The organism is Cryobacterium flavum (assembly GCF_900103805.1).
GTDB classification, from domain to species: Bacteria; Actinomycetota; Actinomycetes; order Actinomycetales; family Microbacteriaceae; genus Cryobacterium; species Cryobacterium flavum.
In genome coordinates this window covers 169,128-226,018 of the sequence record NZ_FNIB01000004.1, presented here as the reverse complement: position 1 = coordinate 226,018, position 56,891 = coordinate 169,128, and the positions used below count along the sequence as shown (strand labels likewise).

General features: G+C 65.3%; 54 protein-coding genes and 2 pseudogenes (1 of these 56 only partly in view). 14 read left to right on the top strand and 42 right to left on the bottom strand.

The window, feature by feature from the left end:
* From BLS91_RS07335 to BLS91_RS07215, 25 genes are all read right to left on the bottom strand, one after another.
* A protein-coding gene (locus BLS91_RS07335; protein WP_092340077.1) for an anthranilate synthase component I crosses the window boundary here: on the bottom strand, positions 1-698 show its 5' portion. Its footprint begins 859 nt before the window's first position; only the first 698 of its 1,557 coding nucleotides appear in the window; the start codon lies at positions 696-698; the stop codon falls past the left edge of the window.
* Positions 695-1,060: a phosphoribosyl-AMP cyclohydrolase gene (gene hisI / locus BLS91_RS07330; protein WP_092340076.1), complete on the bottom strand. Its 366-nt coding sequence runs from the start codon at positions 1,058-1,060 to the stop codon at positions 695-697. The genes BLS91_RS07335 and hisI overlap by 4 nt, the downstream gene beginning before the upstream one ends.
* Positions 1,060-1,821 (bottom strand): imidazole glycerol phosphate synthase subunit HisF, encoded by a 762-nt coding sequence (hisF, locus tag BLS91_RS07325; protein ID WP_092340075.1) that lies wholly within the window; start codon positions 1,819-1,821, stop codon positions 1,060-1,062. The genes hisI and hisF overlap by 1 nt, the downstream gene beginning before the upstream one ends.
* 24 nt (positions 1,822-1,845) lie before the next feature.
* Positions 1,846-2,685 (bottom strand): ATP phosphoribosyltransferase, encoded by an 840-nt coding sequence (gene hisG, locus BLS91_RS07320; protein WP_092340074.1) that lies wholly within the window; start codon positions 2,683-2,685, stop codon positions 1,846-1,848.
* A 71-nt stretch (positions 2,686-2,756) separates the two neighbouring features.
* Entirely contained in the window at positions 2,757-3,020 is a 264-nt protein-coding gene (locus tag BLS91_RS07315; RefSeq protein WP_092340073.1) for a phosphoribosyl-ATP diphosphatase, read from the bottom strand.
* Positions 3,017-3,700 (bottom strand): ribulose-phosphate 3-epimerase, encoded by a 684-nt coding sequence (gene rpe, locus BLS91_RS07310; RefSeq protein WP_092340072.1) that lies wholly within the window; start codon positions 3,698-3,700, stop codon positions 3,017-3,019. The genes BLS91_RS07315 and rpe overlap by 4 nt, the downstream gene beginning before the upstream one ends.
* Before the next feature lie 185 nt (positions 3,701-3,885).
* A complete protein-coding gene (locus BLS91_RS07305) occupies positions 3,886-5,325 on the bottom strand; it encodes an RsmB/NOP family class I SAM-dependent RNA methyltransferase (protein ID WP_092340071.1) in 1,440 nt (479 codons plus the stop codon).
* Entirely contained in the window at positions 5,322-6,239 is a 918-nt protein-coding gene (gene fmt / locus BLS91_RS07300) for a methionyl-tRNA formyltransferase (protein WP_092340070.1), read from the bottom strand. The genes BLS91_RS07305 and fmt overlap by 4 nt, the downstream gene beginning before the upstream one ends.
* Positions 6,240-8,267, bottom strand: coding sequence for a primosomal protein N' family DNA-binding protein (locus tag BLS91_RS07295; RefSeq protein WP_092340069.1), 2,028 nt, complete (start codon positions 8,265-8,267; stop codon positions 6,240-6,242).
* A 13-nt stretch (positions 8,268-8,280) separates the two neighbouring features.
* Positions 8,281-9,474, bottom strand: a complete 1,194-nt coding sequence (metK, locus tag BLS91_RS07290; protein ID WP_092340068.1) for a methionine adenosyltransferase — start codon at positions 9,472-9,474, stop codon at positions 8,281-8,283.
* Between the two features lie 43 nt (positions 9,475-9,517).
* A complete protein-coding gene (gene coaBC, locus BLS91_RS07285; RefSeq protein ID WP_092340067.1) occupies positions 9,518-10,744 on the bottom strand; it encodes a bifunctional phosphopantothenoylcysteine decarboxylase/phosphopantothenate--cysteine ligase CoaBC in 1,227 nt (408 codons plus the stop codon).
* Between the two features lie 24 nt (positions 10,745-10,768).
* Positions 10,769-11,029 carry a DNA-directed RNA polymerase subunit omega gene (rpoZ, locus tag BLS91_RS07280; protein WP_092107764.1) on the bottom strand — a complete coding sequence of 87 codons (261 nt, stop codon included), beginning with the start codon at positions 11,027-11,029 and terminating at the stop codon, positions 10,769-10,771.
* Between the two features lie 114 nt (positions 11,030-11,143).
* Complete coding sequence (gmk, locus tag BLS91_RS07275) at positions 11,144-12,064, bottom strand: guanylate kinase (protein ID WP_092340208.1); 921 nt, start codon at positions 12,062-12,064, stop codon at positions 11,144-11,146.
* Positions 12,057-12,947 (bottom strand): orotidine-5'-phosphate decarboxylase, encoded by an 891-nt coding sequence (pyrF, locus tag BLS91_RS07270; protein ID WP_276326790.1) that lies wholly within the window; start codon positions 12,945-12,947, stop codon positions 12,057-12,059. Before pyrF ends, gmk begins: the two co-directional genes overlap by 8 nt.
* Positions 12,948-12,961: 14 nt before the next feature.
* Entirely contained in the window at positions 12,962-16,249 is a 3,288-nt protein-coding gene (gene carB, locus BLS91_RS07265) for a carbamoyl-phosphate synthase large subunit (protein ID WP_092340066.1), read from the bottom strand.
* Positions 16,249-17,406: a glutamine-hydrolyzing carbamoyl-phosphate synthase small subunit gene (gene carA, locus BLS91_RS07260; protein WP_241983146.1), complete on the bottom strand. Its 1,158-nt coding sequence runs from the start codon at positions 17,404-17,406 to the stop codon at positions 16,249-16,251. The genes carB and carA overlap by 1 nt, the downstream gene beginning before the upstream one ends.
* A gap of 64 nt (positions 17,407-17,470) precedes the next feature.
* Positions 17,471-18,016, bottom strand: coding sequence for a PH-like domain-containing protein (locus BLS91_RS07255; RefSeq protein WP_092340064.1), 546 nt, complete (start codon positions 18,014-18,016; stop codon positions 17,471-17,473).
* The gene (locus BLS91_RS07250; RefSeq protein ID WP_092340063.1) at positions 18,009-19,361 is read right to left on the bottom strand and encodes a dihydroorotase; all 1,353 of its coding nucleotides are present in this window, start codon (positions 19,359-19,361) and stop codon (positions 18,009-18,011) included. Before BLS91_RS07250 ends, BLS91_RS07255 begins: the two co-directional genes overlap by 8 nt.
* A complete protein-coding gene (locus tag BLS91_RS07245; protein ID WP_092340062.1) occupies positions 19,351-20,313 on the bottom strand; it encodes an aspartate carbamoyltransferase catalytic subunit in 963 nt (320 codons plus the stop codon). Before BLS91_RS07245 ends, BLS91_RS07250 begins: the two co-directional genes overlap by 11 nt.
* Positions 20,310-20,852, bottom strand: coding sequence for a bifunctional pyr operon transcriptional regulator/uracil phosphoribosyltransferase PyrR (pyrR, locus tag BLS91_RS07240; protein WP_092340061.1), 543 nt, complete (start codon positions 20,850-20,852; stop codon positions 20,310-20,312). Before pyrR ends, BLS91_RS07245 begins: the two co-directional genes overlap by 4 nt.
* 114 nt (positions 20,853-20,966) lie before the next feature.
* A complete protein-coding gene (locus BLS91_RS07235; RefSeq protein WP_092340060.1) occupies positions 20,967-21,965 on the bottom strand; it encodes a thioredoxin domain-containing protein in 999 nt (332 codons plus the stop codon).
* Between the two features lie 58 nt (positions 21,966-22,023).
* The gene (gene nusB, locus BLS91_RS07230) at positions 22,024-22,443 is read right to left on the bottom strand and encodes a transcription antitermination factor NusB (RefSeq protein WP_092340059.1); all 420 of its coding nucleotides are present in this window, start codon (positions 22,441-22,443) and stop codon (positions 22,024-22,026) included.
* Positions 22,440-23,003 (bottom strand): elongation factor P, encoded by a 564-nt coding sequence (efp, locus tag BLS91_RS07225; protein WP_092107753.1) that lies wholly within the window; start codon positions 23,001-23,003, stop codon positions 22,440-22,442. The genes nusB and efp overlap by 4 nt, the downstream gene beginning before the upstream one ends.
* A gap of 106 nt (positions 23,004-23,109) precedes the next feature.
* Positions 23,110-23,544, bottom strand: coding sequence for a type II 3-dehydroquinate dehydratase (locus BLS91_RS07220; protein WP_092340058.1), 435 nt, complete (start codon positions 23,542-23,544; stop codon positions 23,110-23,112).
* A 42-nt stretch (positions 23,545-23,586) separates the two neighbouring features.
* Positions 23,587-23,991 (bottom strand): hypothetical protein, encoded by a 405-nt coding sequence (locus tag BLS91_RS07215; protein ID WP_092340057.1) that lies wholly within the window; start codon positions 23,989-23,991, stop codon positions 23,587-23,589.
* A 570-nt stretch (positions 23,992-24,561) separates the two neighbouring features.
* Here BLS91_RS07215 and BLS91_RS07210 point away from each other — a divergent pair.
* The 5 genes from BLS91_RS07210 (at position 24,562) to BLS91_RS07190 (ending at position 29,937) form a co-directional block, all read left to right on the top strand.
* On the top strand, positions 24,562-25,296 hold the full coding sequence (locus tag BLS91_RS07210) for a mycothiol-dependent nitroreductase Rv2466c family protein (RefSeq protein WP_092340056.1): 735 nt from the start codon (positions 24,562-24,564) through the stop codon (positions 25,294-25,296).
* Between the two features lie 22 nt (positions 25,297-25,318).
* On the top strand, positions 25,319-25,822 hold the full coding sequence (locus tag BLS91_RS07205) for an SRPBCC family protein (RefSeq protein ID WP_092340055.1): 504 nt from the start codon (positions 25,319-25,321) through the stop codon (positions 25,820-25,822).
* 199 nt (positions 25,823-26,021) lie between these two features.
* Complete coding sequence (locus tag BLS91_RS07200; protein WP_233206226.1) at positions 26,022-27,284, top strand: M20 family metallopeptidase; 1,263 nt, start codon at positions 26,022-26,024, stop codon at positions 27,282-27,284.
* Between the two features lie 39 nt (positions 27,285-27,323).
* Positions 27,324-28,898: an AbgT family transporter gene (locus BLS91_RS07195; protein WP_092340053.1), complete on the top strand. Its 1,575-nt coding sequence runs from the start codon at positions 27,324-27,326 to the stop codon at positions 28,896-28,898.
* A 76-nt stretch (positions 28,899-28,974) separates the two neighbouring features.
* Entirely contained in the window at positions 28,975-29,937 is a 963-nt protein-coding gene (locus BLS91_RS07190; protein WP_092340052.1) for an ATP-grasp domain-containing protein, read from the top strand.
* 316 nt (positions 29,938-30,253) lie between these two features.
* On the opposite strand, the gene BLS91_RS07185 is transcribed toward BLS91_RS07190, so the two are convergent.
* Together BLS91_RS07185 and BLS91_RS07180 are read right to left on the bottom strand one after the other, a co-directional pair.
* On the bottom strand, positions 30,254-30,547 hold the full coding sequence (locus BLS91_RS07185) for a putative quinol monooxygenase (protein ID WP_092340051.1): 294 nt from the start codon (positions 30,545-30,547) through the stop codon (positions 30,254-30,256).
* Between the two features lie 43 nt (positions 30,548-30,590).
* Entirely contained in the window at positions 30,591-30,947 is a 357-nt protein-coding gene (locus BLS91_RS07180) for a DsrE family protein (protein WP_092340050.1), read from the bottom strand.
* 71 nt (positions 30,948-31,018) lie between these two features.
* Between BLS91_RS07180 and BLS91_RS07175 the strand changes: the two genes are divergently transcribed.
* From BLS91_RS07175 to BLS91_RS21150, 3 genes and pseudogenes are all read left to right on the top strand, one after another.
* Entirely contained in the window at positions 31,019-31,609 is a 591-nt protein-coding gene (locus BLS91_RS07175) for a TetR/AcrR family transcriptional regulator (protein ID WP_092340049.1), read from the top strand.
* Positions 31,587-31,760 carry a hypothetical protein gene (locus BLS91_RS19910; protein ID WP_158252799.1) on the top strand — a complete coding sequence of 58 codons (174 nt, stop codon included), beginning with the start codon at positions 31,587-31,589 and terminating at the stop codon, positions 31,758-31,760. Before BLS91_RS07175 ends, BLS91_RS19910 begins: the two co-directional genes overlap by 23 nt.
* Before the next feature lie 208 nt (positions 31,761-31,968).
* A pseudogene (locus BLS91_RS21150) lies at positions 31,969-32,615 on the top strand (Tn3 family transposase).
* On the opposite strand, the gene BLS91_RS19575 reads toward BLS91_RS21150, so the two are convergent.
* Positions 32,502-33,008 carry a hypothetical protein gene (locus BLS91_RS19575; RefSeq protein ID WP_134505309.1) on the bottom strand — a complete coding sequence of 169 codons (507 nt, stop codon included), beginning with the start codon at positions 33,006-33,008 and terminating at the stop codon, positions 32,502-32,504. The pseudogene BLS91_RS21150 and the gene BLS91_RS19575 overlap by 114 nt on opposite strands.
* A gap of 230 nt (positions 33,009-33,238) precedes the next feature.
* Here BLS91_RS19575 and BLS91_RS07160 point away from each other — a divergent pair, with 230 nt between their 5' ends.
* The 3 genes and pseudogenes from BLS91_RS07160 to BLS91_RS07150 all read left to right on the top strand — a co-directional run.
* Positions 33,239-34,633 carry a GAF domain-containing protein gene (locus BLS91_RS07160; protein ID WP_092340046.1) on the top strand — a complete coding sequence of 465 codons (1,395 nt, stop codon included), beginning with the start codon at positions 33,239-33,241 and terminating at the stop codon, positions 34,631-34,633.
* Positions 34,634-35,030: 397 nt separating this feature from the next.
* Positions 35,031-36,554: an acetaldehyde dehydrogenase ExaC gene (exaC, locus tag BLS91_RS07155; protein ID WP_092340045.1), complete on the top strand. Its 1,524-nt coding sequence runs from the start codon at positions 35,031-35,033 to the stop codon at positions 36,552-36,554.
* A gap of 115 nt (positions 36,555-36,669) precedes the next feature.
* Positions 36,670-37,065: pseudogene (locus BLS91_RS07150) on the top strand (DUF779 domain-containing protein); the annotation flags it as partial.
* Between the two features lie 104 nt (positions 37,066-37,169).
* On the opposite strand, the gene aroB reads toward BLS91_RS07150, so the two are convergent.
* The 11 genes from aroB to BLS91_RS07095 form a co-directional block, all read right to left on the bottom strand.
* Positions 37,170-38,276 (bottom strand): 3-dehydroquinate synthase, encoded by a 1,107-nt coding sequence (gene aroB, locus BLS91_RS07145; protein WP_420838495.1) that lies wholly within the window; start codon positions 38,274-38,276, stop codon positions 37,170-37,172.
* Complete coding sequence (locus BLS91_RS07140) at positions 38,269-38,790, bottom strand: shikimate kinase (RefSeq protein WP_174774983.1); 522 nt, start codon at positions 38,788-38,790, stop codon at positions 38,269-38,271. Before BLS91_RS07140 ends, aroB begins: the two co-directional genes overlap by 8 nt.
* A 19-nt stretch (positions 38,791-38,809) precedes the next feature.
* Positions 38,810-40,018, bottom strand: a complete 1,209-nt coding sequence (gene aroC / locus BLS91_RS07135; protein WP_092340043.1) for a chorismate synthase — start codon at positions 40,016-40,018, stop codon at positions 38,810-38,812.
* A gap of 5 nt (positions 40,019-40,023) precedes the next feature.
* Positions 40,024-40,917, bottom strand: a complete 894-nt coding sequence (locus tag BLS91_RS07130) for a shikimate dehydrogenase (RefSeq protein WP_092340042.1) — start codon at positions 40,915-40,917, stop codon at positions 40,024-40,026.
* On the bottom strand, positions 40,910-42,292 hold the full coding sequence (gene mltG / locus BLS91_RS07125; RefSeq protein ID WP_241983131.1) for an endolytic transglycosylase MltG: 1,383 nt from the start codon (positions 42,290-42,292) through the stop codon (positions 40,910-40,912). Before mltG ends, BLS91_RS07130 begins: the two co-directional genes overlap by 8 nt.
* 2 nt (positions 42,293-42,294) lie before the next feature.
* Positions 42,295-42,765, bottom strand: a complete 471-nt coding sequence (gene ruvX / locus BLS91_RS07120) for a Holliday junction resolvase RuvX (RefSeq protein ID WP_092340041.1) — start codon at positions 42,763-42,765, stop codon at positions 42,295-42,297.
* A 2-nt stretch (positions 42,766-42,767) separates the two neighbouring features.
* Positions 42,768-45,422 (bottom strand): alanine--tRNA ligase, encoded by a 2,655-nt coding sequence (alaS, locus tag BLS91_RS07115; protein WP_092340040.1) that lies wholly within the window; start codon positions 45,420-45,422, stop codon positions 42,768-42,770.
* Positions 45,423-45,493: 71 nt separating this feature from the next.
* Positions 45,494-45,727 (bottom strand): hypothetical protein, encoded by a 234-nt coding sequence (locus BLS91_RS07110; RefSeq protein ID WP_092340039.1) that lies wholly within the window; start codon positions 45,725-45,727, stop codon positions 45,494-45,496.
* 83 nt (positions 45,728-45,810) lie between these two features.
* Positions 45,811-46,182 (bottom strand): DUF948 domain-containing protein, encoded by a 372-nt coding sequence (locus BLS91_RS07105; RefSeq protein WP_092340038.1) that lies wholly within the window; start codon positions 46,180-46,182, stop codon positions 45,811-45,813.
* A gap of 97 nt (positions 46,183-46,279) precedes the next feature.
* Positions 46,280-46,909, bottom strand: a complete 630-nt coding sequence (rpsD, locus tag BLS91_RS07100; RefSeq protein WP_092107727.1) for a 30S ribosomal protein S4 — start codon at positions 46,907-46,909, stop codon at positions 46,280-46,282.
* A 342-nt stretch (positions 46,910-47,251) separates the two neighbouring features.
* Positions 47,252-48,592, bottom strand: a complete 1,341-nt coding sequence (locus BLS91_RS07095; RefSeq protein WP_092340037.1) for a replication-associated recombination protein A — start codon at positions 48,590-48,592, stop codon at positions 47,252-47,254.
* A gap of 106 nt (positions 48,593-48,698) precedes the next feature.
* On the opposite strand from BLS91_RS07095, the gene BLS91_RS07090 reads away from it, so the two are divergent.
* From BLS91_RS07090 to BLS91_RS07080, 3 genes are all read left to right on the top strand, one after another.
* Entirely contained in the window at positions 48,699-49,499 is an 801-nt protein-coding gene (locus tag BLS91_RS07090; RefSeq protein ID WP_092340036.1) for a peptidylprolyl isomerase, read from the top strand.
* A 111-nt stretch (positions 49,500-49,610) separates the two neighbouring features.
* On the top strand, positions 49,611-50,843 hold the full coding sequence (locus BLS91_RS07085) for a DUF349 domain-containing protein (protein ID WP_092340035.1): 1,233 nt from the start codon (positions 49,611-49,613) through the stop codon (positions 50,841-50,843).
* Positions 50,844-50,960: 117 nt separating this feature from the next.
* Complete coding sequence (locus tag BLS91_RS07080; protein ID WP_092340034.1) at positions 50,961-51,575, top strand: type IV toxin-antitoxin system AbiEi family antitoxin; 615 nt, start codon at positions 50,961-50,963, stop codon at positions 51,573-51,575.
* On the opposite strand, the gene BLS91_RS07075 is transcribed toward BLS91_RS07080, so the two are convergent.
* The 3 genes from BLS91_RS07075 to secD all read right to left on the bottom strand — a co-directional run bounded on the left by BLS91_RS07075 (position 51,572) and on the right by secD (position 56,743).
* The gene (locus BLS91_RS07075; RefSeq protein ID WP_092340033.1) at positions 51,572-53,827 is read right to left on the bottom strand and encodes a RelA/SpoT family protein; all 2,256 of its coding nucleotides are present in this window, start codon (positions 53,825-53,827) and stop codon (positions 51,572-51,574) included. The two genes, BLS91_RS07080 and BLS91_RS07075, sit on opposite strands and share 4 nt — an antisense overlap.
* Before the next feature lie 181 nt (positions 53,828-54,008).
* Positions 54,009-55,022 carry a protein translocase subunit SecF gene (gene secF, locus BLS91_RS07070; protein WP_092340032.1) on the bottom strand — a complete coding sequence of 338 codons (1,014 nt, stop codon included), beginning with the start codon at positions 55,020-55,022 and terminating at the stop codon, positions 54,009-54,011.
* Positions 55,022-56,743, bottom strand: a complete 1,722-nt coding sequence (gene secD, locus BLS91_RS07065; RefSeq protein WP_092340031.1) for a protein translocase subunit SecD — start codon at positions 56,741-56,743, stop codon at positions 55,022-55,024. Before secD ends, secF begins: the two co-directional genes overlap by 1 nt.
* Positions 56,744-56,891 lie beyond the last annotated feature (148 nt).

The following is a 56,891-nucleotide window of genomic DNA, read 5'->3' as shown; positions in this document are numbered from 1 at the left end:
GGTGCCTGCAGGTCGACCTCGGCTAGCCAGGATTCCCCGGGCGCGGCGAGGCGCTTTTGCAGGGAATCCAGGCGAGCCGTCGCATCCGCCCACAGTGTGTCTGGCGTGTCGGTGCCGTCGTTCAGGACGTTGGCGATGAGCTGCACGGTGCCGTACTTGTGGTCGAGTACGACGAGGTCGGCGACGAAGCTGAAGGACTGACCGGGTACGTCGTAGTCGGCCGGCGGCTGATGCGGCAGGCGTTCAATCTGACGGATCGCCTCCCACCCGATGAAACCGACGAGGCCACCGGTCAGCGGCGGGTGTTCGGGCAACCGCGGCGTCTGCCAGCGGTCGAACAGATAGGCCAGGGCTGCCAGCGGGCCCAGCTCTGCGGCGGAGCCCAAGGCCCGGTCGGCGGAGAGACCGTAGTCGATCCACCGGGTGTTGTCGCCCTCCTGGGTGAGCACGCCGAACGACGACACCCCCACGAAGGAGAAGCGCGACCAGATGCCGCCCTGTTCGGCGGACTCGAGCAGAAAACTGCCCGGCAAACCGTTGGCCAGCTTGCGGTATATGCCGACCGGGGTCTCACCGTCGGCGAAGAGCTCCCGAATGACCGGAATGACCCGATGCGCGTCACGGAGGGCATCGAACTGGCCCCGGGTTGTGGAGCCGGCGGTGCGGGCGCCCGTTACGGCCGGGGTGGTGGCTGTCATTCCGTGGGCCTTTCCATGGAGCCGGCACCGAGGTCGCGCCCGTCGAAACAGGTGCGCGAGCCGGTGTGGCAGGCCGCCCCAACCTGGTCGACCTGCACGAGCAGGGTGTCATTGTCGCAATCGAAGGCGGCCGAGTGTACGTACTGGGCGTGGCCCGACGTGTCGCCCTTTCGCCAGAATTCCTGCCGGCTGCGCGACCAGAAGGTGACGCGCCCTTCGGTGAGGGTGCGGCGCAGCGCCTCGCGGTTCATCCAGCCGAGCATGAGCACCTCGTGGGTGTCCCACTGCTGAATGACGGCGGGCAGCAGGCCGGATTCGTTGAAGACGGCGGCGTCAAGCTGGGTAGTGAGTTCGGCGCTCATCAGCGCACCAGCATTCCGGCGTCGGACAGCTCGCGCTTCACGTCGCCTACGGTCAGTTGTGCATTGTGAAAAACGGATGCCGCCAGCACGGCGTCCGCGCCGGCGCGGATAGCGGGGGGAAAGTCTTCGACCCGGCCGGCGCCACCGGAGGCGATCACCGGAACCCGACTGTTGGCCCGCATGAGCGCGATCAGTTCGGTGTCGAAGCCGGCCCTGGTGCCGTCGGCGTCGATCGAGTTGACCAGGAGCTCCCCCGCGCCCAGCTCGATCGCCTGCCGAGCCCAGGCCACGGCATCCAGGTCGGTCTCGGTGCGACCGCCGTGGGTGGTGACGATGAAGCCGCTCTCGGTGCGATGGGAGCGCTTCACATCGAGGCTCAACACGAGTACCTGGGCGCCGAACCGGTCGGCGATCTCATTAATCAGGGCCGGTCGGGCGATCGCGGCGCTGTTGACGCCGACCTTATCGGCACCGCTCGCCTGCAGGCGCGAGACGTCTTCGACGCTGCGAATACCGCCGCCGACGGTGAGCGGAATAAACACCTGCTCGGCCGTGGCTCGCACCACGTCGTAGGTGGTCGCGCGGTTGTCGACCGTGGCCGTGACATCGAGGAAGGTGAGCTCGTCAGCGCCCTGCTCGTAGTACCGGCGCGCAAGTTCGACCGGGTCGCCGGCATCGCGCAGGTTCTGAAAGTTAACACCCTTGACGACACGACCGTTGGCCACGTCGAGGCAGGGAATGACGCGCACACTCAGGGTCATGCTGTTTATCCTCTCGCGGGGTTCTTAGAGGCGGGCGTTGTGAATGGTGGTGACCAGAATGGCCCGGGCGCCGAGGGCGTAGAGGGCATCCATCACGTTGTTCATGTCGAGGCGGGCGATCATGACGCGCACGGCGGCCCACTCCGGGTCGTGCAGCGAGGACACCGTCGGCGATTCGATGCCCGGAGCAAGCGCTGCCGCAGCGTCGAGCAGGGCGACCGGAATGTCGTAGTCCAGCAGCACATACTGGCGGGCCACGAGTACGCCCTGCAGGCGGCGCAACAGGGTATCGATGCCGGCCTTGTCGTTGGTGGAGCTGATCAAGACAGCGGTGGACTCGAGAATGACCGGTCCGAAGATTTCGAGGCCCGCCTTGCGGAGGGTCGTGCCGGTGGAGACGACGTCGGCGACGGCATCCGCTACGCCGAGCTGAACGGCCGATTCGACGGCGCCATCGAGTTCCACGAGGTCGACGGTCACTGAGTGGGTGGCGAGGAAGCGTTCAACCAGGCCGGGGTAGCTCGTGGCGACACGCAGACCGTGGAGGTGCTTCAGCTCGGTGAAGCGGCCAGCCGGACCGGCGAAACGAAAGGTGGAATCGCCGAAGTCGAGACTGGCGATCTCCACGGCTTTGGAGTGCGAGTCGAGCAGCAGGTCGCGGCCGGTGATACCGACGTCGAGGGCGCCGGATCCCACGTAGGTGGCGATGTCACGGGGGCGCAGGTAGAAGAACTCGACCCCGTTGCGGGGGTCGGCGGTAACGAGGTCGCGCGGGTCGCGACGGCCGGTGTAGCCGGCTTCGGTGAGCATCTGCGCGGCGGTTTCAGACAACGAGCCCTTGTTGGGCACGGCAATTCTCAGCATGGGGGTACTTTCTCGGTTTTGGATCACGCGACTATTCACTGATTTCGAGCCAGCTGGTGCGCTGGCGCGGGTCACAGATGTCGGTAGATGTCGGCCGGAGAGAGCCCTTTGGCGATCATCATGACCTGCAGGTGGTACAGCAACTGGGAGATCTCAGCGGAGGTTTCGTCGTCGCTCTGAAACTCGGCCGCCATCCAGACTTCGGCGGCTTCCTCAACAATTTTCTTGCCAATGGCGTGCACGCCGGCGTCGAGTTCGCGTACGGTACCGGAGCCCTCGGGACGGGTGGCGGCCTTGTCGCTCAGTTCTACGAAAAGGTCATCAAATGTTTTCACGACTCTAGGTTACCCGCACCGTGACGGTGGCTGGCCGCGCTCTGGCGCAGCAGGGCGATCTGGGCGGCCGGATTCTCGGCCCCGAACACGCTGGAACCGGCCACGAAGGTGTCGGCGCCGGCCGCGGCTGCGATCTCGATGGTCTGCGCGGTGATGCCGCCGTCGACCTGCAGCCAGACGTCGAGGCCGCTGTTCTGCACCGTTGTTCGCAGCTGGGCAAGCTTCGGCATGGTTTCGTGCATGAACCTCTGGCCACCGAAACCGGGCTCGACGGTCATGACGAGCACCTGGTCGAATTCGGGGAGAAGGTCGAGGTAGGGCGTCACATCGGTGCCGGGCTTCAGCGCGAGACCGGCGCGGGCGCCGATCTCGCGCAATTTTCTCGCCAGCGCGACCGGTTCTGTCGTGGCCTCGGCATGAAAAGTGACCGAGTAGGCGCCGGCCTCGGCGTAGCCGGGCGCCCAACGCTCGGGGTCGTCGATCATCAGGTGGATGTCGAGCGGCAGCGGCGAGACCTGCTGCAGCCGTTGCACCATACCGAGTCCGAAGGTGAGGTTCGGCACGAAGTGGTTGTCCATGATGTCGACGTGCACCAGATCGGCCGAGCGGATGCGACCCAGCTCGCTCTCGAAATTGGCGAAGTCGGCGGCGAGGATGCTCGGATTGATGCGGGTAGCCATCCGCTCAGCTTATCGAGTGTGCGATCGGGCTAGGACTGTGCGGCAATCGCGGCGCCCGACGGCTGGGGGCGCACCCACGGGCGTGACCGCGCACGATCTGAGTGGCCGCTACGGTAACGGGCCTAGCGCGCACCCGTTTCGGGGGTGCTCATCCGCTGGACGCAACGAGCCCAAAAGACGTGGGGCTAGGGGGCGCGCTGCAGCAGGGTGATGAACATCGCGTCGGTGCCGTGGCGATGCGGCCAGAGCTGCACGCTGCCGGTGTCGGCGGGTAGGTCGAGGTTGGCGGCGCTGAAGGACTGCACGACGGCCGCGGTGTCGAGCGCGGTCACGCTGCCGCCGGCCTTGCGCACGGCGAGGGCAACGATCGCCCGGGTCTCGGCGGTGTGCGGCGAGCAGGTGACATAGGCCAGGATGCCGCCGGGCTTGAGCGCGAGCAGAGCCGCGTCGAGGAGCCCGGACTGCAGGCCGGCCAAGTCGGCGACGTCTTTGGGCTGCTTGCGCCAGCGGGCCTCCGGTCGGCGGCGCAGTGCACCGAGGCCGGTGCAGGGGGCATCGAGCAGGATGCGATCGAAGGTGTCGGCATGAGTCTGACCGATGGTGGTGCCGTCGATCTCCCAGACCGGAACGGTCTCCGGCAGAGCCTGCAGGGCAGTGCGCACGAGCGTTGCCCGCGCGGGAACGAGCTCGTTCGCCACGAGTTCGGCTCCCCCGGCGCGCGCCTCGGAGGCGAGCAGGGCGGCCTTACCACCGGGGCCGGCGCACAGGTCGAGCCAACGCTCCCCCGCAACGATCGGCTTGGCCCGGCTGAGCGCCAGGGCAGCGATCTGCGATCCTTCATCTTGCACCCGAACGCGACCCTCCGTGGCGGTCACCAAGTGGTACGGGTCTCCGGAATCCAGCACGAAACCGACCGGGGAGAATTCGTCGGCGAGGCCCAGCCGTTCACGGTCGGCGTCGGTGGCGAGGCCGGGCAGTGCGACCATGTTGACCTTGGCGGCCATGTTGTCGGCAGCGAGCAGGTCGGCGAGCTCGTCTTCGTGGCCTTCAGCTTTGAGCGCCTGGCGGAAGGCGCGCACGATCCAGGCCGGGTGCGAGTATTCGGCGGCGAGCCGGTCGTCGACGTTGACCGCCCCTTCGAGCACGCGCTCGCGCCATTCCTCGACGCTCGACCGGGCGATGGTGCGCAGCACCCCGTTGGTGAAGCCGGTCGCGGAGCGGGAGCCGACCTGTTTGGCGAGCGAGACGGATTCGTTGACCGCGGCGTGGGTCGCGACGCGGGTGGCGAGCAGCTGGTGGGCGCCGAGACGCAGTACATCGAGAATGGCGGGGTCGATGGCGCTCACCGGCCGGTTCGCGGCGAGGGCAATGACGCGATCGTAGAACCCCTGCATGCGCAGGGTGCCGTAGGTGAGCTCGGTCGCGAGGGCCGCATCCGCTGTACCCAGGGCGGCGCGCTGAATGCGGGTCGGCAGTAGCAGGTTGGCGTAGGCGTCGGACTCGCGAACGGCAGCGATCACCTCGTAGGCGATGCGGCGGGCCGGCTGCACGTTGTCGGCCGGGGCCTGGCGAGAGCGGGCCGGCGTCGTGCCGGCACGATCCATACGCGCGCGATCATCGCTCATGAAGCCGTCACCGATTCTGCTCCCACTCCGCGCCACCAGTCGTTTGCTGTCATTGCTGTCTTTCCGGCCGGTTGCACGCGCAGCAGAACCAGCGGTTCGGTCTGCGTGCCCACGAGCACTGCTTTATCGAGCTGCAGAATGGTTCCGGCAGGCAGATGGGGTTCGAGGGCGCTCGGCGCGACCTCGAGGAGTTTCAGAACGGCGCCGTTCACGGTGGTGAACGCGCCCGGTTCGGGTGTCACGCCACGAATGTGACTGTAGACGGACGCTGCCGGCCGGCCGAAATCGATACGCGCGTCCTCCCGCACCAGTTTGGGCGCGAGAGTCACCTCACCGGTCTGCGGGACGGCAACGGCGGTGCCGGCGGCGAGCTCGTCGACGACTCGCAGCAGCAGGTCCGCTCCGCGATGGCTCAGTTCCTCCAGAAGTATTCCCGATGTGGAATGTGCTCCGACGGGGCGGGAGAAGCTGCCGAACACGGCACCGGCGTCGAGTTCGGGCACGAGCTGGAACACGGCAGCACCGGTGAGTTCATCGCCGGCCAGGACGGCACGCTGCACCGGCGATGCACCGCGCCAGCGCGGCAGGATTGAGAAGTGCAGATTGATCCAGCCGAGGCGGGGAACGGAGAGCAGCGGCTCGCGCACGATTCCGCCGTAGGCGACGATGACGCCGAGGTCGGGCTGCAGGGCGCTGATGATATCGGTCGCCTCCGCATCGAGCCGGTTGGTCTTCAGCACCGGGTAGCCTCGTTCGGTCGCAGCCTGCGCGACCGGCGACGGGGTAAGGGTGCGTTTGCGGCCGAGGGGGGCATCCGCTCGGGTGATCACGGAGACGATCTCATGATCGGTCCCGGCCAGGGCAGTGAGGCTGGGGACGGCGACCTCCGGCGTGCCAGCAAAGACGAGTTTCATTTAGAGCAGCTCCGGGTCGTCGAATCGAACTTTAAGTGTAGGTGCCGGTTGGAACGAGCCGGACTTCGGCTTGCGACGCCTGGCCGCGTTGCGCACGACCGCCGCCTTGAGCGCGTGGGCGACCTCATCGCCTCGGGCGTAGCCGAACCGCACGACCGCACGCACCAGGGGCGGCTCGGTGTCCACCGGACCGAGCACGTCGAGGCCGGCGACCGCAGCCAGATCGGCCAGGGCAGCGTCGACGTCAGCGGCGGTTCCCGTCACGGACGCAACCCGCACGGCCGGCGGAAAGCGCAGCTGACGACGGTCGGCCAGTTCGCTCGCGGCGAACGTGTCGGGCCGCCAGGAGTTGAGTGCCCGGGCCAGGGCGCCGCCGACTCCGGTGAGCAGTACGGGCGCGCCGGGTGCAGCGAGGGCGGCGGCGTTGGCCCACCAGCGCAGGCAGTCTTCACCGACGCGAAGGGATTCGCGGGCCAGCATGCGTTCGCCGTCGAGAATGAGGATGGCCCGGTAGCCGCCGGTCGGCAGCGGTTCGGCGCCGCGGGTGGCGATGATGAGGGCCGGCTGCGGGCCGATGGTCTGCACGGTGTGCTCGCCGTCGGCGACGATCACTCGCGCCCCCGGGAAGGCGCGGCCGAGTTCTTCGGCGGTGCGGCCGGTGCCGAGCGTGACGACGCGCAGTTTGGTGCCCTCGCAGTGCAGGCAGGTCCAGCCGGCGGCCAGGGCGCCGCACCACCGGCAGGACGGCACGGAGGAAGCCGATTTGAGGCCGAGCGGTCCCTGGCAGTGCGTGCAGCGGGCGGCCTTCTTGCAGCTCTGGCACGCGAGCATGGGCGCGTATCCGGGGCTGGCGACCTGCACCAGCACGGGGCCGTGTTGGAGCGCTTCGCGGGCGGCCTGCCAGGCGGCCGAGGGGATGCGGGCCGCACGAGCCTGCTGATCGGGCTCGGACTGAAAATCGGTCGGAATGATGCGCGGGTGCCGGTCGGCGGCGGGACTCACCTCGCTGACGTAGCCGAGCTCGACCAGGCGCTGGGTCTCGACACTGCGGGAGTGGCCGAGCAGCACGAGGGCGCAGTCGGCGTCCTGCTGGCGCACGAGGGCGGCGTCGCGGGTGTTGACGTAGGGGCTGAGCTGCTCGGTGTAGAGCGGGTCGCCGTCGTCCCAGAGAGCGATCAGGCCGAGGTCGTGCGCCGGGGCATACACGGCAGACCGGTTGCCGAGGATGATTCGCGGCGCGGATTCGAGGCAGGCCAGGAAGGCACGGTACCGGTCGGGGTTGGGCTGGCGGGCGTCGACCCGGCTCAGCGGAAGGTCGGGGGCAAGCTGGGCGAGGGCGGCCTGCACCTGGTCCTGGTCGCGAAAGTCGGGAACGCACAGAATGGCGCTCTGCCCGGTGCCAAGGGTGGCGACGGCGAGTTCGGCGAAAGTTTTCGCCCAGCGTCCGATGGAAGTGCCGTCCTCGAGCTGGGTGAGTTCGGGGATCGCAGCGACGGCGACCCGGTGGCGCTCCACGATGGCGGTGTCGAGGCGGCCGGTCGGGTAGCCGACGAAAGCCGGGGTGGCCAGGGCGATAAGGACGGGTGACGGTGCCGGAATGGCGGTCTCGACGGGCTCAGACATCGCGGCCAACCAGGCCTTTTCGACTCGCACCTGGCGGGGCGGAACAGCGAGACGGATGATGTCGCTCGCGTTCCCCGCCGCCCGATCCGCTAGGCGGCGGGCCAGTTTCCAGACGTCAGGCGTGAGCACGACGGCCGTGGACACGACCGAGTCGAGCTCACTGAGGGCGCCGCGGTAGGCGCCATCCGCTTCAAAATCGACAACCCCTCGCGGGGCGCGCGGATCGAACACCTCGATCACGTAGGCGTCGACGACGCGACCGCCGGAACGAAACGGCACCTTCACGCGCACGCCAGCGGCCACCTGCCCGACCAGTTCGGCGGGTATGCCGTAGTCGAAAAGGTGGTCCAGTTGCGGCAGGGGGGAATCGATCAGCACCCGTGCGACGAGGCCGGTGTGCGTCATGACTGTGCCGGTTTCAGAGGCCGGCGGCGCTTCGCAGGTCGTCGACCTTGTCGAGCCGCTCCCAGGTGAAGTCGGGCAGCTCCCGGCCGAAGTGACCGTAGGTGGCGGTCTGCGCGTAGATGGGCCGTAGCAGGTCGAGTGAGTGGATGATCGCTGCCGGACGCAGGTCGAACACGTCCCGGATCGCCGCCGTGATCTCCCGGTCGGGCAGCACCCCGGTGCCGAAAGTCTCCACGTACAGACCGACCGGGGACGCCTTGCCGATCGCGTACGCGACCTGCACCTCGAGGCGTTCGGCCAGGCCCGCCGCAACAGCGTTCTTGGCAACCCAGCGCATGGCGTACGCGGCCGAACGGTCGACCTTGGACGGGTCCTTGCCGCTGAACGCACCGCCGCCGTGGCGGCTCGATCCGCCGTAGGTGTCAATGATGATCTTGCGCCCGGTGAGGCCGGCGTCACCCTGCGGGCCCCCGATTTCAAAGCGGCCGGTGGGGTTGATGAGCGTTGCCAGCGCGGAGGAGTCAAGGTCGATGCGCTCGAGCACCGGGCGAATAACAAGTTCTTCAACCTCGGCGCGCAGCCGCTCCGTGGTCACGGACGGCGCGTGCTGCGTCGATACCACGACGGTTTCGACGGTGCGGGGAATGATGCCGTCGTAGCCGATGGTGACCTGGGTCTTGCCGTCGGGGCGTAGATAGTCGAGTTCGCCGCTCTTGCGCACGAAGGCGAGGCGCTCGGCCAGGCGGTGCGCGATCCAGATCGGGATCGGCATGAGTTCGGGCGTCTCGCGGGTGGCGTACCCGAACATGATGCCCTGGTCGCCCGCGCCCTGCCGGTCGAAGTCGTCGAGGCTGGACTGCTCACGGGTTTCGAAGGCGTTGTCGACGCCCTGAGCGATGTCGGGCGACTGGCCGCCGATGGAGATTTCGACGCCGCAGGATCGGCCGTCAAACCAGACGTCGGAGGAGTCGTAGCCGATGTCGGTGATGCACTTGCGCACGATCGACGGAATCTCGACGTACGCCTCAGTGCTGACCTCGCCGGCTACGTGCACGAGGCCGGTGGTGACGAGGGTCTCAACAGCGACGCGGCTGTGCGGGTCGTCCGTGAGGAGGGCATCGAGGATACTGTCGGAGATCTGGTCGCAGATCTTGTCGGGGTGACCCTCGGTGACTGATTCCGAGGTGAAGAGGCGAAGATCGCTCATCTGGCCCGTCTCTGTAGAAGTTGAATGCCGGTCGCAGCTGAGGCTAACCGATCAGGTCAAGTATGCAATTGGCCACCGACATCTTGCTGCCGGAGACCTCATTCACTATAACTCCGTGGCGATCGAGCACCGTCACGGTGTTACGTTCCGTGCCGAAACCGGCGTCCTGCCCCACCCGGTTCACGACCAGGTAGTCGCAGCCCTTGCGGGTGATTTTGTCGCGACCGAGGGCCAGCAGCCGGTCGGCATCCGTTTCGGTTTCGGCGGCAAAGCCGATGATCAGTTGACCCGGCCGGCTGGCAGTAGAGAGCTCGGCCAGAATGTCGGGGTTCTTGACCAGTTCCAGCGTGAGGGTGTCCCCCACGTCTTCCTTTTTGATCTTGCCGACCTGCACGGACCGGGGCCGATAATCGGCGACCGCGGCGGCCATGATGATGACGTCGGCCGTTCCGGCGGCGCGCGTCATGGCCTCGTGCATCTCAAGGGCACTGCCCACGAGAACGGTCGTGATGCTGGTCGGAACGGCCACCTCGAGGTTGGCGGCGACCAGGGTGACCAAGGCCCCGCGGGCCAGGGCCGCCTGGGCGAGCGCGACGCCCTGCTTACCGCTCGAGCGGTTGCCGAGGAACCGCACCGGGTCGAGCGGTTCCCGCGTGCCGCCGGCGCTGATCAGTACTCGGCGACCGGCGAGATCCGCCACAGCGGATGCCGCAGCCTCACCAGCAGGCATCGCCCGGTCGAGCACGGCCAGCGCCACCGCGACGATGGTGTCCGGCTCTTCCATGCGGCCGGCGCCGGAGTCGGTGCCGGTGAGCCGACCGACGCCGGGGCCAACGATGGTTATACCGCGCGAGCGCAGCACGGCCACATTGGCGACCGTAGCGGGGTTGTTCCACATCTCGGTGTGCATAGCCGGTGCGATCACGAGCGGTGCGGTGCTGGCCAGAATGGTGTTACCGAGCAGGTCGTCGGCGAGGCCGGCGGCGAGTTTGGCGATGCTGTTGGCCGTTGCCGGTGCGACGACGATGAGGGCGGCGCTCTGGCCGATGGCCACGTGGCGTACCTCGGCGACGCCCTCATAGAGGTCCGTGTGCACCGGGTTACGCGAGATGGCCTCGAGGGTGGGCTTGCCGACGAAGCGCAGTGCCGCCGGGGTGGCGACCACGTGCACCGAGTCGCCGTTCAACACAAAAGCGCGCACAATGTTGACGGCCTTGTACGCTGCGATGCCGCCGGTGATACCGACGACAATCGTGCGAGGTGTCTTCATCCTGCGCGCTTAGTGGTTAGTGCTCTAGGCCTCGACGATCGGGCGGGAAACGAGCTTGTCGTCGTTGATCTCGCGCAGGGCCACCGAGAGCGGCTTGTCTTCGACGGTCGAGTCGACGAGCGGTCCGACGTTGTCGAACAGGCTGCCTTCGTGCAGGTCGGCGTAGTAGTCGTTGATCTGACGCGCACGCTTGGACGCGAAAATCACGAGGGCATACTTCGAGTCGACCTTGGAGAGCAGGTCGTCGATGGGCGGGTCAATGATGCCAGTGGGCTTGTTCGCCATTGGTGTCACACTCCTAATAGAGCACGGCCTGAGGCCAGTGCGAATCTGTTGTTAAACGAAAACATGAGCGGTATACGTGCCCGGAGACACGCAAGAATTCAGCAGAAACGTGCGCTACGGCATGCTGGATGCAGCGCGGATCTCCATCAAGTCTACGACCTCACGGGCGGCGTCGCCGACATCGTGGTTGATCACGCGGTAATCGAACTCGCCCTGGGCCGCCAATTCCAGCTTGGCGGTCTCGAGTCGACGGGCCTGTTCGGCGGCATCTTCGGTGCCGCGGCCGATCAGGCGGCGCACCAATTCGTCCCAGCTCGGCGGCAGCAGGAACACCAGCCGGGCTTCGGGCATGGCACGGCGCACGGCGCGAGCCCCCTGCAGGTCGATCTCGAGCAGCACGCTGTTGCCGGCTGCGATGGCCGTATCAACCGGGCCGCGGGGGGTGCCGTAGCGGTAGGCGTTGTGCACCTTGGCCCACTCGAGCAGTTCGCCGCCCGCGACCATGCGGTCGAATTCGTCGTCGGAGACGAAGTAGTAGCTGACCCCCTCGGTCTCCCCCGGGCGCGGTGCGCGCGTCGTGGCCGAGACGGAGAGCAGCACGTCGGGGTAGTTCTCCCGGATATAGCCGGCGACGGTGCCCTTGCCGACCGCGGTGGGGCCGGCGAGAACGATGAGTTTGGAGTCGGCTACGCCGTGCCGGAGCGTGGGCCGTTCGGAGAGAAAGTCCCGCAGCCGGTCGCGCTGGTGCCGGCCCAGGCCGCCGAGCCGCTTAGACGGCGAGATTTCGAGCCGATGGATGATGCGCTGCATCTTGGTCACACCGATGGCCGGAATGCTCACGAGCAGCTCGGTCACTCGCAGCCGCCCCTCGACCCCGATCGGGTCCTTGATCGCGGTGGCGAGCACCTCGAGGGCGGTTCGTTCGCCCGAAGCAACCTCGGCTTTGACCTTGGCGCGGGCTCGCCTGGCAGCGACGGCGGCGCGCGACGCAGCCACCCGGTCGACTTCGGGCGGGGTGGGACGGTTTTCAGCCACGAACGGCACCTACTTCGGTTACTCGGCGCTCAATGGCTTCTTCGATCCGGTGGGGTCCGGCCGAGAGCACACTGCGCGATTCACTCACGATAACCCCTCCGGCGTATTCACCATATATCAAGGTCAGATCCATAATATTCCCTCCCTGGTGACCAAAACCGGGGGCGAGCACGGGAGTTCGAAATTCGGTCGGCGCCCGCAGCACGTCGATGCCGAAGGCGGCCAGGTCGAGAGTGGCTCCGAGCACGACGCCGATCGACCCGAGACCGGTCGCCAGACCAGCGGATGCCGCACTAGGGCCGGCCCGCGCGTTCCGCGCTCCCACGTCGTCGAGAATGGCCCGGGCGACGCTCGATCCCTGGAACGGACCGTCGGCCACGATGGCCCGCTGAACGTCCGCGGCCTCGGGGTTGGAGGTCGCGGCCAGCAGAAACACACCCTTGCCGTTCGATGCGGCGAGGGTGAGTGGTGAGTCGAGCGAACCGACACCCATGTACGCGGCGAGGGTGAGGGCATCCACTTCGAGCGGGGAACCGGGCGTGAACCAGGCCTGCGCGTAGGCTTCGACGCTCGTGCCGAGGTCGCCGCGTTTGGCGTCGCCGATCACGAGCAGGCCGGCCGACCGGGCGTCGGCCAGCACGCGTTCGAGCGCCAGGAAGCCCGCCGAACCAAAGCGTTCGAAGAAGGCGACCTGCGGTTTGACGATACCCACCCGGCCGGCCGCAGCCGCGACGACGGCACGACCGAACGATTCGACGCCGGCCGCGGTGTCGGGCAGGTTCCACTCACCAAGCAACCAGGAATGCGGGTCGATGCCCACGCAGAGCTGGCCGTAAGTGGCAAACATCCGCTCGAGCCGGTCACCAAAGGAAACCGGGCTCACAGCACGGCCGCTGTTCACAGCAGAGCGGTTCGGGCCGTGGCGTATTCCTGAAGCGAGGTCACCTCGAACCCGTCGCGAATCGAGTCGATCGAGGCTACTGCGGCGCTGAGTTCGGCGATCGTGGTGAACAGCGGCAGGTCGCCGGCCACTGCGGCGGCACGAATCTCGTAGCCGTCGGCGCGTGCCGTGCTGCCGCCGGGGGTGTTGATGACGATCTGGATCTCTTCGCGGCGAATGAGCTCGACGATGGAGACGTCGTCCTCGTCGGTTTTCTCACTGAACTTGGTCACGACGCGGGCGCGGATGCCGTTTCGCTGCAACACCTCGGCGGTGCCGATGGTTGCGGTGATCTCGTAGCCAAGCTGCTGCAGGCGCAGCATCGGCAGGATGATCGCTCGCTTGTCGCGGTCGGAGACCGACACGAACACGGTGCCGGAAAGCGGGATTCCGCCGTAGGCGGCGAGCTGGCTTTTGGCGAACGCCCGCGGGAAGTCGCGGTCGATGCCCATGACCTCGCCGGTGGAACGCATCTCCGGGCCGAGGATGGAGTCGACCACGAGGCCCTCGGGGGTGCGGAACCGGTTGAACGGCAGTACGGCTTCCTTCACGGCGACCGGCGCTTCGATCGGCACGCGGGAGCCGTCGATGAGCGGCAGCTTGCCCTCCGCCTTCAGCTCGGCGATGGTCGTGCCGACCATGATGAGCGCGGCTGCCTTGGCGAGGGTGATGCCCAGTGCCTTCGCGACGAAAGGCACCGTGCGCGAGGCGCGCGGGTTGGCTTCCAGCACGTAGAGCACTCCGGCGCCGATGGCGAACTGCACGTTGAGCAGGCCTTTCACTCCGATACCGCGGGCGATGCCGAGGGTCGCTTCGCGCACACGGTCGATTTCGGCGCGCCCGAGGGTGACCGGCGGCAGGGTGCAGCTCGAGTCGCCGGAGTGGATGCCGGCTTCTTCGATGTGCTCCATGACGCCGCCGATGTACAGTTCGTGGCCGTCGTAGATGGCGTCGACGTCGATCTCGATGGCATCGTCGAGAAAACGGTCGACCAGAAGCGGATGCCCCGCCCCGATGATTCCCTGTCCGGCCATGCGCTGAAAGTAGTCGGCCAGCGATGGGGAATCGTAGACGATCTCCATGCCGCGTCCGCCGAGCACGTAGCTCGGGCGAACGAGCACCGGGTAGCCGATTTCTTCGGCCACCACCACGGCGCCGGCAAAGTCGATCGCTGTTCCGTTGCGGGGGGCGAGCAGGCCGGCGTCGTCGAGGATCTTCGAGAACAGGCCGCGCTCTTCAGCCAGGTCGATGGCGTCGGGCGTGGTGCCAAGAATGGGGATGCCGGCCGCTTCGAGTCCGCGGGCCAGGCTCAGCGCGGTCTGGCCGCCGAGCTGCACGACCACGCCGACGAGTTCGCCGCTCTGGCTTTCAGCGTAGATGACCTCGAGCACGTCTTCAAGGGTGAGCGGTTCGAAGTACAGTCGGTCGCTGGTGTCGTAGTCGGTGGAGACCGTCTCCGGGTTGCAGTTGATCATGATGGTCTCATATCCGGCGTCCGACAGGGCGAAGGAGGCGTGTACACAGGAGTAGTCGAATTCGACGCCCTGCCCGATGCGGTTCGGTCCGGACCCGAGGATAACGACCTTGCGGCGGTCGCTGGCGACAACCTCGGTCTCGGTGTCATAGCTCGAGTAGTGGTACGGCGTGAGGGCCGGGAACTCCCCCGCGCAGGTGTCGACGGTCTTGAACACGGGGCGCACACCGAGAATGTGCCGCACCGTGCGCACATCCGCTTCGCCAAAGCCGCGCAGTTCGCCGATCTGCGCGTCGGAGAAGCCGTGGTCCTTGGCGAGGATCATGACGTCGCGGTCGAGTCGGTCGGCGGCTTTGACCTGCTCGGCGATCTCGTTGATCAGCACGATCTGGTCGATGAACCACGGGTCGATCTTGGTCGCAGCAAAGACCTCGTCGATTGTCGCGCCGCGGCGCAGGGCCTGCTGCACGGTGACGATGCGGCCGTCGGTGGGAATCTCGGCGGCGGCGAGCAGTTCCTCGACAGAGCGGGTCTCCGCGCCCCAGTGAAAGCTCGAGCCGCGCTTTTCGAGCGAGCGCAGTGCCTTCTGCAGGGCGGAGGCGAAGCTGCGACCGATGGCCATCGCCTCGCCGACCGACTTCATGGTCGTGGTCAGCCGCTGGTCAGCGGCCGGGAACTTCTCGAACGCAAACCGCGGAACCTTCACCACGACGTAGTCGAGCGTGGGTTCGAAGCTCGCCGGGGTGACTCCGGTGATGTCGTTGGGGATCTCATCCAGGCGGTAGCCGATGGCGAGTTTGGCGGCGATCTTGGCGATCGGGAAGCCGGTCGCCTTACTGGCCAGGGCGGAGGAACGCGACACCCGCGGGTTCATCTCGATCACGATGACGCGGCCATCGACCGGGTTGATCGCGAACTGGATGTTGCAGCCGCCGGTGTCGACGCCGACGGCGCGGATGATGTCGATCGAGATGTCGCGCAGGTGCTGGAATTCACGGTCGGTCAGGGTGAGCGCCGGGGCGACGGTGATCGAGTCGCCGGTGTGCACGCCGACCGGGTCGACGTTTTCGATGGAACAAACGACGACCGTGTTGTCGGCCGTGTCGCGCATCATCTCGAGTTCGTACTCTTTCCAGCCCAAGATGGATTCTTCGAGCAGCACCTCGGTGGTCGGGCTGTGGTGCAGGCCGTCAGTGACGATGCGGCGCAGTTCCACCTCGGTGTAAGCGAAGCCGCTTCCGAGGCCGCCCATGGTGAAGGAGGGGCGTACAACGAGCGGGTAGCCGAGGTCATCGGCGTAGCCGATCGCTTCCTCGACGGTGCGGGCAATGTACGAGCGGGCCACGTCGGCGCCAGCGTCGAGCACGAGCTGCTTGAAGATCATGCGGTCTTCGCCCTTGTTGATGGCGTCGAAGCTCGCGCCGATCAGCTCCACGTTGTACTTCTGAAGGATTCCGCGCTCGTGCAGCTGGATGGCCGCGTTGAGGGCGGTCTGCCCACCCAGGGTGGGCAAAATCGCATCCGGTCGTTCCTTCGCGATGATCGTCTCAAGAATCTCGGCGGTGATCGGTTCGATGTAGGTGGCATCGGCAAAATCGGGGTCGGTCATGATGGTGGCCGGGTTCGAGTTGACCAGGATGACGCGTACGCCCTCCTCGCGCAGAACGCGGCAGGCCTGGGTGCCGGAGTAGTCGAACTCGCAGGCCTGGCCGATGACGATCGGGCCGCTGCCGATGACAAGAACGCTGTTGATATCGTCGCGCTTGGGCATTATTTGGTTTCTCCTGCATTGGCGCTCTGCGAAGCCAGCACAACGTCTCTGAATCGATCGAAAAGGTGGTTGGCGTCGTGCGGGCCGGCGGCGGCCTCCGGGTGGTACTGCACCGAGAAGGCGTTGATGTCGAGGCAGCGGATGCCTTCGACGACCTGGTCGTTGAGGCTGTAGTGGCTCACTTCAACCCGTCCGAAGCCGGCGCGGGAGTCGTGGATGCCCTCGATGGGCATGTCGACGGCGAAACCGTGGTTCTGCGAGGTGATCTCGACCCGCCCGGTGGTCTTGTCGAGCACCGGCTGGTTGATTCCCCGGTGGCCGAACGGCAACTTGTAGGTGCGAAAGCCGAGCGCCCGGCCAAGCAGCTGGTTGCCGAAGCAGATGCCGAAGTATGGGATGCCCGCGCGCAGCACCTCCTGCAGCAGGGTGACGTGGGCGTCGGAGGCGGCCGGGTCGCCGGGTCCGTTCGAGAAGAACAGGGCTGAGGGCTTCAGCGACAAAACGTGCTCTGCGGTCACCGACTGCGGCAGCACGAGCACTTCGAAGCCCCGCTCGGCCAGGTAGGTGAGCGTGCTGGTCTTCACGCCGAGATCGAGCACCGCGACGGAGCCGATACGTTCTCCGACGGCGGGGATGGAGAAGGGTTCGACGGTCGAGACCTCGAGCGACAGGTTGCGGCCGCGCATGGCAGCGCCCGAGCGCACCCGTTCGAGCTGTTCGCTCTCGGACAGGCCGAACAGATCACCGGAAAAGATACCGCTCCTCATGGCGCCCGCGGAGCGGATGTGACGGGTGATCGCCCGGGTGTCGATACCGCTGATCCCGACCACGCCCTGCTCTTCGAGATCATCGTCGAGGGTGCGGGTGGCGCGATAATTGGAGGCGATACGCGCGGGTTCCCGCACGATGAAGCCGGCGACCCAGATCTGACGGGACTCCATGTCCTCATCGTTCATGCCGGTGTTACCGATGTGCGGGGCGGTCATGAGCACGATCTGCCCGGCGTAGGACGGGTCGGTCAGGGTCTCCTGGTAGCCGGTCATGCCGGTGGCGAAGACGATCTCGCCGAGGGTCTGCCCCTCACTGCCGTAGCTGCGGCCCACGAAGCGGCGACCGTCTTCAAGCACGAGTACGGCTGGGCCGGGCTTGTCCGTCACGGAGAAGGTGGCGTTCAGCGCAACGGATGCTGCGGGCTGGTCTGGTGCGGTGGAGTCGGGCACGTCAGGCCTCACTTTCGTCTTGATGGGCCGGATCTGTGCGCGCGGCGATAATGGTTCGGATCGAGTCGACGAGGCGAGCGCGATCATTGGGATCGATGATGCGAAAGAAGCTGTCGACGGCACGGCGGTCGTCGGTGCTGGCGGCCGAGTTCAGTCGCCAGCTCAGACGAACGAGTCCGTCGGTTTCGACGGCACGGTCGATGGCGACCTGGGCGGCGCCGATCGCGTCGATGGCTGCGGCCGAGACGAACACCGGCTGGTTGCCGTCGAGATCCAGCACCACGCCGGTCTCGGACACGGTCAGGGCGGCGCGGGCGCGAAAGCCCAGGCCACGGATGGCGAGGCGCTCGAGCGGTGCGTCGCGGGGCGTGGTCGCCACGTAGTAGGCCTCGGCCCTGGCCAGCTCGACTGCGGCGCTGCCTGGCATCGGGTAGCCGGCACTGAGCCCGGCGTCTCGCCGGCTGCGCTTTCGCCAGCTGCGCCACATGAGCACGAGGACGCCGAGCAGGACGAGCGCTGTGATGATGGCGGGGATGGACCTATCCATGAGTGAGTACTCCGCTCGCGTGACCGGCTATCTCGAGGCTGCTGCGCACTGCACCATCGAGCACCGTGGCGTAGCCCCGGTGGAACGTTGCGCGCACCTCGCCCGGCAGGGTCATTGACAGGTACGGGGAGTTTGTACTCGTGCCGGCGAGGTCGGCGCGGCCGAACACTCGGGTGGCCGCAGCGTCGTACAGGGTCAGTTCGGCCGGCGACCCGACCGCGATCGGGTTGCCCTGACCCGTGACGCGCCCGATGTGAGCGGGCGCACGGGAGAGCACACGTTCGATGTCGACCCAGTCGAGCAGCCCGGTCGCGACGACCGCGGCGTGCACGACCGACAGCGCTGATTCCAGCCCGATCATGCCGTTGGCGGCGGCGTCCCACTCGCAGTCCTTGCTTTCGGCGGGGTGCGGGGCGTGGTCGGTGGCGACGATGTCGATGGTGCCGTCGGCGAGTCCGGCGCGCAGGGCTTCGACGTCTTCGCGGCTGCGCAGCGGAGGGTTCACCTTGAACCGGGCGTCGTAGCCGCGCACGAGATCTTCGGTGAGCAGCAGGTGGTGCGGCGTGACCTCGGCGCTCACGTTGATGCCGCGGGCCTTGGCCCAGCGGATCACGTCGACAGAGCCGGCCGTGGAGACGTGGCAGACGTGCAGGCGTGACCCGACGTGTTCGGCCAGCAGAACGTCGCGGGCGATGATCGACTCTTCGGCGACGGCCGGCCAGCCGACCAGGCCGAGTTCGCCGGAGAGGGCGCCCTCGTTCATCTGGGCTTTTTCGGTGAGGCGCGGTTCCTGCGAGTGCTGGGCGATGACGCCGTCGAACGCCTTCACGTATTCGAGGGCGCGACGCATGAGCAGCGGGTCAGAGACGCAGAAGCCGTCGTCGGAGAACACCCGCACGCGGGCGCGACTGGAGGCCATGGCGCCGAGTTCGGCGAGTTGTTTGCCGGCCAGGCCCACGGTGACGGCGCCGATCGGCTGCACGTCGACGTAGCCGGCGGTTTCGCCGAGGGCGAGCACCTGCTCGACCACCCCGGCGGTGTCCTGTGCCGGCAGGGTGTTGGCCATGGCGAACACGCTCGTGAAGCCGCCGCGGGCGGCAGCGCGGCTGCCGCTCAGCACGGTTTCGCTGTGCTCGTAGCCGGGTTCGCGCAGGTGGGCGTGCAGGTCGACCAGACCGGGCAGCGCGATGAGCCCGTCGGCGTCGATCACGCTCGCGCCGCTCGGGGAGAGGCCGGACCCCAGCTCGACGATGCGTGCACCATCAAGACGGATATCCGTGCCCGTGCCGTCCGGCAGGGTCGCCCCGCGAATCAGCCAGCGCTGTTGCAAACCGTCAATCGACATTCTTTGATTCCTTCCGGTCACCGGATAAGAGCAAGTAGAGTGCGGCCATCCGCACGGAGACACCGTTCGTGACCTGTTCGAGCACGGTGGAATTAGCGGAGTCGGCCGCCGCCGAAGAGATCTCCAAACCACGATTCATCGGGCCCGGGTGCATAACAATGCTAGCCGGACCGAGCCGACCGAATCGCGCGTCGTCGAGGCCCCACACCCGGGAGTACTCGCGGCTGCTTGGGAAGAAGGCCGCGCTCATCCGTTCGGTCTGGATGCGCAGCATCATGACCACGTCGGGGCCGGCATCGATCGCGTCGTCGAGGTCGAAGCTGAACCGGGCCGGCCAGAGCGAGGTGTCGCTCGGCAGGAGGGTGGGCGGGGCCACGAAGGTGACCTCGGCGCCGAGGGTGGTGAGGAGCCACAGGTTGGATCGGGCGACCCGGGAGTGCAGCACGTCGCCGACGATGGTGACAGTCACCCCGTCGAGGCCCTTGCCGCGCGAGGCCGGGCCATGATTGCGGCGGCGAATGGTGAACGCGTCGAGCAGGGCCTGGGTGGGATGCTCGTGGGTGCCGTCGCCGGCGTTGATGATGCCAGCGTCGATCCAGCCGCTCGCGGCGAGTACCGCCGGGCCACCGGAGGCCGGGTGGCGGATGACGACTCCGTCGGCACCGATCGCGGCGAGGGTCTGCGCGGTGTCCTTCAGGCTTTCACCCTTCGACACGCTCGATCCCTTGGCGCTGAAGTTGATCACGTCGGCGCTCAGGCGCTTTGCGGCGGCTTCAAAGGAGATGCGGGTGCGGGTGGAGTCCTCGAAGAACAGGTTGACGACGGTCTTGCCACGCAGAGTCGGGAGTTTCTTGACCTCCCGCTGGGCGACATCCGCCATGTCTTCGGCAATGTCGAGCAGGTTGATCGCTTCGTCCCGGGAAAGGTCCTTGGTAGACAGCAGGTGCCTCATCGGTTGCTCCCGCCGTCGATCGAGACGAACTCGTCGCCGTCGATCTCTTCGAGGTGCACGTTGATGCGCTCGTCGGTGGCCGTCGGCAGGTTGCGACCCACGAAGTCGGCCCGAATCGGCAGCTCGCGGTGGCCACGATCGACGAGAACCGCCAGACGCACGATGGTGGGGCGGCCGTGATCACCGAGCGCGTCGAGGGCGCTGCGGATGGTGCGGCCCGAGTACAGCACATCGTCGACGAGGACGACGGTGGCACCGTTGATGCTGCCGGGCACTTCGGTTCGGGACGGCGTGCGGGTGCGGCCGTGGGCGAGGTCGTCGCGGTAGAGCGTGACATCAAGCGATCCGACTCGCACGGCCGTTGCCGCGGGTTCGATGCTCTGGATGATCTCGGCAATGCGGCGAGCGAGAATGACCCCGCGTGTCGGGATACCGAGGATGATGAGGTTTTCCGGGCCCCGATTGGACTCCAGAATCTCGTGGGAAATTCGAGTCAACGCGCGGATGATGTCAGCCTGAGTGAGCACAATGTGCGCCAAATGCCGACCTCCTTCCCCGTCTCACAGGACGGATCATTAAAGGATGTCTGAATAGGTTCAGCTTAGTCGTTGGCACGCCCCTGTGGGCGCACCAACGACTTCCGGTGCACCGCGCTAGAAGGCAGCGGCGACGAAGGCCTGGAATTCGGCCAGGTCGGTGTTGCTGCCGGTGTAGTGCACGCCGTCGACGAGCACGGTGGGCGTGCCGGCAACCGACGGAATGTCGGCTCCATCGATCTTGGTCAGCGCGGCCTCGGTGTTCTGCTGGGACCAGCCCTCGTAATCCCCGGATTCGAGGCAGTCAGCGATGCTGATCGAGCCTGGCGCGAGGTCGGCGAGTTGGCTATTGCTGAGCCCGGCGGTCTGTTCGGAGGGCTGGTTCGCGAACAGAGCCGACAGAAAGGCGAGGGTCTCGTCGGGGTTCAGAGTGGCCTGGCAGGTCAGTGCCGCTGAGGCGCGGCTGGAGTAGTTCGTGCCCTGTGACCGCGAGTCGAGAAAGGTGAGTGAGTGCACTCGAAGCGTGATGTCGCCGCTCGCCACTCCAGCAGCGAGAAGTTCCCCGTTGGTCTGCTCGAACTGGGCACAGAACGGGCACATGGGGTCGACGTACTCGTCGATGATGACCGCGCCGGTGCCGAATTCGAGATAGCCAGCGTCGAAGTTTGCGGCGCCGAGCTGACCGGTCGGCAGCGGCGCGGGCGACTCGGGAGCCGCCGACGACGTGGGCGAGCCCCCATCGAAGGAGCTGGAATTGGAGTCAATGGCGACCAGGAACGCCCCGATAGCGGAGGCAAAGACGATCAACAACACCAGCAGAACGCTTGTCACGGCGACCATGAAGTATCCGATGATGAGACCGGCCAGGGCGAAGCCACGGCCCAGCTCGCCCCGTGCGCGAATCTGCCCGAGCGCAATGTGTCCCGTGATGATGGCCACAAGGCCGATGAAGAACGACGACACGAACGACACGATGGCCAGGGTGTTGGTCTTCGGTGCACTCACGAACGGCGGGGGCACGAACGGCCCGGCTGGCACGCCCGTCGGCGGCACGGGTTGATACGGATTCGTCGGATTCGGCTGATCGCGGGGAGCGTCTGTTCCGGTGTTATCCATGTGCGTGTCCTTCGCTGGCTTCAAGTCGAACCCGGCAGGAGCCGAGTCTGTTGGGTCGTCAGGCCGACGGTGCGGTTTGGGCGATCTTGCCGAGCAGTCCGTTCACAAAGCCGGCCGAGTCATCCGTTGAGAGAATCTTGGCGGCTTCGACGGCTTCATCGATGGCGACGGCGTGCGGTACGGCATCGTTGTAGAGAATCTCCCAGATGCCGATGCGCAGAATGGCGCGATCGATGTTGGGCATGCGCGCAAGCGACCAGCCTTGCGAGTAGGTCTCGATCAGTTCGTCGATCTCTTCCCGGTGGTCGACGACGCCGTCGACGAGCTCACGGGCGTAGAGCCACGAGGTCAGTCGAGCCGGCTCGCTCGCTGCGCGCTCAGCCTCCGTTGCCAGCGACTCCGGAATGCTGATCTGACGCACATCGGCCGCGTACAGAATGTCGATGGCCCGCTTGCGAGCCTTGGTACGTGCGCTCATTCGTTGACGCGACCAAGGTAGTCGCCGGTGCGGGTGTCGACCTTGACTTTGGTGCCCTGTTCGAGGAACAGCGGAACCTGAATCTGGTAGCCGGTCTCGACGGTGGCGGGCTTGGTGCCGCCGGTCGAGCGGTCGCCCTGCAGGCCCGGCTCGGTGTAGGTGATTTCCAGGGTGACGGATGCTGGCAGCTCGACATACAGCGGGTTGCCGTTGTGCAGCGCCACGGTCACCGCCTGGTTTTCGAGCATGAAGTTGCTCGCATCGCCGACAACAGCGGCGGACACGGTGATCTGGTCGTAGTCGGCGACGTCCATGAAAACGTAGGCGTCGCCATCGTTGTAAAGGTACTGAAAGTCGCGACGATCGACGTTTTCGGTCTCGATCTTGGCGCCGGCGTTGAAGGTACGGTCAACGGTTTTACCGGAGACGACGTTCTTCATCTTGGTGCGAACGAAGGCGCCACCCTTGCCCGGCTTGACGTGCTGAAACTCGACGACGGCCCAAAGCTGGCCATCCATGTTGAGTACGACGCCGTTTCTGATATCAGCGGTAGAAGCCATGGGAGGGGTGTTCCGTTCAATTGATAAGGTGCGCGGGTGCAAATGGCACCTTGTCGAGTCTACGTGCCCTAGCCTCAGGCTCCAAAGGCAATCCGGTGCCGGAGCGTCACGGTGCGGTGACGAAGTCCAGTGCCAGCCGGTAGGAGTCGAAGCCGAGACCGGCGATGACACCGGTCGCAATGGCGCTCACGACGCTCGTGTGGCGAAACGTCTCGCGAGCGTGCGGGTTGGAGATGTGCACCTCGATCAGCAGCAGGCCCGCCTTGGTAACCAGGGACGCAGCATCCCGCAGCGCATAGCTGTAGTGCGTGAACGCTGCCGGATTCAGGATCACCGGCATCCGCTCGTCGACGGCTTCGTACAGCCAGTGAATGAGTTCGGCCTCGTCGTCGGTCTGCCGCAGATCGATGCTCACGCCTTCGCGAGCGGATGCGACGAGCAGCTCGCGCAGGTCGTCCAGGTTCGCCGACCCGTAGACATCGGGCTCGCGACTGCCGAGGCGCCCGAGGTTCGGACCGTTCAGAACCAGCACTGTACTCATTCACTCAGCCTAGGCCGTGGTACCCGTGCCAGCGGGCCGCCCTCAGGGAGCAAGAATTGCGATGCCGTCATCGTGTGCCACGAACAGGCCGGAGATGCGCATGAGCTTGCCGAAGGACTCGGTCAGTTCCATCGCCCAGGCCTGGTCGGGAGCGGTGAGGGCCGCCGATCCCGGCCGTTCCAGCGTCACGATCAGGCTGCCTCCCGGAGCGTCCCGTGCCACGATCTCGTTGATCCGCACGGCGAATGGGCGAACGGAACCCGGTTCCGGACGTACCGGAATTCCGTCGATCGGAATCAGCAGCGAGAGCTGCTGCCCGTGGACGTCGAGCACCATGAGCCAGATCTGCGGCTGGATCGCGTGGCCGATCAGATCGAAAACCCGGGCTCTGGCCTGCTCCAGGGTGAACACGGGCGGGGAGTCTTCAATTTTCATTGACAGTGTCATGGGTCCAGAATGAATTACAGTTGCCGGGGCGAAAGGTTATCCCCAGAAAATTGCTGAACTCACTGGGCTGTGAATATCTTCCGGCGACGGTGTCAGCAGGGGCTCGACTCCCGCCGCAGGTCAGTACGCCTCGAGCCGGTGAGCGGCCCACACCACCGTGTCCGTGAGGTTCTCACCTCAGGGACAGGCGCCGCACATGGACGTACCTGTGCCGGCGGTCAGATTCGGCCGAGAAGTTCGGCGCGTTTTTGCTTCGTATTCTGCTTCGGAGAGGAGCCCCTCATCGCCAAGCTTGGCCAATCGCTGAATCTGCTCGACCGTATCGGGCGATAAAGGCATCGGGCGAGGATCGGTCTTTCGCGCGAGCCACAGGACTAGGGGTCTGCGTAGTAACGGAACGAAAACGTCCGCTAAGGATTGTGAAGGGTGTGCGGGGCGCCGTGGGCACGCCGTAACAGCTCGCCGCCGTCCTGATCCGGCGCAAGCTCTGATCAGTGCGAGGGCGCTCGTCGAGCCCACCTCGCCCGGTCGATCTCGGTCGTGTTTGTGGCACTGACCTAGGGTGGACGCATGGACGCCGACATTAACTTCTACTTCGACCCGGTCTGCCCCTTCGCCTGGATGACCAGCAAATGGGTGCGCCAGGTGCAGGCGCAGCGCGACTACACCGTGGACTGGCGGTTCATCTCGTTGCGCCTGATCAACGCCAAGGTCGACTACGACGCGCACTTCCCTCCCGAGTACGAAGCTGGCCACACCGCCGGACTCCGGCTCCTGCGGGTAGCCGCCCGGGCTCGAGCGGAGCACGGCCGCGAGGCGATGGCACCGCTGTACGCCGCCTTCGGGACCCACATCTTCGACACCGCCCCCAGCCCGGCCAACCACCAGGCCGAGGTCGACCTGCGTGAGCTCCGCGGGACGCGTGAGTTCGCGGAACCGATCCTCGCCGAGGCGGGCCTGCCACTCGAGCTGGCGGACGCTCTCGACGACGAATCATGGGACGGGGAGATTCAGCAGGAGACGGACGAGGCACTCTCGCTGACGGGAAAAGACGCGGGCACGCCCATCATCCACTTCGAGCCGCCCGCCGGTGTGGCCTTCTTCGGGCCGGTGATCAGCCGACTGCCACACGAGGACTCGGCGGTCGAGTTGTGGGACCACGTAGTCGCTCTGGCCCGCTTCCCGGGTTTTGCCGAACTTAAACGGAGCCTACGCGAACGGCCACAGCTAGCCGTGTTCGGAATCGACGCAGACACAGTCGGAAAACAAGAAGACTGGCACGGCGGCAGCCGGCGGCAGAAGTGACCCCCGTCGTTAGGGTAAACGCATGAGTGAGACAAGCACCCTCAGCCACCAAGAATCCATCCTCGTCGACGCATCGGCTACGTTTCTCTACGACCTTCTCTCCGACATCACCCGCACCGGCGAGTGGAGTCCGGTCTGTAAGTCGTGCTGGTGGGACGACGAGGCCGAGGCTGGTCGGGTTGGTGCCTGGTTTACCGGGCGCAACGAGCTCCCGCAGCGGACCTGGCAGACCCGGTCCGAGGTGGTGACGGCAGAGCGCGGTCGCGAGTTCGCCTGGGTGGTGGGCGGCAGCTTCGTGCGCTGGGGCTTCAGCTTCGCCGCTGCGGAGACCGGGACGAGGCTCACCGAGTCTTGGGAGTTCCTGCCGGACGGGATCGCCATGTTCGAGGAGAAGTTCGGCGACGAGGCGAACGCTCAGATCGCCGACCGCACCCAGCAGGCCCTCGATGGCATCCCCAAAACTCTCGCCGCGATCAAGCGGATCGTCGAGGTCTCCACCGATGCAGAAGACCAGGCCCAGTCGTGACTGGGCCGCTCGTCCTTATTCCTTCATGCTGTCTGTGCTTCCACCACGTGCGATGCTGACCCAGCACCCGTTCTAGATGACGGCGTTGGTCAGGACGGCGCCACGAGATAATCACCCTGTCTAGTGTGGATGTATGAGTCATTCGATAGTGCCGACGACCACGTATCTTCAGAAGCTTCAGGCCGACACTGCGCGGAGGATGCAGACCTCTGTGGCGGTGCCGTCGCGGTTCGCCGGGGCCCCGGAAGAACTGGTACGGGTCGTCGAAGCCCACGCCGAGGCGCTTGCCGAGGATCTGAGAGACGTCGTTCACAGTCTGCACGCCGACCCGGAGACCGCCTTTCAGGAGCATCGAAGCGCCGCCTATTTGGTGGAGCTGCTCGGTCGCCACGGGATAGCCGCACAGCTCGGCGTGAACGGGGTTGATACCGCAATTCGCGCCGAGATCGGGTCGGGCGACGGCCCGGCCATCGCGATTCTCAGCGAGTACGATGCTTTGCCTGACGTCGGGCACGGCTGCGGCCACAATGTGATCGCCGCGGCCGGAGTCGGTGCTTTCCTCGCGCTGTCGAACACACTCGCTGAGAATCCCGACGCATTCACGGGCCGGGTGGTATTGCTCGGCACCCCAGCTGAGGAAGGCTTCTCCGGCAAGGAGGTCATGGCCAGGCACGGTGCCTTCGACGGCCTCGACGCCGCGATCATGGTGCACCCCTACGGCTACGACCTCGCCGACCAGGTGTGGCTCGGCCGGCGGGTGCTCACCGTGACGTTTACGGGCGTCGCGGCGCACGCATCCGCTCAACCTTTTATGGGACGCAACGCCCTCGACGCGGCAACCCTGGCGTATCAGGCCGTTGGCCTGCTGCGTCAGCAGCTGCCGCCGGTGGACCGCGTGCACGCCGTGATCAGCGAGGGGGGAACTCGGCCGAGCATAATTCCTGAGCGGGCGGTGCTCGAGCTCTACGCCCGCTCTAAATTCGCCGAGACCCTCAAGGACCTCAGCGAACGGTTGAACGGCATCGCCCGAGGCGCGGCCTTGATGACCGGAACCAGCGTCGAGGTCGACTGGGACGAACACGCCCCCACCCTGCCGGTGCGAACAAACGACGCGCTCACCGAACGGTGGGTCGCCGCCCAACAGCGCCGCGGCCGCCAGCCGCTGCCGCTCGGCGTGGTGTCGGAAACCATCGCAGCGTCGACCGACTTCGGCAATGTCAGCCATCGCATCCCCGGTATCCACCCACTGATCAAGATCGCGGCACCAGACGTTGCCCTGCACACCCGAGAATTCGCGGCGGCCTCAGCAACGGATGCCGCCGAGGTCGGTGCCCTTGACGGAGCCTGCGGGCTCGCGCTCACCGCCCTCGATTTTCTCTGCGACGCCGAGCTGCGCCAGAGCGTGGCCGAGGAGTTCGCGGAGCAGGGCGGCGCGATCGACGTGCCGCACTTCTTCGACTGATTCCTCATTCACCGATCGACCCGAAGCAAGGTAGGCCCCATGTCTTCACAACCGTCCCTAACCCGGCGTAGCGCCCTAATCGATCGTTTTCTCGGCGGAATCGAACGCGTCGGCAACAAACTGCCAGACCCGTTCATGCTCTTCCTCCTGCTCTTTGGCATCACGGCGGTCGCGTCGACCGCGATGGCGTGGGCGAATGTCACGGTGCAACTGCCCGGAACCGACGAAGTCACGGTGGTCAAGGGCTTCTTCACTGCGGAGGGGCTCACCTGGTTCACCCAGAATATCGGGGTCAACTACCTGGGCTTCCCGCCGCTCGCGACGGTGCTGCCCATCCTGCTCGCGGTCGGTGTGGCCGAGAAGTCGGGCCTGCTCGCGGCGCTGATCCGCAAGACCTTCGGATCGGCGCCGCGCTGGTCACTGCCCTATGCCGTGGCGTTCGTGGGGGTCGTTGGATCGATCATGTCTGATGCGGCCTTCGTGGTCATCCCCCCGCTGGCCGCCCTGGTATTCAAGGCAGCCGGGCGGCACCCGGTGGCTGGGCTGCTCGGCGGGTTCGCCGCCGTGGGCGCTGGCTATTCGACCTCGCTGTTCGTGACGAGCCTCGACGCGCTGTTCGCCGGAATCACCACGTCTGTCACGCAGAACCTGCCCAACGCCGGTTCCGCCGTTACCCCGGTGTCGAACTATTTCTTCAATGTGGTTTCCTCGCTCGTGCTCATCGCCGTCGCCGGCTTCATTATCGACAAGATCCTGGAACCGCGTCTGGGTCGGCAGGGGATTGCGCGCCAGGAGATCGTCGACGACGACGACGCCGTGTTGGTTCCCGCCGCGATGAACGCCCGGCTCACGGACGCCGAGAACCGTGGCCTGTTCTGGTCGTTCGTGGCTGGTGCCGTGGTCGCTGCGGTGATTCTGGTCGGCGTGCTCCTGCCGGAATCTCCGTGGCGCAACGAAGACGGCGAGTTTCTGCCGCGCTCGCCCCTGCTGAGTTCGATCGTGTTCATCGTCTTCGCCATGTTTGTGATTCCGGGTCTGGTATACGGCAAGATCACCGGTACCATCGCCAGGGGCAGTGACGTGCCCCGCGTGATGGGGCAAGCTATCAAGGACATGAGCGGATTCCTCGTGCTCGCGTTCATCCTCGGCCAGTTCATTGCCCTGTTCAATTTTTCCGGAATCGGGAGTTGGCTCGCCGTGACGGGGGCCAGCGGCCTTGAGTCCATCGGTCTCACCGGATTTCCGGCCGTGGTCAGCTTCGTGCTGCTCGCCTCGCTACTGAACCTCTTCATCATTTCAGGCTCGGCGATGTGGACGCTGATGGCCGCCGTTTTCGTTCCGCTGTTCGTGCTCCTTGGCTACGAACCCGCGTTTATCCAGGGCGCCTTCCGGGTGGGAGATTCGGCCACCCAGGTGCTGACACCGCTCAACCCGTACATGATCGTGCTACTCACGATGCTGCGCAAGTACGAGCCGCGGGCGGGGCTCGGCACTATGATCGCCCGCATGCTGCCCTTCGCGGTTACGTTCTGGCTCGCCTGGGTGGGGGTGCTGAGTGTGTTCTACTTCTTCGACCTGCCGATGGGTCCCGGCAACGGGATCCTCATTCCCTAATGGAAGTCGCCGTTAGGCCGCGCGGAATAGTGCGCGACATCACCCTCTTATCTCCAGTGCAACCGAAAGGATTTTCATGACTTCCAGCCTGCCCACGATCTATGCCCTGCACGAGAACCCCGAGTGGTTTCCACCGTTCGCCCGGGCGTTTGAAGCAGAGGGTATGGAGGTAAAGGAATGGCTGCTCACCGACGGGGTTCTCGACCTGGATTCGGTGCCGCCGGAGGGAATCTTCTGGTCGCGCATCAGCGCATCCGCTCACACCCGCGACCACGGAATGTCGAAAGACTACGCGCGCGCCGTACTGGCCTGGCTCGAGGCCCACGGCCGCCGCACGGTGAATGGCCGGCGCGTGCTCGAGCTTGAGATGAGTAAGGTCGAGCAGTTGGTCGCGCTCAAGGCCGCCGGAATTGACACCCCGCGCACCGTAGCGGCGGTGGGCCGTGAGCAAATTCTCGCCGCGGCGCAGGGCTTTGCCGCCCCGTTCATGACCAAGCACAATCAAGGCGGCAAGGGCTTGGGGGTGCGCAAGTTCGACAGCCAGGACGAGCTCGCCGAGTATGTTGCCTCCGACGAGTTCGAGGAGCCGCAGGACGGCATCACACTCATTCAGGAATACATCCAGGCCAAGGAACCCTTCATCACCCGGGTCGAGATCGTCGGCGGCGAGTTCATCTACGCGGTCAAGGCTGATACCGCGCGGGGCGGCTTCCAGCTCTGCCCAGCGGATGCCTGCGCCATCGACCCGATCACGCGCGAGTTGATCATGCCTCCCGGCGCCACCATCGCACCCGTAGCCGGTCAGCAACTCTTCAGTGTGCGCGATGACTTCGACCACTCAATCATCGACAAATACCTCGAGTTTGCGCGGCGGAACGGGTTGGAAGTCTGCGGTATCGAGTTCATCGAGGCCGAAGACGGTCGAGTGCTCACTTACGACGTGAATACCAACACGAACTACAACGCGCTCGTCGAGGCCGAGGCCCCTCGTTCGGCTCCACGAGCCCTGGCACGGTACCTCAAAAAGCTCGCAGCCTAAAATACCTGGCGCCGGCCCCGGGACCAGCTCACGAAACGGATAAACCTGTACGTTGGCCCAAGGCGGTTCACGTGGTGGTTGGAACTACCGATATAACGGTGGTATCAACCAGGATGGTTTCATCCAACTCTGCCAGCGCGACCTCATTTCAGACTGCTTGATACATGGCCTGCTCCCTGCATGTTGTGTGTGGGGCTGACCCGCAACAGCACCAAGTGCAGGCGGCTTACCCGGCGCGGTTCTATAACCGGGAACACACCCACAGCGCGCACCCGAGGACGTGAACATGACCTCGGGTGCGCGCCGTAGTGCTCAGTCAGATGTCGCTGGCAGTCTCAAACACTGAGACCTGCGGGGCGCTGGCTAGCAATGAGCCCAGTTCGGTCGCACCCGCGCCCCCGCGCCACTGACGATAGGCCGCGTCAGCGTCGGCCGACGCCCACCGCTCCAGCAAAATCATGTGGGCGGGATCGTCGCAATCAAGCAACACGTCAACACCCAGACACCCCTTAAATGCTCGGGTCCCAGTAAGGATGTCTCGCAGCATGGCCGGCGCAGCGAGAACGGCTTCCGATTTCAGGCGAAGGTCAAGAAGAACTGTCAGGGCCATGAAAACTCCAATTCATATAAAAGTGAAAGGTCGGACGTGGTGCTTAGAAGTTGAGGATCTGGTAGCCCTCGACCACGAGAGAACGGATACTTGCTTCGCCCTTGTATTCAGCCAACAGCGGCCACCCGCCAGCGTCGACAGCGTCGGTAACCCCGTGGGATGCGACGCAGAATGCACAGGCGCCCCGGATGTTGTCGTGCAGGGCGACGGCGAGGGGATTCATCTTGTGCTTGGGGTCTGAGATGGCGGCGAGGGATTCAACGCCCGACCCGTCAAAAACGACGACGACGTCATCACCGGCGTCCTTAAATTCTAGGGCAGTCTTGAGACCGCGATAGACGCGTGAACTGTCGGAGCCGATGGGCTCATAAATGACGACGGCGATCTTGGAATCAGACATAAATATTTACCTCCTAGTTAGACCGATCTGGCTACTACTGAGTATACCGATCAGTCTGGTAATATCAAGGCATGCATTCGTCGACCATCACCCCGATAGTAAGCGCCAAGGCGCGCCTACTCGCGTCGGCAGGCCACCTATTCCACGAACACGGCATCAATGCAACGGGAATCGATCTCGTTGTGCGTAACGCGGGCGTCGCCAAAGCCAGTCTCTATAACAACTTCGCCAACAAAGAAGCTCTTGTCGTGGCCTACCTGGAACAGGAACTAGACGGCTGGATTGGAAACGCTCACGCTCTGGACAATCCGCTTTCGCCACGCCGGGAGCGGATCTCAGCACTATTTGAGGCCCTCGCCCGCTCAGTTGAATTGAACACGTTCCACGGCTGCCCATTCACCAACGCCGTGATTGAACTACCGGAATGCGCGGCAGTACGCACAGTCGCCAAACGCTACCGCGCCGTCGTTCGCACACACCTGGCCAACCTCATCGGTGCAGACACTACGTCCACAGCAGTATCCCGACTGGTCTTGCTCTACGACGCCGCCATCACAGCAGCGAAAGTCGGACGCGACGCTGCTCTCGTCCGCGAAGCGAGCACCATGGCACAAGAACTCGTCGACGCTCACAACCCGGATGACTCGCAACAAAGCCGATAAAGACGGTGTCTACGGGCGGCGAGACCGCCCCATTTTGACTGCGCTCGACAAGCTCGACGAACCACCCAGCCTGACAACACTTCACACCCTCATCCAAGAACGTCTGCCTCGCATAGATCTGCCCGAACTACTCCTCGACGTCGCCGGCTGATCCAGTTTCCTCACCGAATTTACCCACAGCTCTGAAGGCGAGCACGTGCCGATGATCTTGATGTGAGCATCTGCGCCGTTCTGCTCGCTGAGGCGTTGACCGCGGTGAACGCGGTGAACGTGTCGCTTCGGATGTAGTTCTGATCTGCCCAGGACAATCGGGCGCGGTTCAGTGCCGCAACGCTTGGCCGGGTAACGGGCTCGAGACGATGTTGCACGCCCGGTTCGTGGACGCACAAAGCCGGGTACCGCTTGCCAAGGCTCGGGGTACTGGGGACGTTGCCTCAGCCGACGGGCTCCGGTTTGTCGTCCCCGTCCGAACCCTCAACGCCGGGTCCAACCCTCGATATTTCGGCGCCGGCAGAGGAATCACCTCCTCAACTTCGTCTCCGAACAATTTGCCGGCTTCCACGCCATCGTCGTCCCCGGTACGCCCCGCGACAGGCTCTACGTCCTCGACGGTCTCCTCGAGCAGCAAACAACGCTCCAACCCACCGAGTTGATGACCGACACTGCCGGCTACTCCGACCAAGAGTTCGGCCTCTTCCGTCTCCTCGGATACCAATTCAGCCCGCTCCTTGCCGACATCGGTTCGGCCCGCTTCTGGCGCACCGACCGAACTGCGAACTACGGTCCCTTGAATGGCCCTGCCCGAAATCAGATCAACACCGACCTGATCACCACCCACTGGGATGATCTGCTGCGTGTCGCGGGAAGCCTGGCCACAGGCACAGTGCAAGCGTCAGAGCTTCTTCGTGTCTTGCAAGGAGGCGGCCGGCCAACCCCGCTGGGCCGTGCCTGGCGCGAGTACCAACGGACCAGACCCGCGTTGTCGGCATCGACCACGATTATCTGACCACCACCGTCGTGGGCTGTCGATGATGCTCCGGAGCGCCTCGCGCAGAAGCTGGGCTCCCCACTTACCGGTTACATCCCCGCGAAGGGACTGGTCCATGGCCTGCTGGGCGAGCAGCCACGCGGGCGCCCAACGCAGAACACCTCGCTGAAACGGCCTGGGCAGGTCAGACCGCACGACCATGGTGGGACAGATCGCGTAGTAGCGGACGACGCGCTCACCGATGCCAGCGCGCATCCGTTCCAGCAGCAGATAGACCATGCTGGAACCTGATTCGACGGCCGTGCGGGCATGCTCGCTCAGCCACTGGTTGTAAGCCGGCTCGCCGCAATCGAATGTTGTCAGGTCGAACTCGGCGGCCAGTTTAGTGACGCGGTATCTCCGGTCGGTCACCGAACGATTAACCGCGGAAGTTCGGCTAATATTTTGCCTCCTCGTGCAACTGTTCGGCTTTTGTACGGTTTTACGAAGACTTTGGTGACTACATCGGGCAGCAGAAGCTCTACGAATGATGAGAGGATGCCCCGCACTCTGGCCGATCGCCGGGACGGTACCCCTAGACTGAAATTCCTACGGTGGCCGCGGCCTCGTCGCCCGACCAATGCTGATCGGAAGGAACGCTGATGGGACACGGCTTGAAGAGTACGTCGTCGGTTCCCTCCGGCCCCGCGCGGGAAAGCCTGGTCGCCCTGGAACGGGCCCACGAATCTGCCGTCACAGACCGGGTCTTCCGGACCGGCGTTCGCAAGCTCGTGCAGGATTCCTGGCAACGTTCGCTCTCGCTCAGCCTCGACCCCGGCAGCGTGGCACCCGAGCGGGCACTGACCGACGTCGAACTACGGGACCTCCGCAACCAGCATCCGCTTGCCGCGGTGTTGCCGGTCGTGCACAACCTGCTCATTCGCCACGCCCTCGACGCCGAGTTGCTGGTGGCGATCGGCGATGAGTCCGGCCGACTGCTCTGGATCGACGGGGACCGGGTGCTGCGCCGCCAGGTCGAGGAAATGCTGTTCGTCGAGGGGGCCGACTGGTCGGAGCAACGGGTCGGAACCAGCGCCCCCGGCACCGCCCTCGCCCTCGACCGGGGCATTCAGATTCGGCGGGCCGAACACTTCAACGCCCTCGCCCACCCGTGGAGTTGCACCGCCGTGCCCATTCACGACCCGGACACCGGCAAGATCCTGGGCGTGATCGACATCACGGGCGGCGACCAGGCGGTCGCGCCGCAGACACTCCCCCTCGTCGAGGCGGCCGTCGCCGCCATGGAGGCGGAACTACGCATCCAGCGCCTCGACGGCCACCGCACGATTGCGTCCGACCGAACGGATGCGCGCGCGCCCCGCCGCTCCAGCATCGCCCTGCTCCCGGCCCCGGGCCGCAACCTGATGCCCGTGGGGTTCGGCGTGCTCGGCAGCGACTACGGCCACCTCGAGAGCGGCGGAATGGCCATCGATGTCAGCCCGCGGCACGCCGAAATTCTCACCCTGCTCGCCTGGCACCGCGAAGGACTCTCCGCCGACCGACTGGCTTTTCTGCTCAGCGACCAGACCGGCAGCGGCCAGAACAACAGCGTCGATACCCTGCGCGCCGAGATGGTGCGGGTACGCAAGGTCTTGGAGCAGGTCAGCCCGCCGGTCGTCATCGGATCTCGTCCCTACCGGATGCAGTTCCCGGTGGAGCTGGACGCCCAACGGGTGCTGGCATTCCTGGAACGCGGCGCCCACCGGGTGGCCCTCGCCGCCTACCGCGGACCGGTTCTGCCCAACTCGCTCTCCCCCGGGATCATCGACATTCGCACCGAGGTCAGCGCCCGCCTGCGTGAGGCGATGCTGACCGATGCCTCGGTCGACCTGCTCCTCGAATATGCCCGGTCAGAGGAAGCCACCTACGACTCCGAGGTCTGGCGTGCCTGCCTGGAGCTGCTGCCGGCCCGCTCCCCCAAACGCGCCACGGTCGTCGCCCGGTTGAAGCGCATCGACGACGAGTTGGGCGCCCTGCGCAATACTTCGCAACGGTAACGCAACGCGCTCGCTTTTAGCGTTGAAGGCACGAGTCGCGGTCCGTCACTCTGACGTGTTCACGCGGCCTCATCTGACACGGTCGTCGCACAGCAGTCGACGATGCAGTCGCCAGAGCTATCGCCCAAGGAGTCACATGACCATTTACGCAGCGCCCGGAACACCCGGAAGCCACGTCACCTTCAAGCCACGCTACGAGAACTGGATCGCTCGTGTCGTACTACGAGAACGCGCTGGGCTTCTTCTAGAGCGGATGCCGGGCATCCGCTGGTCGCTTCATCGCGCGTTTGCGTGTGGCCGCGACCGTCGAAGCCTCGCAACCTTTTGCAACGTTGGCACTCCTACTCTGGAAACACCGCAGAACGCGGACCGACATCGTCGTCGAAATAGGAGTGACATGACCGTCTATTCAGTCCCAGGAACACCCGGCTCCAAAGTTACTTTCAAGTCTCGGTACGAGAACTGGATCGGCGGCGAATGGGTCGCCCCGGTCAAGGGTCAGTACTTTGAGGACATCACCCCCGTCACCGGCAAGCCGTTCGCCGAAGTCGCTCGCGGCACCGCTGAAGACATCGAACTGGCCCTCGACGCCGCCCACAAGGCCGCACCGGCCTGGGGCAAGACCAGCCCCACCGAGCGCGCTGCCGTGCTCAACAAGATCGCCGACCTGATCGACGCCAACACCGAAATGCTCGCCGTCGCGGAGACCTGGGACAACGGCAAGGCCGTCCGCGAGACGATCAACGCCGATATTCCCCTCGCCGCCGACCACTTCCGCTACTTCGCCTCGGCGATCCGCGCCCAGGACGGCGACCACGCCCAGCTCGACGGCGACACCGTCTCGTACCAGTTCCACGAGCCGCTCGGCGTCGTCGGCCAGATAATCCCGTGGAACTTCCCCATTCTGATGGCCGTCTGGAAGCTCGCCCCGGCCCTCGCCGCCGGCAACGCGATCGTGCTGAAGCCCGCCGAGCAGACCCCGGTCTCGATCCTGGTGCTGATGGAGCTCATCGGCGATATCCTCCCCCCTGGGGTGGTCAACGTCGTCAACGGCTTCGGCCTCGAAGCGGGCAAGCCGCTCGCCTCGAGCAACCGCATCCGCAAGATCGCCTTCACCGGTGAGACCACGACCGGCCGCCTCATTTTGCAGTACGCGTCGGCCAACATCATCCCCTCGACCGTTGAGTTAGGCGGCAAGAGCCCGAATATCTTCTTCAGCGACGTAGCACAGGAGAAGGACGCCTTCTACGACAAGGCGCAGGAAGGCTTCGTGCTCTTCGCCTTCAATCAGGGCGAGGTCTGCACGGCCCCGAGCCGCGCGCTGTTGCAGAAGCCGATCTACGACAGCTTCCTCGGCGACGCCGTCACCCGGGCCAAGAAGATCATCCAGGGCAACCCGCTCGACACCGACACCCAAATGGGCGCGCAGGCCAGCAACGACCAGCTCGAGAAGATCCTCTCCTACATCGACATCGGCACCAAGGAGGGTGCCAAGCTCGCCCTCGGCGGCGAACGTGCCGACCTCGGCGGCGACCTCACCGACGGCTACTACGTGCAGCCGACCATCTTCGAGGGCCACAACAAGATGCGTCTGTTCCAGGAGGAGATCTTCGGACCGGTGCTCGCCGTGACGAGCTTCACCGACTACGACGACGCCATCTCGATCGCCAACGACACCATCTATGGTCTCGGCGCCGGTGTCTGGTCGCGCAACGGCAACGTCGCGTACCGGGCGGGTCGCGACATCCAGGCCGGCCGTGTCTGGGTGAACAACTATCACGCCTACCCGGCTGGCGCCGCGTTCGGCGGTTACAAGAGCTCGGGAATCGGCCGCGAGAACAACAAGCTCGCGCTCGGGCACTACCAGCAGACCAAGAATCTGCTGGTGTCCTACTCAGAGAACAAGCTCGGCTTCTTCTAAACCGCACCTCGGTACCAGCGGATGAGTTCACTGTAGGTCTGGCCCGGGGGCTGCCAACGACGTAACGTCGTAGGCAGCCCCTTTTTCATCGTTTCTTCTGTAGAAAGGTCCGTCAATGTCGACACCTACGATAACCGCGTCGGTCACGATCGCCGGCGAAACCGTCCCCCGCGTCGAGCTCACCCCGGTCGCGGTCGATCTGCTCCGCAGCCTGTGGGAGGAGCACGGTCCGCTCATGTTCCACCAGTCCGGCGGATGCTGCGACGGCAGTTCGCCCATGCTGTTCATGGCCGGGGAGTTCATCACCAGCGACCAGGACGTACGCCTCGGCCAGTTCGACCTGGCCCCGGCCGGTGGGCCCGCTCAGCCGCTCGACTTCTGGATGTCGGCCGAGCAGTTCAACTATTGGAGCCACACCTTCCTCACCGTCGACGTCGTGCCGGGCCGTGGCAGCGGGTTCAGTGCCGAGGCTCCGCGCGGCGTGCGCTTTCTCATCCGCTCCAAGCTGATGACCACGATGACCCCATTCGCCGCTCCGGCTGACTCCGCCGAGACGGTCGAAGCGGATGCCGCAGTCCCGCTCGCCCCGGCCCGCAGTCCCGCCTGACGCGGTATCTACTGACCTATGGCCTGGTACGCGCTGAACAGCAGCGACGCGTCGGGGCCCTCGAGAATGGTGGGCTTGCCCACGTCGTCGAGCACGACAAAGCGCAGCATGCCGCTGCGGGTCTTCTTGTCGCGCTGCATCGTGGCGAGCAGGGTGGGCCAGCGGCCCACCGGGTAGCCGGTCGGCAGGGTCAGAGATTCGAGGATGTTGCGGTGCCGGTCGACGATCTCGACCGAGAGACGGCCACTCAGAGCGGCGAGCTCGGCCGCGAACATCATGCCGACCGCGACGGCAGCACCGTGGCGCCAGCCGTACCGTTCGGCGTGCTCGACCGCGTGCCCGAGAGTGTGCCCGTAGTTGAGGATCTCGCGCAGGCCGGCCTCCTTGAAGTCCTCCCCCACGATTCGTGCCTTCATGGCGATCGACAGTTCGATCAGGCGGCGAAATTCGGGGGTGGTCGGGTCGGTGGCGCGGTCGACATCCGCTTCGATGATGTCGAGAATCTCGGGAACCTGAATGAACCCGGCCTTCACGATCTCGGCGAAGCCGGCGAGGATCTCATTCTTCGGCAGGGCATCGAGCAGGTCGAGGTCGCAGAGCACGGCGGCGGGCGCATAGAAGGTGCCGACGAGGTTCTTGCCCTCGGCGGTGTTGATGCCGTTCTTGCCGCCGACGGCCGCGTCGACCATCCCGAGCACGCTCGTGGGAATCTGAACGAGTTTCACGCCGCGCAGCCAGGTGGCCGCGACGAACCCGGCGAGGTCAGTGACGGCGCCGCCGCCGAGGCCGATTACGGCATCGGTGCGGCTGAAGTCGGATTGGCCCATGACGCCCCAGCAGAACGCGGCGACCTCGACCCGCTTGGCGGCCTCGGCGTCGGGAATCTCAGCGAGCAGCACTTCGGAATAGGTCTCGAGCAGGTTGTCGCGCAGGGCGACAGCCCGGGCTCCGACGGTGGAGGTGTGCACGATGAGAACCTTGTTGACGCCGCTGCCCAGCTGATCGGCGACGGTAGTGACGAGGCCACGCCCCACACTGACCGGATAGCTGTCAACGCCGGTTACGGTGATCACTGTGGTGCGGCTCTGTTCGGTCATCATTGAAATCTCACTCATCATTTCTTTCTTGTACCCAATTCACGATTTCGTCGGCAATGCCGCTGATCGGTCGGTTGGAGGTGTCCAGGTGAATCGTCGCGAGGGCCTCATAGGTGGGGCGGCGCAGGTTGTAGATGCGTTCCCAGTCGGCGATACCACCGGTCAGGAGCGGCCTTTTGCTACCGCCGAGACGTGCCTGCACGGCAGCACGGGTAACGCTCAGGTAGACGACAATCGCGTCGTCGAGATCCGCCTGGGTGTCGACGTTCAGCACTGCTCCCCCGCCGAGCGACACGATGGCCGGCTCGCCGAGCGCCCAGTCCACAGCTTCACGCTCGATGATGCGAAAATACTCTTCGCCCTCGCGAGCGAAAATCTCCGGAATCGGACCGTAGCTCTCCACGATGCGTTTATCGGTGTCGATGAAGGGTACGTTCAGGCCGCGGGCAACCCGGCGACCGATCTTGGTTTTTCCGGCGGCCATCGGCCCGATGAAAACGATCGGCAGCAACGAGTTGCGCTGGGTCAGCATCGAAACAGCCGAAGAGTCGTCACAGCGTTGCGTCGCTCGACGCGCCCGTGCGCAGGTTGGCCGGAATGTTGGCCAGGTAGGACTCGAGGTTGCGCCGGGTCTCGCCGATCGAGTCACCGCCGAACTTCTCCAGAACCGAGTTCGCGAGCACGAGCGCCACCATGGCCTCGGCGACAATGCCGGCTGCCGGGACCGCACAGACGTCGGAGCGTTGATGATGAGCCGGTGCCGGTTCGCCCGTGGCGACGTCGACCGTTCGCAGTGCCCGGGGAATCGTGGCGATCGGCTTCATGCCGGCGCGAACGCGCAGCACCGTGCCGGTGCTCATGCCGCCCTCTGTGCCACCAGCCTTGTCGCTAACGCGCTGAATGGCACCATCCGCCTGCACGAGTTCGTCGTGGGCGGCCGAGCCGCGGCGGCGGGTGGTTTCGAAGCCGTCGCCGACCTCGACGCCCTTGATCGCCTGAATGCCCATGAGGGCAGCGGCGAGCTGGGAATCCAAGCGTCGGTCCCAGTGCACGAAGGAGCCGAGGCCGGGGGGAAGGTTGTAGGCGAGCACCTCGACCACGCCGCCGAGGGTGTCGCCGTCCTGATGCGCGGCATCCACTTCAGCCACCATCAAAGCGGATGTCGCGGCGTCGAAACAGCGCAGCGGGTCGGCGTCGAGGGCATCGACGTCGCCCGGCTGCGGCAGCGGCGTGCCGTCGGGCACCCGCACCGGGCCGATGGCGATGGTATGGCTGACCAGCTGGATTCCTAGCTCGTTCAAGAACGACCGCGCGACGGCGCCGAGCGCCACCCGAGCGGCGGTCTCGCGGGCGCTCGCGCGCTCCAGCACCGGGCGGGCTTCATCGAAGCCGTACTTCTGCATGCCGGCCAGGTCAGCATGTCCGGGCCGGGGTCGGGTCAGGGGCGCGCCGCGGCCGCGGGCGAGCGTGGCCGGATCTACCGGTGCAGAGCTCATCACATCGACCCATTTGGGCCATTCCGAGTTGCCGATGCGCAGCGCGACCGGTCCGCCGAGGGTGACGCCGTGGCGCACGCCACCCGAGAGGGTGAGCTCGTCCTCTTCAAATTTCATGCGGGCGCCGCGGCCGTAGCCGAGCTTGCGGCGCGCCAGATCGAGACGGATCGAATCAAGGGTGACCGGGATTCCAGCGGGCAAACCCTCGACAATGGCGATGAGTTCGGGGCCGTGAGATTCTCCGGCAGTGAGCCAACGAAGCATGCTTCCTATCTTTCCACAGCAAGGTGGGGGCCGGCGTCGCTGGGACCAGGGTCGCGGGTCAGCGCGCCGCGCATGGCCGCCAGCACTGCCGGCTCGTCGGGTAACGGTTCAAACGGGTCGGCGGTGACGAACACCCGTACCTGGATGAGGGCCTGGTGCAGAAGCATCCCGAGCCCGTTCAGCACCGTGCCCCCAGCGGCCTGCCAGGACGAGGCGACTCCGCTCGGCCACGGTGAATAGGCGACGTCGAACAAGACGGCCCGTTCACGCAGTTCGAGCGGCAGTGGCGTCGGGAGCACGGTCCCCCCGGGCAGGGTGCTGATCACGACGTCGCTGTCGACCCGGGTGACGCCGCCGAAATCCTGCAGGTCAACAACCACGCCAAGTGTCCGGCCGAGCTCGATCAGCGGCTGCGCCTTGACCGCATCCCGCATGAGGACCGTGACGAATTCAGCGCCGAGTTCGGCTGCCGCCATCAGAGCGGATGCCGCTGTCGCGCCGGCTCCGAGCAGGGTCACGTGCGCCGCGTGGGTGACTCCACTCTCGGCAAGGGCACGCACCAGCCCCGCAACGTCCGTGTTGTAGCCACTCAGCGTGCCGCGTCCCTCGACCCGGCGCAGCAGCACGGTGTTGACCGATCCGGTCAGCTGGGCCACCCGATCGCAGTCGTCGATGAACGGCAGAACCTCCTGCTTGAGCGGCATAGTCAGTGACAGACCGCGCCATTCCGGCCCGACTTTGCTCAGGAACATGGCCAGGGAGCCGGCCTTCACCTCGACCGCATCGTAAGACCAATCGAGGCCCAACTGACGGTAGGCGGCCCGGTGCAGCAGCGGCGAACGGGAATGCTTGATCGGCGAGCCAAGCACCGCGAGGCGGTTCGAGCTGAGGCTATCCATATTCGGGGTGCTCCCTCATCCAGTTCTGCCAAACGACGACCGCGGCGTCGTGTTCTGCCACGGTGGTGGAGAACACCGTCTCGCCGGTATCGAGGTTGACGGTCACGAAGAACAACCAGGGACCGTCAACCGGGTGCAGGGCGGCGTCAATGGCGAGGTCGCCCGGGTTCGAGATGGGGCCGACGACCATGCCGGGATGCACGTACGTGTTGTAGAGATTGCCGGCATCCGCGCGTTCGGCGTTGGTCGTGGTGACGAGATGGGTGTTTCCGGTGCCGTAGGCGACGGTCGCGTCGGACTGCAGCAGGCCGCTTTCCCACTGGGTCGGGTCCAGCCGGTTGAGGAAGACCCGCGACACCTTGTAGTAGTCGTCGCGCAGGCCCGCCTCTCGCTGAATGAGTGAGGCGAACACGATGGTCGACCAACGGTCTGCGACCGCGACCCCAGCTGTGTCGAGGGCCTCGAACTGCCGGTTCACCATCGCCTGAAGGGCCACCTGTGCGGTGTCGCCCGGCGAGAACGTGTACGTGGCGGGAAAGAGGAATCCTTCGAGGGTGGTTGCCTCGGGGGGGAGCCCGAACGAGGCGACGTTCGCTGCTGCGGCTTGCAGATCGGCGAGGGGAATATCGGTTCCCTCGGAGATCGACTGCAAGACGTCGACGGTTGCGGTGCCCTCGGGCACCACCACGGTCTCGCTCAGCCTCGTGCCGTCGTCGAGCAGGGCGTCGAGGGCCGTGCTCGCCACCATTTTCGTTTTCAGCTGGTAGGCGCCGGGCTGGAAGACGGGTTCGGGTTTGGTCTGCAGCAGAATCGCGTAGAACGCGTCGAAGCTTTTCACCACGCCCTGGTCGACGAGGGTATTGGTAATCTCCGAGCCGCCGTCACCGTCGTGGATCATCACGATAATGTCCTTACCGGTGGCGGCTTCCTCGGCGGTAAAATCGGCGGGCCCCTGCGTGGCCGCGATGATTTGCGAGATGGGCCCCTGGAGAAAGAGGTACGCTCCGACCACGAGGGCTGCCAGCACAACGAAGACGATCAGGCAGCCCCAGGCACCCTTATGGCTGCGCTTTTCTCGCGGCGGTTCGTCAGCGAGCAGCGAACGACGCTTGGCACGATCGCGGCCGGAATCATTGCTCTCGTTCGCCGTCAGGAAGTCGGTGGCGGCGCCCGCGGGCACAACTGCTTCGCGGGAAAGTCGCGAGAGTAGCGGTGCCTCCGGGGCGACGGCGGCACGGGGCGGTACGGCCTGGATCTCGCCAGCGGCCGCCTGTTCGGTTGCTGGCTGCTGCGCGGCTGCCTGCTCCGCCGCGGCCTGTTGCGCGCGCAACTGACGGCGGCTCGGTAGCGGCTCTTCCGGGGTGGAACTCGGCACGGTTACGGCCTCTCGGTCGGTTCGACGGGCGACCCTGGCGGCCGCCCCGAGGCACGCTCACTGTCGAGCGCGTGTTGCAGAATGATAGTCGCGGCCACCTGATCAATCACTGGCCTTTGTGTTTTGGCTGAGCGACCGGATGCCCGCAGCGCCGACTGTGCTGACACGGTAGAGAGTCGCTCGTCGACCAGGCGCACCGGCACCTTGAAGGTTCGGGCGAGCCGGTCGGCGAAATCGATCGCGTCGTCGGTTGAAGCGGTCACGTTTCCCGACAGGGCCAGCGGCAGGCCCACGATGACCTCGACGGCGTCAAACTCCTGCACTACGGCGCGAATGCGCGCGAGATCGGTCAGGCCGGCCTGGTCGCGGGCAACGGTTTCGACCGGTGTGGCGAGCATGCCGTGGTTATCACTGCGGGCCAGCCCGATCCGCACCTTCCCGACGTCGACGCCGACCCGAACTCCGGAGCGCATCGTTAGCGGCTGATCGCGGCGACGACGGCCTGCAGCGCAGCCGGGATGGCGTCGCCGTTGGGGCCACCGCCCTGGGCGAGGTCGTCCTTGCCACCACCACCACCGCCGAGAATTCCGGCAACAGTCTTGGCGAGGGCACCGGCCTTGTGCCCGGCATCGCGAGCGGCCTGGTTGGTGGCGACGATCACGACGGGCTTGTCGGCGGCGATCGCCGAGAGCGCCACGACGACCGCGTCGGTACCGAGACGTTCCCGCGTGGCTAGGGCCAGCATCCGAACGTCGTCGGGAGAACCGAGCACACCGAGGTCTTCGGCAACAACGGTCACTGCGCCGACCCGGCGAGCCGTTGCCAACAGTGCGGGCACTCGGTCGGTCAGCGCGCGGGCTTCGAAGGCGGCGATCTTCTTCTCGGCCGCCCTGAGGCTCGTCACGAGGTCGCTGATGCGCTCGGGCAGCTGGTCGCGCGGCGTCTTCAGGCTCGAAGTGAGCTGCGACACGAGGGTGCGTTCGGCGGCGAGATCACGGAACGCTTCGAGTCCGACGAGGGATTCGACGCGGCGGTTCGCCGAACCGACCGAGGCCTCGCTGATCAGGTTGATCATGCCGATCTCGGCACTGCTGGAGACGTGGGTGCCGGCGCAGAGTTCGCGCGACCAGGGGCCGCCGATGTCGACGACGCGCACGACATCGCCGTACTTTTCGCCGAACAGTGCCATGGCACCGAGCGCCTTCGCCTCGGCGAGGGGCAATTCTCGCGTGGTCACCGGCAGGTTGTCGCGGATGGCGTTGTTGGAGATTTCTTCGATCTCGGTTCGGGTCGCCAGTGACAACGCCTGGTTCCAGGAGAAGTCGAGGCGAAAGAACCCGGCTTTGTTGTACGAGCCGGACTGGTGCGCGTTCGGGCCGAGAACCTGGCGCAGGGCGGCATGCAGAACGTGGGTACCGGAGTGCGCCTGGCGGGCGCCGCGACGCCAACTCTCGTCGACCACGCTTGTGGCGCTGTCGCCGACACCGACCTCGCCGGACTGCACGAGCACCTTGTGGCTGATCAGACCCTTGACCGGCTTTTGCACGTCGAGCACCTTGAGCTCGTAGCCGGGACCAACGATGAGGCCGGCATCCGCTTCCTGCCCGCCGGATTCGGCCCAGAGGGCCGTCTCGGCGAGGATGACTTCGGCGGTTTCACCGGCAACCGCGCTCGTGACGGACTCACCGTCCACGATGAGGCCGAGCACGCTCGACTCATTCTGCAGGTCGTCATACCCGGTGAAAACCGTCTCACCGAGGGCGCGGAAGGCGCTATAAACACCCAGGTCGGCCAGGGTTGTCTTCTTGGACTTTGCGTCGGCCTTGGCCATGGTGCGCTGCTTGGTCATGAGCACGTCGAAGGCGTCCCGATTGACGCTGAGGCCGGCTTCTTCGGCGATCTCGAGGGTGATCTCGATCGGGAACCCGTAGGTGTCGTGCAGCAGGAACGCAGTCGGGCCGGCGAGCTCAGTCTTGTTGGCCTTCTTAGTCTTCGCCACGGCCAGGTCGAGCACGGCGCTACCGCTCGCGAGGGTGCGCAAGAAGGTTTCTTCCTCGGCAAACGCGGCCTGGCTGATGCGCCCGAAGTCGCTTTTGACCTCGGGGTAGGCTGCGCTCATCGCGTCGCGGGAGGCAGGCAGCAGTTCGGGCAGGCTCACCGTGTCGACGCCGAGCAGGCGCATGGCGCGCACGCTGCGACGCAGCAGGCGGCGGAGGATGTAGCCGCGGCCCTCGTTGGACGGCATGACGCCGTCGCTCATCAGCATGAGGGAGGAGCGTACGTGGTCGGCGACGATGCGCATGCGCACATCGTCGTCGTGGTCGGCGCCGTAACGGCGGCCAGACAGGGCGGCGGCACGATCGAGCACCGGGCGAACCTGGTCGATCTCATACATGTTCTCGACGCCCTGTTTGAGGAACGCAACGCGCTCCAAGCCCATGCCGGTGTCGATGTTCTTCTTCGGCAGGTCGCCGAGAATCTTGAAATCGCTCTTGCCGGTGCTTTCGCCGCGCAGGTACTGCATAAAGACGAGGTTCCAGATTTCGACGTACCGGTCGTCGTCGGTGGCCGGGCCGCCGTCGGCGCCGTAGGCGGGGCCGCGGTCGAAGAAGATCTCCGAACAGGGGCCGGCCGGGCCTGGCTGGCCCGTGGACCAGTAGTTGGATTCCATACCGAGGCGCTGGATGCGATTGTCCGGCACGCCAATGGCCCGCCAGTAGCGGTAGGCCTCGTCGTCGTCGAGGTAGATGGTGACCCACAGGTCGCTTTCGCGAAAGCCGTAACCGCCCTGGTTCTCCGGCGTGGTCAGCAGCTCCCAGGCGAAGCCGATGGCTTCTTCCTTGAAGTAATCGCCAAAGCTGAAGTTGCCGTTCATCTGAAAGAAAGTGCCGTGCCGCGGGGTCTTTCCGACCTCTTCGATGTCGTTGGTACGGATACATTTTTGCACACTCGTGGCGCGCGGGTACGGCGCCGGAACGAGCCCGGTGAGGTACGGCACAAACGGCACCATGCCGGCCACGGTGAAGAGAAGGGTGGGGTCGTCGCTCACCAGTGACGCGGACGGCACAACGGTGTGTCCACGATCGGCGAAGAAGTCGAGCCAGCGCCCGCGAATGTCAGCAGTCTGCATGGTGTCCGTAGCTTTTGTCGTGCATGAATGTGGTGGTGCGGTGAAACGGTATGCCTGAGTCGAGCGGATGCCTACGGCGCGCTGGCCGCCGGTGCGTCACCCGCGGCATCAGCGGCGACGTCGCCGAGCGCGGCGTGCAGCTCGGCCTCGCGCTGGCGGTAGCCCTCCGAGATGGCCTCGCCGAACTCGCGGGCCTTGGTATCAAGTTCCGTGAAGAACTGCTTGCCCTGCTGGGTCTTGTTGACCTCGTGGGCCACCACGAAGCCCGCGGCCACGCCGATGACCAACCAGATGACGTTCTTCATGGCACTTCTCCCTGAATCTGGTCTAGCCGTAGCTATCGATAAGTCGGGCGCGAGAATATCAGCGCCGTCTCCAGAGTAGCCGGTCAACCCCGATTACGCCGAGGCCGCGGCCGCCCGGCGCGAAAGGCCGCCCGGACGCCGGCTGAGAAACCGGCGAACTTGATCAACGGCCCGCCGACCGTGGCCGCGAACAACGCGACCAGCGCCGAGACGTTGCCGGTGACATCCGCTACGTTGCTCGTGATGGTGTCGACCCTGGCCAGTTGCTGGTTGGTAGAACGGATGGTCTCGGTCGTCTCGGTCAGCATCGGGGTGATTCCCTCGCTGAGTTCATGGATGGCGGCGGTGGTCTCATCGAACACGCGGCCCAGTTTGACCAAGGGAATAGCGATGACAGCGACCAGAATCGCGAACACGCCGGCGGCGATGAGGCCGGCAATATCTCCACCTGACACGGTGACTCCACTCAGTTCGAGGGGCCCCTGCGGAGCCCGGGTATACAAAAAGGGCGGATCACCCTGAGGTGATCCGCCCTTCAGCGTACCGGTTGGACTAGCGAGCTGCGTAGTACTCCACGACGAGCTGAACTTCACAGGTCACGGGGATCTCGATGCGCTTCGGGGCGCGCACGAGGCGTGCCTGCAGCTTGTCGAGCTCTACCTCGAGGTACGGCGGGAGCTTGGGAAGCAGGTCGACGTGGCCGCCGGCTGCTGCAACCTGGAAGGGCTCCATGCCCTCGCTGCGAGCCTTGACGTGCATGAGCTGGCCCGGCTTCACGCGGAAGGAGGGCCGGTCGACGAGCTCTCCGTCGACGAGGATGTGACGGTGCACGATCATCTGGCGCGCCTGAGCGGTGGTGCGGGCGATGGCCGAACGCACGAGGAGGGCGTCGAGACGCGTCTCGAGGATCTCGACGAGGTTCTCACCGGTCAGTCCCTGACGACGACGAGCCTGCTCGAAGGCAATCTTGAGCTGGGCTTCGCGGATGCCGTACTGGGCGCGTAAGCGCTGCTTTTCGCGCAGACGAACGGCATAGTCCGAATCGGTCTTGCGCTTGGTGCGGCCGTGCTCACCGGGTGCATAGGGGCGCTTCTCAAGGAAGCGGGCTGCCTTCGGCGTGAGGGCAATGCCCAGGGCGCGCGAGAGGCGAGTTTTACTGCGGGTACGTGACTTGGTAGACACGGTTTCCTTTCAATCGGACTCAATAACAGGGATACCAGGGCGAGTGCGTGTTTCTACAGCACAAACGTCATGGGAGATCAGAGGATTGGGTGCCATGGGACGTTCGGCTACAGAACGAAACCCCTCCAAACTGGAAACGGACGCAGCCGCATGCCGAAACCAGTTGTAGGCAGAGGCAAGATTAGCACAGAGCGGATGCTTCGCCTCGCGTTCCCGAGGCGGGCGTCGTCGAGGGATCATCCGCTCCTCGCTCAAACATCGCGGGTGCGCAGGACACTCCGCGAAACTCGCAACCCCGCGGAGAATCCCCCGCCGCCGCAAGTTCAGAGCTGAGTCACGAATCTATTCGTTGCGGACTATGCGGCGGATTTTCAGGAGACGAGCGTGGATGTCGCGCTCGTGCCCGTGCTCGGTCGGCACGTAATACTGGGTGGTTTTCAGTTCGGTCGGCGGGTATTGCTGAGCGACGACACCGAGGGGGTCGTTGTGCGGGTAGACGTAGCCTTTGCCGTGGCCGAGGCGTTTGGCGCCCGGGTAGTGCGCGTCGCGCATGCCCTTGGGCACGCGGCCCATCTTGCCGGCGCGGACATCCGCTATGGCAGCATCGAGCGCCATGTAGGCCGCGTTCGACTTGGGGGCCGTCGCGAGGTGCACAACGGCCTGGGCGAGCGGAATACGACCTTCGGGCATGCCGATCAGCGCGACGGCATCGGCGGCGGCGACGGCGATGAGGAGCGATTGCGGGTCGGCCATGCCGATGTCTTCGGAGGCGAGGACGATGATGCGGCGGCAGATGTAGCGCGGGTCTTCGCCGGCCTCGATCATGCGCGCCAGATAGTGCAGCGCGGCGTCGACGTCACTGCCGCGCACCGATTTGATGAACGCGCTGATCACGTCGTAGTGCTCGTCGCCATTGCGGTCATAGCGCAGCAGCGCACGATCAACGGCGAGCGAGACGATGTCGGTCGTGATGACGGGCTTGCCGGTCGCGCCGGGTTCGAGCGTCGATTCCGCCGAAACGGATGCCGCCTCCAGCGCCGTCAGCGCCCGCCGCGCATCCCCGGAGGCCAGGCGAATGATCGCGCCGCGGGCCTCTGACTCGAGTTCGAACCGGTCGGCCAACCCGCGCGCATCCGTGACGGCACGATCGACGACGATGCCAAGGTCGTCGTCGCTGAGAACTTCGAGGGTGAGCAGCAGAGAACGAGACAGCAGGGGCGAAATGATCGAAAACGACGGATTTTCGGTCGTCGCGGCGACCAGGATGACGACGCCGTTCTCGACCCCTGGCAGCAGGGTGTCTTGCTGGGCCTTGGAGAAGCGGTGGATCTCATCGAGAAACAGCACCGTCGCGAGACCGTAGAGGTCGCGGTTGGTTCGGGCGTCTTCCATCACCTGTCGCACGTCGCGCACGCCGGCCGTCACGGCAGAGAGTTCGACGAAACGACGTCCGGAACTGTGCGCGATCGCCTGCGCGAGCGTGGTCTTGCCGGTTCCGGGCGGTCCCCAGAGAATGACCGATACGCTGCCGCGCTCCCCGGTCTTGTCGCTGGCCAGACTAACCAGGGGCGACCCCGGGGTGAGCAGATGACGCTGGCCGGCCACCTCGTCCAGGGTTTTCGGGCGCATTCGTACGGCGAGGGGGGCCTGGCCACTCCGCAGACCCTGTTGAGCATCCGACATTCCTCCAGCGTAGTTTGTGAGAGAGTTCTACGAGGTCGGCCGCGTTGGCGTACGGTCACGTTTTGTCCGGTCGTCGCCAACCCCGACGGCCCTGGAGGGGTTCCAAGTGGCTTCGAATTACAAGCTCGAGCGTGCGGCACGTGAAGAGCGCGGACGTGTTCGTTCCTACCAGGCCCGACGGGCGGTGCACGAGCACCAGACGAAGCGGCGCGTGCGGGACAACCTGATCGCCGGTGGCGGACTCCTCGTGGTGCTGACCTTGATCGTGATCGCCCAGGTGTTCTACTTCGCTGGCGGCCCGGGTACCCCGGCGCCGACGGCAGCTACAACGTCCAGTCCAACGCCGACGCCCACGGCAGCGGCCGGTGCCAACACCGGCGACGTGCCCGCAAGCACTATCGCCGAGGGGCGCACCTGGACCGGCACCCTGAGCCTCAACGATGTCAACCTCGGCATCGAGCTGGACGGCGCGCGCGCGCCCCAGGGCGTCTCGTCCACGGTCAGCCTCGCCCAGAGCGGGTTCTATACCGGCGTGAGCTGCCACCGCCTAACCGACGGCGGCTTCTTCGTACTGCAGTGCGGCGATCCCGCCGGCGACGGATCCGGCGGTCCCGGTTACAGCTATGGTCCGGTCGAAAACGCTCCGGCCGATAACGTCTACCCGGCCGGTACCCTCGCCATGGCTCGCCAGGGCGGCAACGGATACAGCATGGGAAGCCAATTCTTCGTGGTCTACGACGACACGACTATCTCCTCCGACGCGGGCGGCGGCTACACCGTGCTCGGTCACGTCACGAGCGGACTGGACGAGCTCAAGGCCCAGATCACGGATGCCGGCACCGCGGACGGCTCCGGCGACGGCGCCCCGACGGTGCCAACGACGATCACGGGCTTAACACTTCAGTAGGATCGATCGTCACCCCTGCGCTATTGCAATAGGCTTATCAGGGTATTTCTTAGGTTCCGCACTCTTCACTCCCGCGGATCCACACACAACAACTCAGCAAAGGTGAGGCTCTTGACTACGACAGATCAGCAACCATGGGGTCGCGTAGACGAAACCGGCACGGTTTACGTGCGCGAGGCAGACGGCGAACGCGCCGTCGGTCAGTACCCGGATGCCACTCCGGAAGAGGCCCTGGCCTACTTCGAGCGTAAGTACGTTGAGCTCAACGGGCAGGTCACCCTGCTCGAGCAACGTGCGAAGGGTGGCGCTCCGGCCGCAGACATCGCCAAGTCGGTCGCCAACCTCAAAGTTGCCGTCGCCAATGCCAACGCGGTCGGAAACCTCGCCGCCCTGGCCGAGCGCCTCGGCGCTCTCGGCGGTGCTGTCAGTGAGCTCACCGAGCAGCAGAGCATCGAGACCAAGGCCGCATCCGCTGCCGCCGTCGCTGAGCGGGCCGAGATCGTGACCGAGGCCGAGCGTCTCGCCGCCGAAGATCCGGCCAAGACGCAGTGGAAGCAGACCAGCGCCGCTCTTGACGCCCTGTTCGCCAAGTGGCAGGCACACCAGCACGACGCCCCGCGCATTCCCAAGGGCGAGGCCAACGACCTGTGGAAGCGCTTCCGGGCCGCACGCACCACGATCGAGCAGAACCGTAAGGCGTTCTTCGCCGAGCTCGACAGCGCCCACAAAGACGTGCGCACCAAGAAGCAGCACCTGATCGAACAGGCTGAGGCCCTCGCCCCCCAGGGTGCCGATGGGGTTTCGTCGTATCGCAACCTGCTCGATGAGTGGAAGAAGGCTGGCCGCAGCGGCAAGAAGCAGGACGACGCCATGTGGGCCAAGTTCAAAGCTGCCGGCGACGTGCTCTACTCCGTTAAGAGTGAAGTTGAAGCCCAGGACAACGAGGAGTTCTCGGCGAACCTGGTAGTCAAACTCGAATTGCTCACGCAGGCCGAGACCCTGCTCACTACCACCGACCGCAACGCCGCTCGCGACACGCTCACCTTGATCCAGCGCAAGTGGGATGACATCGGCAAGGTCCCGCGGGATCAGGTCAAGCCGATCGAGGATCGCCTGCGCAAGGTGGAAGCAGTCGTGCGCAAGCTCGATGACGATCACTGGAAGCGCAACAACCCGGAGACCAAGGCTCGCACCGAGGGTCTGGCCGGGCAGCTGAACGACGCGATCGCCAAGCTCGAGGCCGAGCTGGCTACCGCGCAGGAGGGCCAGAACGCCCGGGCCATCAAGGACGCCACCGAAGCGCTCGAGGCCCGTAAGGCCTGGCTCAAGGCGATCGGCCAGTAACCGGCAGGCACTTGCACGCAGGCACTTAGTTATCCACACTCGGCGCACGCAACCAGCTTCTCCACAGATCCAGGCTCCTTCGGGGGCCTGGACCTGGTTAAGCGTCACTCTGGTGGCATGACGAATCCACCGGGGCGCCCGCTCACCCTCAACGACCTGCCACTGGCCGAGCTCTACGCCGCCCGCCTCGACGGCCAGGTCTTTCAGATCGCGGACTCCTGGTGCGTGATCGATGAAATAGACGGATGCGATACCCGCGCGATCGCCGCCGGCCAGCTGGTCCCGCCCCGCGCCATCGCCGAGCAGCTCACCGCCGCGTGGATCTACGGCGTCACGCCGGAGCCGCGGCGCCACCAGTTCTGTGTATTGATCGGCGCGCGTGCCACCACCGTGTGGTCGGCTCGGGCATCGGTGCGTGAAATTGTGCGAACGCCCGATGACGTGCGCACCATCTCGGGGGTGCGGGTCACCACTCCCCTGCGCACCGCCGTCGATCTCGCCCGCTATGCGGTTTCACCGCCGGCGATGTCACCATCGACCACGTCAGAGCTGAGTGCCCTCCTGGCCCGCCTCCTGCACTACGGCCAGTACCCCGACGTGTCGGCCGCCATCCGCCTCTGCAAGCGAGGCAGCCCCGCTCACAGCGCTCTCGCTGTCGCGCGCTTCACGGCCGTCAGCACACCACTGTTTGCGCTGCGCCAGCAGGGCTGCGCGCGCAGGACCGCAGGTTAGCCGTCGCTAACCCGGTACACGTCGTACACGGCATCGATACGACGCACGGCATTGAGTACGCGGTCGAGGTGGGTGGTGTCCCCCATCTCAAAAACGAAGCGGCTGAGCGCGAGGCGATCGCTCGACGTGTTGACGGTGGCAGAAAGAATGTTCACGTGGTGCTCCGACAAGACCCGGGTGACGTCGGAGAGCAGGCCGGAGCGGTCAAGGGCTTCGATTTGGATGTGCACGAGGAACAGACTCTTCGAGGTTGGCGCCCACTCGACCTCGATCATGCGCTCGGGTTCTTTGAGCAACGACTGCACATTGTGGCAGGCGGCCTGATGCACAGAGACGCCTGCGCCGCGCGTGACGAATCCGACGATTTTGTCGCCGGGCACCGGGGTGCAGCAGCGGGCCAGTTTGACCAGAATGTCCGGTGCACCGCGCACCAGCACTCCGGAATCTCCGTTGCGGGTGGTCTGCGGCCGTCCGCGCGCGGCGACCGGAAAGTCGTTGCTGTCGTTGTCTTCGATGCTCTGTACCGAAGAGACGACCTTCTCGAGCACTGACTGGGTTGAAACGTGACCTTCACCGACGGCAGCATAAAGCGCCGACACATCTTCGTACTTAAGCTGAGCCGCGACCTCCGCGAACGAGTCCTGGTTCATCAGCTTCTGCAGCGGAAGGTTCTGCTTGCGCATGGCGCGGGCGATCGCGTCCCGGCCCTGCTCGATGGCCTCGTCGCGGCGTTCCTTTGTGAACCATTGCCGAATCTTGTTGCGGGCCCTGGGGCTCTTGACGAAGTTCAGCCAGTCTTTGCTCGGGCCGGAGTCGGGGTTTTTCGAGGTGAACACCTCGACCACGTCACCGGTGATCAGCTCGCTCTCCAACGGCACCAACCGGCCGTTGACCTTGGCTCCCATGGTGCGGTGTCCCACCTCGGTGTGCACCGCATAGGCAAAGTCGACCGGGGTCGCGCCGGACGGGAGGCCAATGACCCGGCCCTTCGGCGTGAAGACATAAACCTCTTTGGCACCGATCTCGTACCGCAGGGAGTCCAGGAACTCGCCTGGGTCGGCCGTTTCGGCCTGCCAGTCAGAAATATGGGCGAGCCAAGCCATATCGGTATCGCTCTGCGGGCCGGGGCCGCCAGCGCTCTTGCCGTTGACCTGCTCCTTGTACTTCCAGTGCGCGGCGACACCGAATTCGGCACGCTGGTGCATTTCGGTCGTGCGAATCTGAATTTCTACCGCGCGACCGCTCGGCCCGAGCACGGTGGTGTGCAGGGACTGGTACAGGTTGAACTTCGGGGTGGCAATATAGTCCTTGAACCGGCCGGGCAGCGGCGTCCAGCGGGCATGCATGGATCCCAGCACCGCATAGCAGTCCCGCACCGAGTTCACAAGCACGCGAATACCGACGAGGTCGTAGATCTCGTCGAAATCGCGGCCGCGCACGACCATTTTCTGGTAGATCGAGTAGTACTGCTTGGGGCGACCGGCAACCTTGCCGCGAATGCGCGCCGATTTGAGATCGTCGTTGATGGTGTCGATGATCTGTTGCACGAACTCTTCGCGCTGCGGAGTACGCTGCTTGACCAGGCTTTCAATTTCGGCGTAGAGCTTGGGGTACAGCACCGCAAAGGAGAGGTCCTCGAGTTCCCACTTGATCGTCTGGATCCCCAGGCGGTGCGCGAGAGGGGCGTAGATCTCCAGGGTCTCGGTGGCCTTGCGCACGGCGGATTCGTTGGGAACGAAGCCCCAGGTGCGGGCGTTGTGTAGCCGGTCGGCAAGTTTGATAATGAGGACGCGAATGTCCTTGGACATCGCGACGATCATCTTGCGCACGGTTTCGGCCTGGGTCGAGTCGCCGTACTTCACCTTGTCGAGCTTGGTGACACCATCGACGAGCATGGCGATTTCATCGCCGAAGTCGGCCCGCAGGGCGTCGAGGGTGTAATCGGTGTCTTCGACGGTGTCGTGCAGCAGGGCGGCCGCAATGGTTTTGGTACCGATGCCCAGGTCGGCCAGAATCTGCGCCACGGCGACTGGGTGGGTGATGTACGGCTCGCCGCTGCGACGCAGCTGTCCGTCGTGCGCTCGCTCGGCGGCGGTATACGCGCGTTCGATGATCGACAGGTCGACCTTCGGGTGGTTCAACCGCACCGTCTTGATCAGGCGGTCAACAGCACCGGCGGGCTGGGCCCGAGAGAAGATGCGAGGAACCAGACGGCGCAGCGAGGCCGGGGAGGGGGTCGTTGTGTCCGTCATAGTCTCACCTCGTGCGTCACGCCCGCCGAAAGACGCGGGGTTGCGTTCCATCAATTATGCCGGTTCTGCGGGCGCAGTCCGTACGCCTCCGGCATAACGCTCTGTGCGGGGCCTACCCAGTCATCTGCAGAAACGGCCAGTCCGCAGGGACTGGCCGTTCCGGTCGTGCCAACTGAGCTGACTAGGCGGTGACGCTGGCCGCGGCCGGGGCCGAGGCCTTGGCGCGCGCAGCGAGGGCCTTCTTGTCGTGCTTGCGAATAGCGTCCTCGTTGTTGCGCAGCTGGGCGTACAGCGGTGATGCGATGAAGATGGTCGAGTAGGTTCCGACCAGAATTCCGATGAGCAGCGCGAGCGAGATGTCGCGCAGCGTGCCGGCGCCCAAGACGAACGCACCGATAAACAAAATGGATGCCACGGGCAGAGCCGCGACCACGGAGGTGTTGATCGAGCGCACGAGGGTCTGGTTCACGGCGAGGTTGACCGACTCGGAGAAGGTCCGGCTCGAGCCGGACCCGTCGAAGTTGGTGTTCTCGCGAATCTTGTCGAAGACCACGACGGTGTCGTAGAGCGAATATCCCAAAATGGTGAGGAATCCGATCACGGCCGCGGGTGTGATTTCAAAACCGGTGATTCCGTAGAACCCCGCGGTGATGACCAGGTCGTGCAGCAGGGCGACCATGGCCGCCACGGACATTTTCCAGGTGCGGAAATAGATGGCCATGATGATGCCGGCGAGCACGAGGAACACGACCAGGGCACGCAGTGCCTGCCCGGTGATGTCCTGCCCCCAGGTGGCGCCAATGAAGGAGGTGGCGACTTCCTTGACGGGCACGTTGTAGGCGGTGGCCAATGCGTCGCGCACTCCGGTCGTCTCGCCTTCGGACAGCTGGTCGGTCTGTACTCGAACGCCATCGGTGCCGACGGTGGAGACCTTTGGTACGGCATTCGGAACGACGCTGGAAACGGCATCCACTGCGGTGGTCTCTGACTGGCTGCTCGTCTGCGAGACGACGAACTCGCTGCCGCCGGTGAACTCGATGCCGAAAACGAAGCCGCCGCGCAGCAGGAACGGGCCGACCAGCGCGATGAGGATCATGCCGCCGGCGATCAGATACCACAGCTTGCGACGCCCGACGATGTTCAGCGAACGAGCGCCCGTGTAGAGGTCATTTCCAAATTTCGAGAAGCTGGCCATCAGGAATCCTTCCCGTCCGTTGATCGATCAGTGCTGGAACCCACGAGCTCGGAAGCCTTGCGCTCCGCGATGGTTTGTCGTTTCGCCGCCTCTTTACTCGAGGAGGAGACCTTGGTCGCCGGCACGGAAGCCGAGGGTTCAAACCGCGCTCGACCACGATAGACAGCACCGAGGGCTCGCGGATCAAGGCCGCTGAGTTTGTGGCCCTCGTTGAAGAACTTGGTCTGGGCGATCAGTTGCAGCATCGGGTGGGTGAACAGACTGACCACGAGGAGGTCGACGATGGTAGTGAGGCCCAGGGTGAGGGCGAAGCCGCGTACGTTGCCGACGGCGAGCACGAACAGCACTGCGGCCGCGAGGAAGTTGACGACGTCGGAGGCGACGATGGTGCGGAAGGCTCGCTTCCAGCCGGCCTCGACCGAGGACTCCAGCCCGCGCCCATCACGCAACTCGTCACGGACGCGTTCGAAGTAGACGATGAACGAGTCGGCGGTGATACCGATGGCCACGATCAAACCGGCGACGCCGGCCAGTGACAAACGGTAGCCTTCACGCCAGGACAGGATGGTGATCAGCAGGTAGGTGATCACCGCTGCCACGCCGAGGGACGCAACGGTGACCAAACCGAGCAGGCGGTACTGAGCGAGTGAGTAGAGGACGACGAGGATCAGACCGATCAATCCGGCAATGAGGCCGTTGAGCAGCTGGGTCGAACCGAGCGTTGCCGAGATGGTGTCCTGGCTCTGCACGGTGAAGCTGATCGGGAGTGCACCGAACTTGAGCTGGTCAGCCAGGGCCTTGGAACTTTCCTGATCGAAAGACCCGGTGATCTGAGGCTTGCCGTCGAGGATGGCACCCTGGGTGGCCGGGGCCGAAATCACGTGGCCGTCGAGCACGATGGCGAACTGGTTCTGCACACCGGTCAGGCTGAACAGGCGGGTCGTCACGTCTGCAAACTTCGAGGTTCCCGAGCTGTTGAAGACGATGTTGACGGCCCACTCGCCGGTGGTCGCGCCGTTTTGAGTGGTGCGCTGGCCGTTGGTCGCGTCCGAGATCGTGGAACCGTCGACCTCGACCGGGCCGAGGATGTATTTGACCGAGCCGTCGGTCTCACAGGTGATCAGGGGCTGGTCGGCGGGCGCCACGTTGGTGCTGTTGATCTTGTTGCAATCGAAGGCGTCGTACTCGGCCTGAAGAGCCGGGGTGACGTAGTTCAGGTCGCTCGCGTCGGTCGGTGCAACGGCCGGTGTGGTCGACAGGCTCGGATCAACCGTCGCCTGCGGCGCCGGCGTTGCGGTGCCGTCGGCCCCGACGGTCTGGCCGGACGGCTGCCCGGCTACGAGTACGGCCCGAAATTCGAGCTTCGCCGAGGACTTGATGCGCTCCAGGGTGGCATCATCGGGGGTGCCTGGAATCGAGACGACGATGTTTCGACCGCCCTGAGTGTTGACTTCTGTTTCCGACACTCCAGACGAGTTGATGCGCTGTCGAATGATCCCAACGGCCTCGTCGAGCTGCTCCGAGGTGACTGTCGCGCCACTCTCCACCTGCGGGGCGAGGATAATCTGGGTTCCGCCCTCGAGGTCGAGGGCCAGTTTCGGCGTCCACGATCCGTTCTGGGTGAATACACCGAACGCGTTGAGGGCGATGAGGCCGACGATAATCACGCCAAGCCAGGTCAGGGAACGCCAGGCCTTCTTGACCGGAGACGACTTAGCCACCTATGAACTCAGCTTTCTGTTGGCGCCCACACCAAACTGTGTGGACGCGCCGCTTGATGCATTACGTGCGTTTCGTGCAATAAATAAACGTGCCAAGCGAGTATGCCCTACGAAATAGGCCGTACCGAACTATGCCTGCCGAAAAACG

What these genes read in the sequence shown, in the direction of transcription:
- BLS91_RS07160 (WP_092340046.1), top strand. Translation starts at nt 33,239, where the DNA reads ATGGGACACGGCTTGAAGAGTACGTCGTCGGTTCCCTCCGGCCCCGCG.
- BLS91_RS07175 (WP_092340049.1), top strand. Translation starts at nt 31,019, where the DNA reads ATGCATTCGTCGACCATCACCCCGATAGTAAGCGCCAAGGCGCGCCTA.
- BLS91_RS07185 (WP_092340051.1), bottom strand. Translation starts at nt 30,547, where the DNA reads ATGGCCCTGACAGTTCTTCTTGACCTTCGCCTGAAATCGGAAGCCGTT.
- aroB (WP_420838495.1), bottom strand. Translation starts at nt 38,276, where the DNA reads ATGAGTGAGATTTCAATGATGACCGAACAGAGCCGCACCACAGTGATC.
- BLS91_RS19910 (WP_158252799.1), top strand. Translation starts at nt 31,587, where the DNA reads ATGACTCGCAACAAAGCCGATAAAGACGGTGTCTACGGGCGGCGAGAC.
- BLS91_RS07180 (WP_092340050.1), bottom strand. Translation starts at nt 30,947, where the DNA reads ATGTCTGATTCCAAGATCGCCGTCGTCATTTATGAGCCCATCGGCTCC.
- BLS91_RS07305 (WP_092340071.1), bottom strand. Translation starts at nt 5,325, where the DNA reads ATGAGCGATGATCGCGCGCGTATGGATCGTGCCGGCACGACGCCGGCC.
- BLS91_RS07110 (WP_092340039.1), bottom strand. Translation starts at nt 45,727, where the DNA reads ATGAAGAACGTCATCTGGTTGGTCATCGGCGTGGCCGCGGGCTTCGTG.
- BLS91_RS07295 (WP_092340069.1), bottom strand. Translation starts at nt 8,267, where the DNA reads ATGACGCACACCGGCCTCGTCGCACGGGTGCTGATCGATTCCCCCCTG.
- alaS (WP_092340040.1), bottom strand. Translation starts at nt 45,422, where the DNA reads ATGCAGACTGCTGACATTCGCGGGCGCTGGCTCGACTTCTTCGCCGAT.
- BLS91_RS07215 (WP_092340057.1), bottom strand. Translation starts at nt 23,991, where the DNA reads ATGACACTGTCAATGAAAATTGAAGACTCCCCGCCCGTGTTCACCCTG.
- carB (WP_092340066.1), bottom strand. Translation starts at nt 16,249, where the DNA reads ATGCCCAAGCGCGACGATATCAACAGCGTTCTTGTCATCGGCAGCGGC.
- hisG (WP_092340074.1), bottom strand. Translation starts at nt 2,685, where the DNA reads ATGCTGAGAATTGCCGTGCCCAACAAGGGCTCGTTGTCTGAAACCGCC.
- exaC (WP_092340045.1), top strand. Translation starts at nt 35,031, where the DNA reads ATGACCGTCTATTCAGTCCCAGGAACACCCGGCTCCAAAGTTACTTTC.
- BLS91_RS07140 (WP_174774983.1), bottom strand. Translation starts at nt 38,790, where the DNA reads ATGCTGACCCAGCGCAACTCGTTGCTGCCGATCGTTTTCATCGGGCCG.
- BLS91_RS07255 (WP_092340064.1), bottom strand. Translation starts at nt 18,016, where the DNA reads ATGGATAGGTCCATCCCCGCCATCATCACAGCGCTCGTCCTGCTCGGC.
- BLS91_RS07075 (WP_092340033.1), bottom strand. Translation starts at nt 53,827, where the DNA reads ATGACGGACACAACGACCCCCTCCCCGGCCTCGCTGCGCCGTCTGGTT.
- BLS91_RS07205 (WP_092340055.1), top strand. Translation starts at nt 25,319, where the DNA reads ATGAGTGAGACAAGCACCCTCAGCCACCAAGAATCCATCCTCGTCGAC.
- efp (WP_092107753.1), bottom strand. Translation starts at nt 23,003, where the DNA reads ATGGCTTCTACCGCTGATATCAGAAACGGCGTCGTACTCAACATGGAT.
- rpe (WP_092340072.1), bottom strand. Translation starts at nt 3,700, where the DNA reads ATGGCTACCCGCATCAATCCGAGCATCCTCGCCGCCGACTTCGCCAAT.
- BLS91_RS07245 (WP_092340062.1), bottom strand. Translation starts at nt 20,313, where the DNA reads ATGAGGCACCTGCTGTCTACCAAGGACCTTTCCCGGGACGAAGCGATC.
- BLS91_RS07080 (WP_092340034.1), top strand. Translation starts at nt 50,961, where the DNA reads ATGACGAATCCACCGGGGCGCCCGCTCACCCTCAACGACCTGCCACTG.
- secF (WP_092340032.1), bottom strand. Translation starts at nt 55,022, where the DNA reads ATGGCCAGCTTCTCGAAATTTGGAAATGACCTCTACACGGGCGCTCGT.
- ruvX (WP_092340041.1), bottom strand. Translation starts at nt 42,765, where the DNA reads ATGCGCTCCGGAGTTCGGGTCGGCGTCGACGTCGGGAAGGTGCGGATC.
- hisI (WP_092340076.1), bottom strand. Translation starts at nt 1,060, where the DNA reads ATGAGCGCCGAACTCACTACCCAGCTTGACGCCGCCGTCTTCAACGAA.
- BLS91_RS07200 (WP_233206226.1), top strand. Translation starts at nt 26,022, where the DNA reads ATGCAGACCTCTGTGGCGGTGCCGTCGCGGTTCGCCGGGGCCCCGGAA.
- rpoZ (WP_092107764.1), bottom strand. Translation starts at nt 11,029, where the DNA reads ATGGCGAACAAGCCCACTGGCATCATTGACCCGCCCATCGACGACCTG.
- hisF (WP_092340075.1), bottom strand. Translation starts at nt 1,821, where the DNA reads ATGACCCTGAGTGTGCGCGTCATTCCCTGCCTCGACGTGGCCAACGGT.
- coaBC (WP_092340067.1), bottom strand. Translation starts at nt 10,744, where the DNA reads ATGAAGACACCTCGCACGATTGTCGTCGGTATCACCGGCGGCATCGCA.
- aroC (WP_092340043.1), bottom strand. Translation starts at nt 40,018, where the DNA reads ATGCTTCGTTGGCTCACTGCCGGAGAATCTCACGGCCCCGAACTCATC.
- BLS91_RS07210 (WP_092340056.1), top strand. Translation starts at nt 24,562, where the DNA reads ATGGACGCCGACATTAACTTCTACTTCGACCCGGTCTGCCCCTTCGCC.
- BLS91_RS07095 (WP_092340037.1), bottom strand. Translation starts at nt 48,592, where the DNA reads ATGTCGGATGCTCAACAGGGTCTGCGGAGTGGCCAGGCCCCCCTCGCC.
- BLS91_RS07190 (WP_092340052.1), top strand. Translation starts at nt 28,975, where the DNA reads ATGACTTCCAGCCTGCCCACGATCTATGCCCTGCACGAGAACCCCGAG.
- BLS91_RS07235 (WP_092340060.1), bottom strand. Translation starts at nt 21,965, where the DNA reads ATGGATAACACCGGAACAGACGCTCCCCGCGATCAGCCGAATCCGACG.
- nusB (WP_092340059.1), bottom strand. Translation starts at nt 22,443, where the DNA reads ATGAGCGCACGTACCAAGGCTCGCAAGCGGGCCATCGACATTCTGTAC.
- BLS91_RS07250 (WP_092340063.1), bottom strand. Translation starts at nt 19,361, where the DNA reads ATGTCGATTGACGGTTTGCAACAGCGCTGGCTGATTCGCGGGGCGACC.
- BLS91_RS07220 (WP_092340058.1), bottom strand. Translation starts at nt 23,544, where the DNA reads ATGAGTACAGTGCTGGTTCTGAACGGTCCGAACCTCGGGCGCCTCGGC.
- BLS91_RS07195 (WP_092340053.1), top strand. Translation starts at nt 27,324, where the DNA reads ATGTCTTCACAACCGTCCCTAACCCGGCGTAGCGCCCTAATCGATCGT.
- metK (WP_092340068.1), bottom strand. Translation starts at nt 9,474, where the DNA reads ATGAGCGATCTTCGCCTCTTCACCTCGGAATCAGTCACCGAGGGTCAC.
- fmt (WP_092340070.1), bottom strand. Translation starts at nt 6,239, where the DNA reads ATGAAACTCGTCTTTGCTGGCACGCCGGAGGTCGCCGTCCCCAGCCTC.
- BLS91_RS07130 (WP_092340042.1), bottom strand. Translation starts at nt 40,917, where the DNA reads ATGGATAGCCTCAGCTCGAACCGCCTCGCGGTGCTTGGCTCGCCGATC.